The sequence below is a fragment of the Curtobacterium sp. PhB25 genome, from assembly GCF_004365375.1.
In the GTDB taxonomy this organism is placed as follows: domain Bacteria; phylum Actinomycetota; class Actinomycetes; order Actinomycetales; family Microbacteriaceae; genus Curtobacterium.
This window is the reverse complement of sequence record NZ_SODR01000012.1, coordinates 1-47480: the sequence shown is the minus strand read 5'-3', so window position 1 is coordinate 47480 and position 47480 is coordinate 1. Positions and strand designations below refer to the sequence as shown.

Annotated in this window: 46 protein-coding genes; 32 read left to right on the top strand and 14 right to left on the bottom strand. The window is 71.9% G+C overall.

The features are described from left to right. Window positions 1-167: 167 nt before the first annotated feature. Window positions 168-686 carry a GNAT family N-acetyltransferase gene (locus EDF51_RS18440; protein ID WP_134196002.1) on the top strand — a complete coding sequence of 173 codons (519 nt, stop codon included), beginning with the start codon at window positions 168-170 and terminating at the stop codon, window positions 684-686. Beyond that, the gene (locus EDF51_RS18435) at window positions 683-1318 is read left to right on the top strand and encodes an HAD-IA family hydrolase (protein ID WP_134196000.1); all 636 of its coding nucleotides are present in this window, start codon (window positions 683-685) and stop codon (window positions 1316-1318) included. The genes EDF51_RS18440 and EDF51_RS18435 overlap by 4 nt, the downstream gene beginning before the upstream one ends. A 6-nt stretch (window positions 1319-1324) precedes the next feature. Here the strand turns inward: EDF51_RS18435 and EDF51_RS18430 are convergent, their stop codons facing one another. Then, window positions 1325-1903: a TetR family transcriptional regulator gene (locus tag EDF51_RS18430; protein WP_134195998.1), complete on the bottom strand. Its 579-nt coding sequence runs from the start codon at window positions 1901-1903 to the stop codon at window positions 1325-1327. Window positions 1904-1994: 91 nt separating this feature from the next. On the opposite strand from EDF51_RS18430, the gene EDF51_RS18425 reads away from it, so the two are divergent. From EDF51_RS18425 to EDF51_RS18415, 3 genes are read left to right on the top strand one after another with little or no spacing between them, the layout of a single operon-like run. Next, window positions 1995-2990 carry an amidohydrolase family protein gene (locus EDF51_RS18425; protein WP_134195996.1) on the top strand — a complete coding sequence of 332 codons (996 nt, stop codon included), beginning with the start codon at window positions 1995-1997 and terminating at the stop codon, window positions 2988-2990. Window positions 2991-2997: 7 nt separating this feature from the next. Beyond that, window positions 2998-4737 (top strand): AMP-binding protein, encoded by a 1740-nt coding sequence (locus tag EDF51_RS18420; protein ID WP_279586160.1) that lies wholly within the window; start codon window positions 2998-3000, stop codon window positions 4735-4737. 4 nt (window positions 4738-4741) lie between these two features. After that, a complete protein-coding gene (locus EDF51_RS18415) occupies window positions 4742-5197 on the top strand; it encodes a GNAT family N-acetyltransferase (protein WP_134195992.1) in 456 nt (151 codons plus the stop codon). A gap of 77 nt (window positions 5198-5274) precedes the next feature. Here the strand turns inward: EDF51_RS18415 and EDF51_RS18410 are convergent, their stop codons facing one another. Continuing rightward, on the bottom strand, window positions 5275-6483 hold the full coding sequence (locus EDF51_RS18410) for an MFS transporter (RefSeq protein ID WP_134195990.1): 1209 nt from the start codon (window positions 6481-6483) through the stop codon (window positions 5275-5277). 102 nt (window positions 6484-6585) lie between these two features. Between EDF51_RS18410 and EDF51_RS18405 the strand changes: the two genes are divergently transcribed. The 4 genes from EDF51_RS18405 (at window position 6586) to EDF51_RS18390 (ending at window position 9384) form a co-directional block, all read left to right on the top strand. Then, window positions 6586-7437, top strand: a complete 852-nt coding sequence (locus EDF51_RS18405) for an SDR family NAD(P)-dependent oxidoreductase (RefSeq protein ID WP_123936761.1) — start codon at window positions 6586-6588, stop codon at window positions 7435-7437. An 80-nt stretch (window positions 7438-7517) separates the two neighbouring features. After that, on the top strand, window positions 7518-8294 hold the full coding sequence (locus tag EDF51_RS18400) for a hypothetical protein (protein WP_243837161.1): 777 nt from the start codon (window positions 7518-7520) through the stop codon (window positions 8292-8294). 35 nt (window positions 8295-8329) lie between these two features. Further along, a complete protein-coding gene (locus EDF51_RS18395; protein WP_243692500.1) occupies window positions 8330-8815 on the top strand; it encodes a luciferase family protein in 486 nt (161 codons plus the stop codon). 26 nt (window positions 8816-8841) lie between these two features. Further along, window positions 8842-9384: a cysteine hydrolase family protein gene (locus tag EDF51_RS18390; RefSeq protein WP_134195988.1), complete on the top strand. Its 543-nt coding sequence runs from the start codon at window positions 8842-8844 to the stop codon at window positions 9382-9384. Window positions 9385-9477: 93 nt separating this feature from the next. Here the strand turns inward: EDF51_RS18390 and arr are convergent, their stop codons facing one another. After that, entirely contained in the window at window positions 9478-9888 is a 411-nt protein-coding gene (gene arr, locus EDF51_RS18385; protein WP_134195986.1) for an NAD(+)--rifampin ADP-ribosyltransferase, read from the bottom strand. Window positions 9889-9986: 98 nt separating this feature from the next. On the opposite strand from arr, the gene EDF51_RS18380 reads away from it, so the two are divergent. From EDF51_RS18380 to EDF51_RS18370, 3 genes are all read left to right on the top strand, one after another. Then, entirely contained in the window at window positions 9987-10919 is a 933-nt protein-coding gene (locus EDF51_RS18380; protein WP_134195984.1) for an ABC transporter ATP-binding protein, read from the top strand. Beyond that, window positions 10916-11776 (top strand): ABC transporter permease, encoded by an 861-nt coding sequence (locus tag EDF51_RS18375; RefSeq protein WP_134195982.1) that lies wholly within the window; start codon window positions 10916-10918, stop codon window positions 11774-11776. Before EDF51_RS18380 ends, EDF51_RS18375 begins: the two co-directional genes overlap by 4 nt. Window positions 11777-11884: 108 nt before the next feature. Then, complete coding sequence (locus tag EDF51_RS18370) at window positions 11885-12364, top strand: hypothetical protein (protein ID WP_134195980.1); 480 nt, start codon at window positions 11885-11887, stop codon at window positions 12362-12364. Here EDF51_RS18370 and EDF51_RS18365 read toward each other — a convergent pair whose 3' ends face one another. Then, complete coding sequence (locus EDF51_RS18365; RefSeq protein WP_134195978.1) at window positions 12365-12964, bottom strand: dihydrofolate reductase family protein; 600 nt, start codon at window positions 12962-12964, stop codon at window positions 12365-12367. A gap of 106 nt (window positions 12965-13070) precedes the next feature. Here EDF51_RS18365 and EDF51_RS18360 point away from each other — a divergent pair, with 106 nt between their 5' ends. The 3 genes from EDF51_RS18360 to EDF51_RS18350 all read left to right on the top strand — a co-directional run bounded on the left by EDF51_RS18360 (window position 13071) and on the right by EDF51_RS18350 (window position 17209). Next, entirely contained in the window at window positions 13071-14969 is a 1899-nt protein-coding gene (locus EDF51_RS18360) for a family 43 glycosylhydrolase (RefSeq protein WP_134195976.1), read from the top strand. A gap of 117 nt (window positions 14970-15086) precedes the next feature. Beyond that, a complete protein-coding gene (locus EDF51_RS18355; RefSeq protein WP_134195974.1) occupies window positions 15087-16520 on the top strand; it encodes a GAF domain-containing serine/threonine-protein kinase in 1434 nt (477 codons plus the stop codon). Between the two features lie 470 nt (window positions 16521-16990). Next, complete coding sequence (locus EDF51_RS18350) at window positions 16991-17209, top strand: PLDc N-terminal domain-containing protein (protein ID WP_131847564.1); 219 nt, start codon at window positions 16991-16993, stop codon at window positions 17207-17209. 271 nt (window positions 17210-17480) lie between these two features. On the opposite strand, the gene EDF51_RS18345 is transcribed toward EDF51_RS18350, so the two are convergent. The 6 genes from EDF51_RS18345 to EDF51_RS18320 form a co-directional block, all read right to left on the bottom strand. Next, the gene (locus EDF51_RS18345; protein WP_123338400.1) at window positions 17481-17963 is read right to left on the bottom strand and encodes a tetratricopeptide repeat protein; all 483 of its coding nucleotides are present in this window, start codon (window positions 17961-17963) and stop codon (window positions 17481-17483) included. Continuing rightward, window positions 17960-19903, bottom strand: coding sequence for a DUF6807 family protein (locus EDF51_RS18340; protein ID WP_134195972.1), 1944 nt, complete (start codon window positions 19901-19903; stop codon window positions 17960-17962). The genes EDF51_RS18345 and EDF51_RS18340 overlap by 4 nt, the downstream gene beginning before the upstream one ends. Further along, window positions 19900-21582, bottom strand: coding sequence for a hypothetical protein (locus EDF51_RS18335; protein WP_134195970.1), 1683 nt, complete (start codon window positions 21580-21582; stop codon window positions 19900-19902). Before EDF51_RS18335 ends, EDF51_RS18340 begins: the two co-directional genes overlap by 4 nt. Continuing rightward, window positions 21582-22499, bottom strand: a complete 918-nt coding sequence (locus tag EDF51_RS18330; RefSeq protein WP_243837160.1) for a carbohydrate ABC transporter permease — start codon at window positions 22497-22499, stop codon at window positions 21582-21584. Before EDF51_RS18330 ends, EDF51_RS18335 begins: the two co-directional genes overlap by 1 nt. Beyond that, window positions 22496-23470: a sugar ABC transporter permease gene (locus EDF51_RS18325; RefSeq protein ID WP_208321869.1), complete on the bottom strand. Its 975-nt coding sequence runs from the start codon at window positions 23468-23470 to the stop codon at window positions 22496-22498. The genes EDF51_RS18330 and EDF51_RS18325 overlap by 4 nt, the downstream gene beginning before the upstream one ends. Window positions 23471-23550: 80 nt before the next feature. Further along, window positions 23551-24831, bottom strand: a complete 1281-nt coding sequence (locus EDF51_RS18320) for an extracellular solute-binding protein (protein WP_166673592.1) — start codon at window positions 24829-24831, stop codon at window positions 23551-23553. A gap of 246 nt (window positions 24832-25077) precedes the next feature. On the opposite strand from EDF51_RS18320, the gene EDF51_RS18315 reads away from it, so the two are divergent. The 4 genes from EDF51_RS18315 to EDF51_RS18300 all read left to right on the top strand — a co-directional run bounded on the left by EDF51_RS18315 (window position 25078) and on the right by EDF51_RS18300 (window position 30105). Beyond that, on the top strand, window positions 25078-26133 hold the full coding sequence (locus tag EDF51_RS18315) for a LacI family DNA-binding transcriptional regulator (protein WP_134195968.1): 1056 nt from the start codon (window positions 25078-25080) through the stop codon (window positions 26131-26133). Window positions 26134-26711: 578 nt separating this feature from the next. After that, window positions 26712-27914, top strand: a complete 1203-nt coding sequence (locus tag EDF51_RS18310; RefSeq protein ID WP_243837162.1) for a Gfo/Idh/MocA family oxidoreductase — start codon at window positions 26712-26714, stop codon at window positions 27912-27914. Next, window positions 27911-29203, top strand: coding sequence for a DUF993 family protein (locus EDF51_RS18305; protein ID WP_134195964.1), 1293 nt, complete (start codon window positions 27911-27913; stop codon window positions 29201-29203). The genes EDF51_RS18310 and EDF51_RS18305 overlap by 4 nt, the downstream gene beginning before the upstream one ends. Then, on the top strand, window positions 29200-30105 hold the full coding sequence (locus EDF51_RS18300) for a sugar phosphate isomerase/epimerase family protein (protein ID WP_134195962.1): 906 nt from the start codon (window positions 29200-29202) through the stop codon (window positions 30103-30105). The genes EDF51_RS18305 and EDF51_RS18300 overlap by 4 nt, the downstream gene beginning before the upstream one ends. A 37-nt stretch (window positions 30106-30142) precedes the next feature. On the opposite strand, the gene EDF51_RS18295 is transcribed toward EDF51_RS18300, so the two are convergent. Together EDF51_RS18295 and EDF51_RS18290 are read right to left on the bottom strand one after the other, a co-directional pair. After that, window positions 30143-30814 carry a class I SAM-dependent methyltransferase gene (locus EDF51_RS18295; protein WP_132100814.1) on the bottom strand — a complete coding sequence of 224 codons (672 nt, stop codon included), beginning with the start codon at window positions 30812-30814 and terminating at the stop codon, window positions 30143-30145. 175 nt (window positions 30815-30989) lie between these two features. Next, complete coding sequence (locus tag EDF51_RS18290) at window positions 30990-31739, bottom strand: FadR/GntR family transcriptional regulator (RefSeq protein ID WP_111086527.1); 750 nt, start codon at window positions 31737-31739, stop codon at window positions 30990-30992. 180 nt (window positions 31740-31919) lie between these two features. On the opposite strand from EDF51_RS18290, the gene EDF51_RS18285 reads away from it, so the two are divergent. Genes EDF51_RS18285 through EDF51_RS18260 form a run of 6 tightly spaced genes read left to right on the top strand, consistent with a single transcriptional unit; the run spans window position 31920 to window position 38100 of the window. After that, a complete protein-coding gene (locus tag EDF51_RS18285) occupies window positions 31920-33317 on the top strand; it encodes an MFS transporter (RefSeq protein WP_131881665.1) in 1398 nt (465 codons plus the stop codon). Then, entirely contained in the window at window positions 33314-35032 is a 1719-nt protein-coding gene (locus EDF51_RS18280; RefSeq protein ID WP_134195960.1) for a dihydroxyacetone kinase family protein, read from the top strand. The genes EDF51_RS18285 and EDF51_RS18280 overlap by 4 nt, the downstream gene beginning before the upstream one ends. Before the next feature lie 11 nt (window positions 35033-35043). Then, window positions 35044-35529 carry a ribose-5-phosphate isomerase gene (locus tag EDF51_RS18275; RefSeq protein ID WP_134195958.1) on the top strand — a complete coding sequence of 162 codons (486 nt, stop codon included), beginning with the start codon at window positions 35044-35046 and terminating at the stop codon, window positions 35527-35529. Next, window positions 35529-36344 (top strand): triose-phosphate isomerase family protein, encoded by an 816-nt coding sequence (locus tag EDF51_RS18270; RefSeq protein WP_134195956.1) that lies wholly within the window; start codon window positions 35529-35531, stop codon window positions 36342-36344. Before EDF51_RS18275 ends, EDF51_RS18270 begins: the two co-directional genes overlap by 1 nt. Further along, window positions 36341-37186, top strand: a complete 846-nt coding sequence (locus tag EDF51_RS18265) for a sugar phosphate isomerase/epimerase family protein (protein ID WP_134195954.1) — start codon at window positions 36341-36343, stop codon at window positions 37184-37186. The genes EDF51_RS18270 and EDF51_RS18265 overlap by 4 nt, the downstream gene beginning before the upstream one ends. After that, on the top strand, window positions 37183-38100 hold the full coding sequence (locus EDF51_RS18260; protein ID WP_134195952.1) for a phosphogluconate dehydrogenase C-terminal domain-containing protein: 918 nt from the start codon (window positions 37183-37185) through the stop codon (window positions 38098-38100). Before EDF51_RS18265 ends, EDF51_RS18260 begins: the two co-directional genes overlap by 4 nt. 80 nt (window positions 38101-38180) lie before the next feature. On the opposite strand, the gene EDF51_RS18255 is transcribed toward EDF51_RS18260, so the two are convergent. Next, complete coding sequence (locus EDF51_RS18255; RefSeq protein ID WP_134195949.1) at window positions 38181-39704, bottom strand: hypothetical protein; 1524 nt, start codon at window positions 39702-39704, stop codon at window positions 38181-38183. 80 nt (window positions 39705-39784) lie between these two features. Here EDF51_RS18255 and EDF51_RS18250 point away from each other — a divergent pair, with 80 nt between their 5' ends. The 4 genes from EDF51_RS18250 (at window position 39785) to EDF51_RS18240 (ending at window position 42557) form a co-directional block, all read left to right on the top strand. Continuing rightward, window positions 39785-40546, top strand: coding sequence for an SDR family NAD(P)-dependent oxidoreductase (locus tag EDF51_RS18250; protein WP_134195947.1), 762 nt, complete (start codon window positions 39785-39787; stop codon window positions 40544-40546). Window positions 40547-40855: 309 nt separating this feature from the next. Next, window positions 40856-41023 carry a hypothetical protein gene (locus EDF51_RS20060; protein ID WP_159572230.1) on the top strand — a complete coding sequence of 56 codons (168 nt, stop codon included), beginning with the start codon at window positions 40856-40858 and terminating at the stop codon, window positions 41021-41023. Between the two features lie 44 nt (window positions 41024-41067). Then, window positions 41068-41943, top strand: a complete 876-nt coding sequence (locus EDF51_RS18245) for an alpha/beta hydrolase (protein ID WP_134195945.1) — start codon at window positions 41068-41070, stop codon at window positions 41941-41943. Window positions 41944-42041: 98 nt separating this feature from the next. Next, a complete protein-coding gene (locus EDF51_RS18240) occupies window positions 42042-42557 on the top strand; it encodes a hypothetical protein (protein WP_131922683.1) in 516 nt (171 codons plus the stop codon). A gap of 51 nt (window positions 42558-42608) precedes the next feature. On the opposite strand, the gene EDF51_RS18235 is transcribed toward EDF51_RS18240, so the two are convergent. After that, window positions 42609-44084, bottom strand: a complete 1476-nt coding sequence (locus EDF51_RS18235) for a PLP-dependent aminotransferase family protein (protein WP_166673591.1) — start codon at window positions 44082-44084, stop codon at window positions 42609-42611. A gap of 34 nt (window positions 44085-44118) precedes the next feature. Here EDF51_RS18235 and EDF51_RS18230 point away from each other — a divergent pair, with 34 nt between their 5' ends. From EDF51_RS18230 to rlmN, 3 genes are all read left to right on the top strand, one after another. Continuing rightward, window positions 44119-44853, top strand: a complete 735-nt coding sequence (locus EDF51_RS18230) for a pyridoxamine 5'-phosphate oxidase family protein (RefSeq protein ID WP_134195941.1) — start codon at window positions 44119-44121, stop codon at window positions 44851-44853. A 172-nt stretch (window positions 44854-45025) separates the two neighbouring features. Beyond that, window positions 45026-45976 carry a C40 family peptidase gene (locus tag EDF51_RS18225; RefSeq protein ID WP_134195939.1) on the top strand — a complete coding sequence of 317 codons (951 nt, stop codon included), beginning with the start codon at window positions 45026-45028 and terminating at the stop codon, window positions 45974-45976. Window positions 45977-46066: 90 nt separating this feature from the next. After that, window positions 46067-47299, top strand: a complete 1233-nt coding sequence (rlmN, locus tag EDF51_RS18220) for a 23S rRNA (adenine(2503)-C(2))-methyltransferase RlmN (RefSeq protein ID WP_111086542.1) — start codon at window positions 46067-46069, stop codon at window positions 47297-47299. Window positions 47300-47480: the final 181 nt, after the last annotated feature.

Genomic DNA, 47480 nt, shown 5'->3' with positions numbered 1-47480 from the left:
GTGCGCGCCGAACACACCCTGGTGCAGGGTGGAGAACCAGCAATGTGCGGCTGGTGAGCGCTCCGGGTGTTTCCCGGTCTGTGCAGGTGATTCGGCGCCCTGCCCCAAGTCGATTGGAATCCGTTCGGACGAGTTTCGCCGACGACTGTCTGTCCTACGCTCGGTCCATGCAGGGGATAACGATCCGAACGACGACCGAGGCTGACTGGGAAGCCGTCCGAGCGCTCCGCCTGGAGATGATCCAGGACACCCCGATGGCTTACGCGGAGCACCTGGCGGACGCCGAGCAGCTCGACGAGACCGAATGGCGTGCGCGGGGTCGCCGCGGTCAGGACGTCGGGGGAACCTCGCTCGTGGCGATCGACGCCGACGGCCGCTGGGTCGGTGCGATGGGGGCGTTCATCCCGGACGCCGCCACCGGACCATTGCTGGTCGGCGTGTACGTCGCGCCGTCACACCGCGGCCGTGCGGCCGGCGTGACCGATGCGTTGCTCGACGCCATCGAGTCGTGGGCTTCCGGCCACGGCGCCACGCTCCGACTCCACGTGCACGAGCGCAACCTCCGGGCGCAGGCCTTCTACGCGCGACGTGGGTACGAGCGGACCGGGGCGACCGAGCCGTACGTCCTCGCGCCCGACGAGCGGGAGCTCGAGATGATCCGTCGACTCGACGGGATCTCCGCATGACCGGCGGTGGGGTGCGGTGGCTGCTGCTCGACGTCGGTGGCGTGCTGGAGATGGTCGACGACGCGGCATGGCCCGGGCAGTTCCGCACGCGGTGGGCGGCTGCGTTCGGTCTGACGGACGAGGAGTTCTCCGCGCGGTTGTCGGACGCCGACCTGCCCGATGCCGCGCGACGGACCGGGGTCGACGACGAGTACTGGGGAAAGATCGGCGCCGCACTCGGCGCCTCGGCCGAGGTGCTCGCGTCGATGCGAGCCGACTTCTGGGACGCGTACTGCGGTTCCTTGAACGAGCCGCTCTTCGACTTCGTCGCTGGTCTGCGCGGGACGGTCGGGCTCGCGATCCTGTCCAATTCCGGTGACGGCGCCCGTCAGGAAGAGGAGCGACGGTTCGGGTTCGCGGCCGTGTTCGACCCGATCTGCTACAGCCACGAGATCGGGGTCACGAAACCGGAGCCAGAGGCCTTCCGGATCACGCTCGATCGGCTCGCTGCCGCGCCCGCGGATGTCCTCTTCGTCGACGACGTACCGGAGAACATCGAGGCGGCGCGGGCGATGGGGATCCGGGTGCACCTGCACGTCGAGACCACGGACACGGTCGCTGCGATCCGTGCGGCCGTGGGCGGAGGAGCGTGAGTGCCGCTACTGCGGAGCGCCGGATTCGGCGGGGTGCGACCCGGTGGTGAGCGACTCCACCCAGCCCCGCGCCGCGCTGAGCAGGTCGTCACGTGACGCGCCCTCGAACGCGCTGAGGCGCAGGAAGTGCTGCGTGATCGTGATGCCGAGGATCCCGCTCACGGTCATCAACGCCCGCAGCCGGGCGTCGTCGCCGTCGAGAGAGCGCGCCAGGTTCTCGACCCGCTCGTCGAGGTAGCCACGCATGGTGTCCGCCGCCTCGGGCACCGTCAGCATCGACCGGACGAGCGCGGCCGTCTCGGCGGGGAGCGCGTGGAACCGGATCCCCAGGACGTCGAGCAGGTGGTCGGCCGCCGCGCGCTCGCTCCCACCGTCCGACGTGGCCGGCAGCTGCACGGCGGTCGCGAACAGCGCTGCCTTCGACCCGAAGTGCTGCATCACGAGCGACGGATCGATGCCCGCTGCTGCGGCGATGCTCCGGATCGTCGTGCCCTCGTACCCGTTCACACCGAACTGCTGCCGAGCGGCTGCGCGGATGCGCTCGGCGGTCTGTGCGCGTTTCGCGTCGCGTGAGGTCTCGGCCATGCGTCTGACTCTACGGCGTTGAGCGAGGTGTACGGTTCACTCAACGCCGATGAGCGAATGCACCGGTGCGAGACCTGACGGAGGAACCCCGATGACCCTGATCGCGATCGAAGAGCACTGGAACCACCCCGCCCTGACGGACGCCGTCAACGCCCTGCCCGAGGACCGCCGCGACCCGAGCACGGCGCTGGACGAACTCGGCGACAACGGCGCGCTGCTCCGTGACCTCGGTGACGCCCGGCTCGCAGCGATGGATGAGCAGGGGATCGACGTCCAGGTGCTGTCCCTCGCGCCGCCCGGAGCGCAGCCGCTCGATGCCGCGGACGCGATCCCGCTGAGTCAGCAGGCGAACGACATCGCGATCGCCGCGGTCGCGGACCACCCGGACCGGTTCCGCGCGTTCGCGACCCTGCCGATGGCCGACCCGGACGCTGCCGTCGCCGAACTGGAGCGCACTGCCGGCCTCGGTTGCGTGGGGGCGATGGTCTACGGGCGGACGGGCGAGGTGCCGCTCGACGACCGCCGGTACGACGGCCTCTTCGCCGTCGCGGCGTCGCTCGGGCAGCCGGTCTTCATCCACCCGCAGATCCCGTCGAAGCGCCTGCGCGAGGCGGCGTACGAGGGGTTCGACCCGATGGTCGAGCTCGGATTGGCGACCTTCGGGTGGGGGTGGCACCTCGAGGCGGCACGTGCGGCACTGCGCCTGATCGTCGGCGGCACCTTCGACCGGCACCCGGACCTGCAGGTCGTGCTCGGCCACTGGGGCGAGCTGCTGCTGTTCTGGCTCGACCGTGCGGACAGCCTGTCGCGGGTCGCCGGACTCGAGCGGACGGTGTCCGACACCGTCCGCTCGAACCTCCACATCACCAGCTCGGGCATGCTCAGCCCCACGCTGCTCCGGCACGCGCTCGACGTCACGACGCCTGATCGGCTGCTGTTCTCCACCGACCACCCGTTCCAGCGACCCTCCGCCGCCGAGATCGACACGTTCCTGCAGGAGTTCCCCTCGGACGCGGCCCGCGACGCGTTCACGTCGGGGAACGCACGTCGGCTGTTCGGGATCGGCGACCAGACGGATGCGGCATGATCGGTCCGTGCCCAACCCGAACGTGACCGCCGCGTACCGCGCTGCCCGTGACCAGTTGCTCTCCGCAGAGTCCGCCGATGCCGCCCGCGCCGCCTTCCGGTGGCCGGACCTCGGCGACACCTTCAACTGGGCGGACGACTGGTTCGACGTCATCGCGGCCGGCAACGACCGCATCGCGCTCTGGATCGTCGACGCGGCTGGCTCGGAACAGCGGCTCAGCTACGCGGAGATGGCCGCCCGGTCCGACCGTTTGGCCGTGCGCCTGCACGAGCACGGCGTCCGGAAGGGCGACCACGTGCTGGTCATGCTCGGCAACCAGCTCGAGCTGTGGGAGACGATGCTCGCGGTGATCAAGCTCGGAGCGGTGATCCTGCCGACGTCGACGATGCTCGACACCGCCGACCTGCAGGACCGCGTCGACCGCGGAGGCGTGGCGCACGTCGTCACGAACCGCAGCGAGACCGCGAAGTACGACCACGTCCGCGGGGACTTCTCGCGTGTGGTCATCGGCGGCACGGCGGACGGCTGGACGAACTACCCGTCGGACCTCGGAGAACCAGCGCCCGCGGGGGAGTCGCGACCGATCGTGGTCACCAAGACCTCCGATCCCTGCCTCGTCTACTTCACGTCGGGCACGACCTCGAAGCCGAAGATGGTCGTGCACACCCAGACGTCCTACCCCGTCGGACACCTCAGCACGATGCACTGGCTCGGTCTGCGGCCCGGAGACGTGCACCTGGCGATCAGCTCACCCGGCTGGGGCAAGCACGCCTGGAGCTGCTTCTTCGCGCCGTGGATCGCCGAGGCGACCGTCTTCGTCCACGACACCCCGCGGTTCGATCCGGCCGCGCTCCTCGCCCAGCTGGAGTCCGCCGAGGTGAGCACGTTCTGCGCACCGCCCACCGCCTGGCGGATGATGCTCCAGTCCGATCTCGGTGCGCGCCCTCGGGCACTGCGCGAGGTCGTGTCGGCCGGAGAACCGCTGAACCCCGAGGTCATCGACCGGGTCGAACGCGCGTGGGGTCTGACCATCCGCGACGGCTACGGGCAGACCGAGACCACCGCGATCATCGGCAACGCGCCCGGCAGCACCGTCAACCCGGGGGCGATGGGCCGCGCGTTGCCCGGTGTCACCGTGACGCTGCTGGACCCCGTCACCGGGCAGCCCGGCGACGAGGGCGAGGTCTGCCTGGACCTCGACGAGCGGCCGGTCAACCTGATGGCCGAGTACCTCGGCGACCCCGACCGGACCGCGGCATCGATGCGCGACGGCTTCTTCCACACCGGCGACATCGCGGTCCGGGACGCCGACGGCGAGCTGACCTTCATCGGCCGGACCGACGACGTGTTCAAGTCGTCCGACTACAAGGTGTCACCGTTCGAGGTCGAGAGTGCCCTGCTGCAGCACCCCGCCGTCGCCGAGAGCGCCGTCGTGCCCGCCCCGGATGACGCCCGGCTCAACGTCGTGAAGGCGTACGTCACCCTCGCCGCCGGGTTCGAGGCGACGGCGGACACCGCCGAACAGGTGCTCGCCTACGCGCGTACAGCGCTGCCGGCGTACGCACGCGTGCGTCGGGTCGAGTTCGCGGAGCTGCCGAAGACCATCTCGGGCAAGATCCGACGCGTGGAGCTGCGGGAGCGCGAAGAGCGTGCGGCCGCGAGCGGGGTGCCCGTCGACGGCGAGTGGCGCGACGAGCAGTTCCCGGGACTGCGCGCGTCTCGTCCGCTTCCGCCCGCCGTCGGCTGATCGCATGGTGGTCGTCCTGCGCCCGTGGTCGGTCGACGACGCACCCGCGCTGCTCCTCGCCCGGCGGACGACGCCGGACCTCGACTCGCAGTTCCCCGACGCCGAACTGCGCGACGAAGCGCAGACGCGCGAGCACATCAGCCGGTTCCTCGGGTTCGACGATCGCGCGAAGAACTGGGCGGTCGTGGACGACGGTGTCGCGGTCGGGAACGTCGGGCTCACCGCGATCGAGTTCCGGCACGGGACCGCCTGGGCGTCGTACTGGCTGGCGCGTGGTGGACGCGGACGCGGACTCGCCACGACGGCGCTGGCGAGTGTCTCGTCCTGGGCGTTCGGTGTCGGGCTGTTCCGCCTGGAGCTCGGGCACCGGGTGAACAACCCCGCGTCGTGCCGGGTCGCCACCGCTGCCGGGTTCGCCGCGGAGGGCATCGAGCGACAGAGGCTGCGGTACGGCGTCTAACGCTTCGACGTGGAGACCCACGCTCGGCTCGCGACCGACCCGGCCCCGGTTCTGCCGGCGTTGCTCCAGGTCTCTGACTAGAGCCGCGCGGGGAACGCCGACCGCCGGCCGACCAGCGTGAGCAGCGCCGCGATCGCCCCGAACACGATCATCACCACGGCCAGGACCAGCCCGTCGAACACGGTCAACAGCGCGGCTCCGAAGATTCCGGCGACGAAGATCGCGATGTTGAACGCGACGGGCAGGAAGGCGCTGGCGACGTCGGCGTTCTCCCCACCTGCCGTGGTGAGCGCCGCCTGCAGCTGCGTCGAGGCACCTCCGAAGCTGACACCCCACAGGACGGCGGCGACGAGGACGGCGACCGGCGACGAGTGGCCGACGAGCAGGACGACCCCGGTGACGACGAACAGTCCGACGCTCAGGTGCAGCAGGGGCCGGGGATGCCGGTCGAGGAGCGCGCCCGTGATCACGACGCCGAGGATCGCCGCGATGCCGTAGACGAGGAGGACGAGCCCGGCGCTGAGGTCGGTGCCGGTCACCCGCAGGTACGGGGAGATGTAGGTGTAGATCGTGTTGTGCGCGACCATCCAAGCGGCGATGACGGCGAGGATGATCGCGATCCCACGGATGCGGAACACCTTGACCACGGAGAGCTTCGCAATGCCGGTCTGGCCGGGTGCGTCCGGCACGAACACGGCGATCAACCCGAGGATGACGACCCCGACGAGGCTGAGGCCGATGAACGACCAGCGCCAGTCCAGGGCGGTGCCGATGAACGACCCGAGCGGCGTGCCCAGCGCGAAGCCGACGGGCGCACCGGTGGAGACGATGGCGAGGGAGACGCCCGCGAACCGGGCGGGACTGATGCGCCGCGCGTAGGTGGCGAACATGCCCCAGATGATCCCGGAAGCGGCGCCGGCGACGAACCGCGTGACGAGCGCGATGGTCACGTTCGGGGCGAACGCGGTGACGGTGTTCGCGATGATCAGCACGGCGATGGCCGTCATGATCAACGGCTTGCGGCGCAGGCCCCGCGTGAGGGCGATCGCCGGCACCGTGGCGATGACCGTGCCGATCGCGTAGGCGCTGACGAACAGTCCGACCGTGCCCTCGGACGTCCCCATGCCGTCCGCGATGACCGGCAGGAGGCCCGCGGGCATGGTCTCCATGGCGACGAGCACAAACCCGATCGCCGCGAGCAGTGCGAGCGGGAACCACGGCAGCCGGTCGTCGGCAACCGGAGTGGTCGACGGAGTCGACGGGGTCGTGGTCACGAGGGGGTCCATGTCCCTGACGGTAGGGCGGCTCGAGCGTCGGGAGGGAGGTTCTGCTCGACCCCGTTTCGGCAGAGCCTCACTCGCTGCGCGGAAGTGGTCTTCGCTGGGGGCATGACCGAACCCCAGACCTTCTTCATCACCGGGACCAGCCGCGGCATGGGCACCGAGTTCGCGCGCGCCGCCCTGGACGCCGGACACCACGTCGTCGCGACCGGGCGGGACCCGGAACGTGTCGTCGCAGCGGTCGGCCAGCACGACGAGCTGTTCGCCGTCGCGTTGGACGTCACGGACGAGCGCACCGTCCGGAGCGCGGTCGAGGCAGCGATCGAGCGGTTCGGCCACATCGACGTCCTGGTGAACAACGCCGGGAGCTTCCAGGGCGGGTTCTTCGAAGAGGTCTCCGCGGAGCAGTTCCGCGCGCAGATGGAGACGAACTTCTTCGGTGCGATGAACGTCACCCGCGCGGTGCTCCCCGTCATGCGCGCGCAGGGCTCCGGTCGGGTCATCAGCATCAGCTCGACCGCCGGCATCGTCGCCGGAGCCGGTGGGAGCGCGTACGCCGCGTCGAAGTTCGCGCTCGAGGGGTGGATGGAAGCGCTGCACGACGAGGTCCTGCCGTTCGGCATCCACACCACGGTCGTCGAGCCCGGCTTCTTCCGGACCGACCTGCTCGCGGAGGGCAGCTCCACGTTCTGGGGCGACGTCCACCTCGACGACTACCGGTCCTCGTCGGACCAGACCAAGGAGTTCTTCCGCGGCATGGAGGGCAAGCAGAGCGGCGACCCGGCGAAGCTCGCCCGGACGCTCCTCGCCCTGACCGAGATGTCCGCACCACCGGTGCGCCTCGTCGCCGGTGCCGACAGCGTCGAGGGGGTCGTGCGGAAGGCGCAGCAGCTCATCGAGCAGGCGCGGGCGTTCCCGGAACTGACCACGTCGCTCGACCTGGACGACCAGTCGAACTGAGGAGGGCGACCGGGTAGCACTCGGGACACAGCGCACGGATCCGGCTCCAGCGTGCAGCACGCGGCAGCGAGACTGGGTCGGTGCGCTCTCGTCTCGTCATCGGACTCCTCGTCGCCCTCGCCTGCACCGTGCCGCTCACGGCGTGCTCGGCCGCGGAGGGCCTGGCCCGGAACGCACTGGGGTCGTCTGGCGGATGGAGCGGCACCGAGACGGCGGTTTGCCCGAGCTCGGAGGCGCCGGCGCCGGACGCAGCGAATGCGACACCGGACCCGACCCCGGCGCCGACGCTCGACCCCGCCGTCGCGAGCCAGGTGCGCACCGCCCTCCGACAGGTCCGTGCGCTCCCGGCCGTCGCCGAGGCGACGCAGACGACCACGAACACCCCCAGTTCCGCCCCGGACCCGACCTGCTCGACCCGGTGGGTCACGTCGAACCACTTCGCATCGCGGTTCACGGTCACGATGGACCCCGACGCGACCCCGGCTCAGGCCGGAGCCGTCCCGACGACGATGGCCACCGAACTGGCGTGGACCGGCGTCTCCCTGACGCTGACCGTGCCGGCGGACGAGGGGCACATCGCCAGCACCGTCCACTACGACGGCACGTTCGACCAGCAGATCCCGCTCTCGACGTCCACTGCGGTGGCGCAGGGACTGGCGACCCTCGCCACGACCCCGCACGTGACCGGGCTCGAGGCCTCGATCCCGTACACGATGCGCGTCGACTACGGCTCGCTCGTCATCGGCGTGGACTCGGAGGACCAGGGCATCCTCGACCGCGTCCGCGCCGTGATCCACACGACGGCCTTCGCGGACACGACGCTGCACGGCGCGTTCGGTAACGGCGCGAAACCGTGACCCGCGGCGGCGGAGCGCGCCGGTAGCGTCGAACGGTGATCTCCACACCTCGCCCCGGTGTCCGCCCGTCCGTGTCCGACGACGGGCCACAGCGTCAGCTCACTGACCGCGCGACCCCGGAGCGGTGGGGACGACTCGTCGCGGACGCACTGGCACTACCGGACGTGGTCGAGGGGCACAGTCAGGTCTCGCCGGCGTCGTCGCGCGCACTGTTCCTCCGCGACCGTGCCGACCACGTCGTGCCGTGGACGTCGCTCGCTCCCGATGGGCGCCTCGAACCCGTGCACCTGCACGGTGTCGATGACACCTCGGTGCACCTGTGCCTGCCGGCGGCGCGCGGCGTCGAGCTCACCGCTCTCGGGTGGGCGACCCCGCACCAGTACGAGGACCACGGCACCGAGTTCCTCGTCTACGGGCCGCGCGACGACCACGAGGTGGACATCGTGCTCTCGATCATCGCGGAGAGCCTCGCCTTCGCCCGCGATCCCGGCGACGAACAGCCCGGACACGGCCCGGCCTGAAGCCCGCCGCCCGCCATACTGAACCGATGACCCGCGCGCTGCTCCTCGTCGACATCCAGCTGGACTACTTCCCGGGTGGGGCCTTCCCCCTCGTCGAACCCGAGGCCGCTGCCACCGCAGCCCGCACCGTGCTCGACTCCTTCCGCGCTGCCGGCGACCTCGTGGTGCACGTCTTCCACGTGTCCACCGACCCGGACGCCACGTTCTTCGTGCCGGGCACGCCGGGCCTCGACTTCCACTCGTCGGTCGCGCCCCTCGACGGCGAGCAGGTCCTCGAGAAGCACGAGCCGAACAGCTTCATCGGCACCGGACTCCAGGAACTGCTGACCGACGCCGGAGCCGACGAGGTCACGATCGTCGGGATGATGAGCAGCATGTGCATCGACTCGACGACCCGGGCCGCGCACGAACTCGGCTTCACCGCGACGGTCGTCGCCGACGCGTGCGCCGCGCCGGACCTGACCTCCGGGGGCGTCACCGTCCCGGGTGCGAGCGTCCACGCCGCCTTCATGGCGGCGCTCGACGGCAGCTTCGCGACCGTCACGACGAGCGACGCGCTGAGCCGCTGACGTCCGCAGGGCGCGTTCGGGGCCCTGAGATGGGGCAGAGCGGACGGGAGGCCCGTGGCGGCCCCGCCCCGAGCCTCCCGTCCGCCAGCCGGCTCAGTTGATGATCTCGCCGCGCTCGTCCGCGCGCAGTGCGGCCAGGCGCTCGCGCCAGAGGTGCAGCGCGTCGGGCGTGAGTCGGGGCCAGTCGGTGACCTCGCGGACGATCCGCACCGGTTCGGTGCTGCGGTAGGACCGGGTCGGGTTGCCGGGGAACTTCTTGTCGGTGACGTTGGGGTCGTCCTCGTACGGACCGGTCGGCGCGACCTCGTAGACCCGCGGTTCGGCGTCACCGGCGGCGAGCTCGGCCGCGAGCCCGGCGCCGTCGGAGACCGCCGTGAAGTAGACGTGGTTCATGACCACCTCGGGGCGGTAGTTCGACCGGAAGCCCGCGGTGAGCAGGTCGCCCGGCACGAGGTCGGCCTTGGTGCCGTGGAAGAACGGTCCGTCGTCGTGTGCCTGCTTCACGGCGACAGGCTACGCCGAGCGGGTCCGCCCCCAGGCACCTGACACATCCCCCTTCCGACGGACGCGCCGCCGGACACCGCTGCAATAGCGTGGCCGCCGTGATCGAAGTCAGCCACCTCACCAAACAGTACGGTCCGAAGACCGCCGTGGACGACGTCTCGTTCGTCGTCCGACCCGGCAGTGTGACCGGCTTCCTGGGGCCGAACGGCGCCGGGAAGTCCACCACGATGCGCATGATCATGGGCCTCGACCGGCCCACCGCGGGGAGCGCGACGGTGAACGGCCAGCCGTACACGACGTTCCGCGACCCGCTCCGACAGGTCGGTGCGTTGCTCGAGGCGAAGGCGGTCCACTCGGGTCGCAGCGCCTACAACCACCTGCTCTCGCTCGCGGCGACCCACGGCATCCCGAAGGCCCGCGTGCACGAGGTCATCGACATGACCGGCCTCGAGTCGGTCGCGAAGAAGCGCGTCGGCGGGTTCTCGCTCGGCATGGGGCAGCGCCTGGGAATCGCTGCCGCACTGCTCGGCGACCCGAAGACCCTGATCCTCGACGAGCCCGTCAACGGTCTCGACCCCGACGGCGTGCTGTGGGTCAGGCAGCTCGCCCGCCGGATGGCCGCCGACGGTCGCACCGTGTTCCTGTCCAGCCACCTGATGAGCGAGATGGCGCAGACCGCCGACCGCGTGGTCGTGCTCGGCCGCGGCAAGGTCCTCGCCGACGCCCCGATCGCCGAGTTCGTCGCCGGTGGGGGAGTCGCACCGGGCGCCGCCGGCGGTGGCAGCCGGGTCATCGTCCGGACGCCGTCGCCCGACCAGCTGTTCCAGGTCATCGGCCCGAACGCGACCGTCACCCCGCGCGAGGACGGCACCTTCCTGGTCGTCGGTCCCGATGCACCGACGGTCGGCAACATCGCCGCCCAGGCCGGCGTCGCACTGCACGAACTCACCCCGACCGGCGCGAGCCTGGAGGAGGCCTACATGGCCCTCACCCGCGATGACGTCGAGTACCGATCGGAGGGCACCCGATGAGCGCCACCACCTCGCCCACCACGCCGTCGACCCGCATGCACGGCGCGACCCGTCTGTCGTTCCCGCACCTGGTGCGGAGCGAGTGGATCAAGCTGCGCAGCATCCGGTCCACCTTCTGGTGCTACGCGATCCTGGTGCTCGTGACGATCGGCATGGCCGCACTCGTCGGTGCGAACACCAACAGTGGCGGCGACCAGATGCCGACGGACGTCGCCAACGGCACCCTCGTCAACGTCAACACCGTGGGCGTCTTGCTCTCGTCGCTCGTCGTGGGCGTGCTCGGTGTGCTCATCATCACCGGCGAGTACGGCACCGGTCAGGTCCGCTCGACGTTCACGGCCGACCCCCGGCGCACCGGTGTGATCCTCGCGAAGGCCGTGGTGCTGGCGGTCACGACGTTCGTCGTCAGTGCCGTTGCGACCTGGATCGGTGTGCTCATCTCGCTGCCGCTGCTGGCCGGCAACGGGGTGGAGCCGGAGATCGGCAACCCGTCGGTGTTCCTGCCGATCCTCGGGTCGTCCGTCTACCTGACGCTGCTCGCGCTGCTCGCGTACGGGATCGGCCTGCTGGTCCGGTCGAGCGCCGGCGGCATCGCGATCACGCTCGGGATCCTGCTGGTGCTGCCGGTGGTCCTGTCGCTGATGGCGGGGCTGATGAACCTCGAGTGGCCGGTCAACATCATGAAGTTCCTGCCCGACCAGGCCGGCAGCCAGCTCTTCGCGTACTCCTACGACGGCCAGGAAGCCAGCCAGGACGACATCGTCCTGAACGGCTGGGGCGGCTTCGGTGTCCTGGCGGCCGAGGTGCTCGTCGTGGGTGCACTCGCGCTGACGGTCGCACGTCGACGCGACGTCTGACCCGACGCACTTCGCACGCTCTCTGCGACGTCCCACCTGTCGATCGACGGGTGGGACGTCGCTCGTTGCACACGCATCGACTGACCCAGGCGTAGCTAAGCTCGCACCGTGCGACACCTCCCCGCCCTGGTCCTGCCGGCGCTCGCCGTCGTGGCCCTGCTCGCCGGCTGCACGTCGGCGCCGCCCGTCGACGAGCAAGCCCTCGCCAAGTGGAAGACGCAGCAGGAGGCGAGGACCGAGACCGAGGACGCGGTCCTCGGGGTGCTGAGCGCCGACACGACCCCCGGCGACGAGGACCCGGCCCACCTCGAGCCCGGCGTCCGCGTGCAGTTCCCGGACTCGCGGACGATCGACCACCTCGAGTTCTCCTGCTACGGCAAGGGGCACATGCGTGGCATCGTGCGGACGGTGCTGCCGGGCGGATCACAGAGCATCGAACTCGATCCGATGGCCTGCCGCGACAGCCCGCACCAGATCGAACTGTCATCGAGCAAGGCCGTCGACAGCGTCGCGTTCAACGACTTCGACAGCGACCGGCCGAGTGCCTGGCGTCTCGTCATCTTCGGTCCGGGCCCCTCGGGGGAGTGACTACCGCAGCACCTGGTAGCGGTGCAGCGTGACCCCGTTGTGGTACTCCCGCTGCTCGAGCAGGTCCAGCAGCACCGGCGGTCGCACGCCCGTCACCGGCGGGTCGAACAGCGGCCGACCGGCGCCGAGCACCGCGGGGTGCGTGTAGAGCAACAGCTCGTCGAGCAGCCCCGCGTCGAGCAACTGCGTCGCGAGGTTCGGGCCGCCGACCCCGATGTCACCCTCGGACTCCTCGCGCAGGACGGCGAGCTGCGCGATCGCGTCGTCGCCCCCGATGATCCGGGTGTTGTGGTCGGCGCTGGTCCGGGTGCGCGAGACCAGGACCTTCGGCTGGTCGGTCCAGACCTCGCCGTACTCGCGCATGAACGCCGGCATCGACTCGTCGGTGCGGGCGTCCGGCCAGAACGGGTCCATCATGTCGCGGACGACCCGACCCTCGACGGACAGGGTCATCGCGGCGGCGCGGGCGTTGAACTCGCGGTGCAGCGGCTCGTCGATCCGCATCCACTCGGGCCCCTCGACGTCGCCGAGTTCGCCCTCGTCGCGCTCGACGAAGCCGTCGATCGACACGTTCATCCAGTACACGAACCTCGCGGGCATCGCTGACTCCTTCGTCGCGCGGAACCGGGCGGAACCGTCCCGGTCCGCTGCCCGCGAGCGTACGCTCGCGCACGCAGCCCTTCCTCGACGATGAGAGCAGGACCCCGTGCGCCGAACAGTCGCAACCATCCTCGCCGTCGCGACGCTCACGGCGGTCGCGGCCACGGGCCTCCCGGTCGGCCCCGCCGCAGCGGCAACGCCCGTGGCGGACCGGACCACCGGACACAGCGGCTCGGGACACGGCGCGGCTGCGCCGACCCACCGGAACCCGGTCGCGCTCAGCCTGCCCGACGGCGAGACGGCGGCGAGCTGCGCCGACCCGACCGCGATCCGCGGCGTCGGGCGCGACCGCAACTGGTACCTGTACTGCACGACCGACGCGTTGACGGCGACGGAGCAGAACGCCGACGGGTCGCTCGTGCAGCACGGTGTGCCGACCTACCGGTCGACCGACCTGACGCACTGGACGTACGTGAACGACGCGTTCCCGACGCGACCGGCGTGGGTGGGGTCCGCCAACGGGATCTGGGCGCCGGACGTCGTGTACCGCGCGGGCGACCGCGGTCGCGCGGGCACCTGGTACCTGTACTACGCCGCGTCCGACACGCCCTCGGCATCGGCACCGACCGGCGGGGGATCCGCGGTCGGCGTCGCGACGAGCTCGAGCCCGACCGGTCCGTGGAAGGACTCCGGCGGCCCGGTCGTGGCACCGCAGACCGCCGCGAACGGCACCGGGGCGCGCTGGGCGTTCGACCCCGAGGTCATCACCGACAAGGGCACCACGTACCTGTACTTCGGCAGCTACTTCGGCGGCGTCAACGTCCGCACGCTCAGCGCCGACGGACTCCGCTCCGACCCCGCGAGCGAGCGGCAGATCGCGATCGACAACCGGTACGAGGGCGCGTACTTGATGCGCCACGACGGCTGGTGGTACTTCACGGGCTCCGCCACGAACTGCTGCAACGGCGCCCTGACCGGGTACGGCGTCTTCGTCGCCCGGTCGCGCAGCCCCCTCGGACCCTTCACCGACCAGGACGGGGTGGCGATCACGAGCACCCGGGTCGGCGGGACACCCCTCCTCGCGCAGAACGGCAACCGCTGGGTCGGCACCGGGCACAACACCGTGGTCACCGATCTCGCCGGCCAGGACTGGATCATCTACCACGCGGTCGACCGCGGCGACCCGTACTACGCGGGGCAGCCGACGTACACGAAGCGGCCGGCGCTCATCGACCCGCTCGACTGGCGGCACGGCTGGCCCGTCGTGCGGGGCGGGGCGGGACCGTCCGACACGGTGCAGCCGGGGCCGGTCGCACAGCCGGGACAGCGTGCGACCTACCGGGCGACCACCGCACCCGTCGACGTGCCCGGACGCACCATCCGCGCGCTGTCGACGTCGTTCGACGGGACCACGCTCCCCACGGCGCTCCGCTGGACCCGCGAACCCGACCGCTCGACCTGGACCGTCGGCGGCGGCACGTTCCGCTGGCAGACACAGGACGCCGACATCCACCCACCGGCGACGCCACTCGCCTCGGTCCTGTCCGAACCGGCGCCGCGGGGCGACTACGTGCTGCAGACCACCGTCGCGGTGGACACCCCCGCCACCGGCGACGGCGTGAACTACGTGCAGGGCGGACTGATCGTGTGGGGTGACGACGGCGACTACGTCCGGCTGACGTCGAACTCGATCTTCAACACCCGGCAGACGGAGTTCGGCAAGCAGGTGTCCGGGCAACCGGCTGGGGCGCCGAGCTACGGCAACACGGTCGTCGGACCGGTCGGGGACACCACCACGCTCCGGATCGTGCACCGGGTCGTCGACGGTGAGCACCGGTACACGGCGTCGACGAGCGTCGACGGGCGGCACTTCGTCCGAGGCGGGACCTGGACGGCGGAACTTGGGAGCGCCCCGAGGATCGGGCTCATCTCGCTCGGCGGTGCCGGGTTCACGAGCACGTTCGAGGACCTGCGGGTGAGCACGGTGGCGACGCACCGGCGGTGACGGTCTGACGTGCCGCGCACGCCGGCGCCGTCCATCCGGAGAACGCCGCGGGCCCCCACGATCCCCGTCGGGATGGGAGGATGCACCGACGCCTGCCCGCACCGAGAACGAGGTTCGATGAGTCCGACCGAGGACCCCCAGTCCGCGGCCCCACTGCTCGACGGGCGCTACCGACTCGAACACGCCATCGGCCAGGGCGGCATGTCCGTCGTGTACCGCGGCATCGACGAGAGCCTGCACCGCCCCGTCGCCGTCAAGGTGTTCCACGCCGGCACGGTCGACATCGCCCGGCAAGAGGCCGAACTCGGCGTGCTCGCCTCGCTCGAGCACCACAACCTCGTCAGCCTGCTCGACACCGGCGTCGTCACCGGCCACGACGGCACCCACCAGCGGTACCTCGTGATGGCCCTGGTCGTCGGCCAGGACCTCGAGGAACGTCTGGCCGTCGGCCCGCTCGCCTCCCGCCACATCGCCGAGATCGGCTACGACATGGCCGAGGCGCTGCACTACATCCACAGCCACGGCGTCGTGCACCGCGACATCAAGCCGTCGAACATCCTGCTCGTCGACTACGGCCACGACTCCGACCGCGCCCGCGCGCGGCTCACCGACTTCGGCATCGCGCTCGCCGCGGGCGTCGAACGCATGACCGCCGACGGCGTCACCACCGGCACCGCCGCCTACCTGAGCCCCGAGCAGGCCCGCGGCGGCGACGTCGGGAGCCCGAGCGACGTCTACTCGCTCGGCCTCGTGCTGTTGCAGTGCTTCACCCGCCGCCGCGAGTTCCCCGGCTCGCTCGTCGAGTCCGCGGTCGCCCGGCTGTCCCGCGACCCGGTCGTGCCCGAGCCACTGCCCGAGCACTGGAAGCAACTGCTCCGTGCGATGACCGCGCAGGACCCGGCCGCGCGCCCCGCCGGCGCCGAGCTGGTCACGATGCTGCGCGACGTCGTCATGACCGAGACGGCCGGCACCGACCACGTCGTGGACACCACCGCCGCGGCTCCGACCGCCGCTGCCGGTGCGCCGCGAGCCGACGCCGACACAGCCCGCCCGGCGACGCTCGACACCCTGCCCGACGAGGCCCTGCACCGCACCACCGCGATGGCCGCCCGCCTGTTCGACGCGCCCATCGCCCTGGTCGAGGTGCTCGACGAGGACCGCGCCTGGTCGCAGTCGTACATCGCCGAGGGCGTCGACGAAGCAGCGCGCAACATCAACTTCGGCAACGGCTTCGCGCCCGTCGCGGTCCCCGTCGTCATCCCGGACGGGTCGATCCACCCCGACATGCAGCACAGCCCGCTCGTCACCGGCGCGCTCGGCATCCGGTTCTACGTGAGCGTGCCGCTCGTGCGGCACGACGGTGTTCCGATCGGCACCCTCGCGGTGCTCGACACGAAGCCGCGGCAGGCGACGGAGGGCGACCTCGCCAACCTGCACGACCTGGCCGCCCTCGCCGTCACGCAGCTCGAGATCCGGCAGGAGTCGCTCCGCACGACGAGCGACTCCCTGCCGGTCGCGCAGGCGGTCCCGCAGGAGGGCGCGCGGCCCTAGACGGTCGCCGCTGACGGACGGGAGGCCCGGTGCGGGCCCGCCCCGCGCCTCCCGTCCGCCCTACGGTCGCGCCTCGTGCGTCGGTCCCGCCCGCGGGCGGCCTGCCCGTTCGGCGCGCGCCTCCCGCCGGGCTGCCCGCTCGCCCGATCGGCGCGCGCTGGACGCCGAGCGGGCGAAATACCGGGGTTGCGCGCCCCGCGACCCGGGCATTTCGCCCGCTCGCGGTCGCATGCCGCAACTCGCATGCATCCGGTGGAATACGAGTGCCCGTTCGCGCGAGCGGGCGAAATGCCGGGGTGAGGAGCTGACCGGCCGGGGTATTTCGCCCGTTCGCGGGAGCGGGGGGCATTGCGGGTGCGGGAACGGCGGCGCGGTGACACCTGGACGGGAGGTGGCGTGGGCGGCGGCGTCGGCCCTACTGTCGGTTCGTTGCGCGGCAGCGGCCGCCACGGAGGGATCGCACTGTGTTCATGGACCTGTCCGAGTCGCACGTGTTCGTGCTCCTGCTGATGCTGACCCTCGAGGTCCTCGCGATCGTGCAGGTCTGGCGTGACCGTCGGCGCACGCTCGTGGTCAAGGTCCTCTGGACGCTCGTGATCCTCGCACTGCCGGTCATCGGCGTGCTGGGCTGGGCCGTCAACTGGCTGCTCGGCAAGGCTGCAGAAGCGCTGCAGCGACGGAACGCCTGACCGCCGATCCCGGCTGATCGGGCACTGCCCCTATCGGTTCAGGCCGCGCAGGCGCATGCTGTGCGAGGTAACGGAACCCGAATCCGCAAGTGGTCGAAGCACGATCGACCCGTGGGGAGGGAGCGCCTCTCTGGGCCTCTGTCGAGCGTCGACGCTTCCTTCCTGTCCTGCCCCGCAGCTCGTCCCGCCGCGATTCGGGTGTCGCGACCGGACGGGAGGGACGTCCTCGTCCCCGCGAGCCGGGCACTCACCGTCGCCCGGCTCGTGCAGTTCACTCAGTGAGGGCCGCTGCGTAGGCGCGGACCGAGCGGTGGTAGCGGGGGAGTGTCGGTTCGACGGCCTCGATCGCGACACGGAGCGCCTCATCGTGACGGCCCGCGCTGTGCAGGGCGAGCGCGAGGAACACCTTCGGCGCGGCACCGGTGGACGGGTGTTCCGGGGCGTCGCGGAGCATCGCGATGGCCTCGTCGACACGGTCGAGGTTCCGCAGGGTCGAGGCGTGCTGCACGACCATCTGCGCTGCACGGGCGGGATCGACGTCGGCGAGTCCCGCGGCGGTGGCGGCTGCGTAGTGGACGTCGGCCTCGGCCTCGTGGCCGCCGGAGTCGTTCGCGCCGCCGAGTTCGAACGCGCCGAGGGCCGGGTGCGGCGCAGCGTCGGCGAGTTCGCGCATGCGGTCGATGCGCTGCTGGTCGTCGATCGTGTCATCGGCCCAGAGTGCGGCGACGCGGGCTTCCCAGTCTGCGGTGCTCATCGGTCCAGCGTATTGCCGCCCGGCGTCGCACCGTCGGCGAACGTCGCGCCGTCGGTGATCGTGGCGCGGTAGGACCGGACGAGCGGGACACCGGGGTGCACGAGCGCCGGCGCACGCCAGGCGAGGGCCGAACCGATCGCCGGGTACTCGGCGACCCGGACGAACCAGGGATCGCGGTGGTCGAGCGCTTCGAGCCGGATCGTCGCAGGCGCTCCCTCGAACACCGCCGACCACTCCACCCAGGGCGAGACCGAGCCGTGCACCGCCGCCTCGCCCTGCGCGTCAGCGGTCCGGACGGCCACGTCGGTGCAGTCGGCGAAGCGCCAGAAGAACCCGCCGTACCCGGCGCCGACCCGGCCGTTGCTGCCCGGACCGCCGAGGTGCACGACGGCGTCGCCGGGGGTTCGGAACGAGGACGACCAGGTCAGCTCCCACCCGGAGTCGACGGCGCGCCAGGCGAGGGTGCGGTCCTCGTGCAGGACGACCGTGTGGTCGGGGCCGCGCCAGACGAGTTCCTGGACCGTGCCGCCGCCGTGCGGGGCTGGGTGCTGCTCGGCACGCACGACGTCGACGCGGCCGTGGTCGTCGCGCCACACGTAGCCCGGACCGTGCACGTAGGTGCGGCCGCCCCAGCAGTTCACGCCGTCGACGTCGGGGATCGCGACCCCGACACCGCAGTGCCAGTCGTGGTCGGCCGGGTGGTGGGCGCTCAGGACGGTGCCGCCGAGGGTCCGCACGGGGTGCAGGTACGGGCGCGGGGACGACGTCGCGATGGTCCCGGAGCCGTCGAGTTCCGTGGCCACCGCGGCCCCGCTGACGCGCAGGACCTGCAGCACCTCGTCGCGGGCGGTGTGGGCCCAGGGCGCGCCGACCTCGGAGAACAACGCTCGTGCGTCGGCGGCGCGGTCGACGATCGCCTCGACGTCGGCGACGAGCGGACGACGGGCAGGCCCCTCGCCCTCCCACGTCACCCAGGGGTGGTCGATGCGGACGGGCTCGGCGGCACGGACGGCCTCGAGCACCTCGACGAACGCACCCGTGGAGACCAGGGGGACGAGCAGATCGTCGCCGCGGGACCGGTGGGCGAGCAGGTTCTCGAGCAGGTCCGTCCGGCCGAGCGTCTGGGTGGTGTCGCCGACGGTGACCTCGTCGGCCGTGTAGTGCAGCACGGCGCTCCCGGCGGTGCCGCGGACCCGAACGGTCGGCAGGACCTCGGACGGAGCGCACAGGGTCAGAGCCGCGGTGGCTTCGAGCCCGGCGCTGGTCGTGACCCGGACGGCCGAGGTGTCGTCGCCCTCGATGTCGTTCGCCCGGAACAGCTCGACCTCGACGCGCCTGACGTCGGACGCCCGACGGCAGCCGACGAGCGCCAGGGCCGTCGCGACCGCGTGGGCGAGCGGGTTCGTGACCACGCCGTCGAGGACGTCGACGCCCTGGACCCGACGCCGTCCGGCCCAGGCGGAGCGGTCCCAGTACGCCTGGTTCCGGGTCCACGTGCCGACGGCCGCGGCGGAGCGGACCGGACCGACGAGCGACCCGTCACGGAACGCCGGCAGCGCCTCGGACCCGAGGCTCTGGAACCCGACCTGCACGACGCGGCCGGTGCGCTGCTCGGCGTCGAGCAGGGTGTCGAGCGCGTCGCGGGTGGTCACCGGGGGTTTCTCGAGCAGGACGTCAGCACCGGCCTCGAGGGCAGCGAGCGCCAGCGGCAGGTGCGCGGCGATCGGGGCAGCGATGACGACGACGTCGACCGGGCCGTGGTCGCGTGCTGCCACGACGTCGGCCACGACGACCGCCCCGTCGTCGGTGGTCGTGCCCAGCGTGGGGTCGACGACGGCGGTCAGCGTGCAGACCCCCGCGGCGACGAGCCGGTCGATGTTCGCCCGGTGGCGCAGGCCGTAACCACGCGCACCGACGAGCACCACGCCGGGCAGGGTCATCGAGCGGTACCGATCGTGATGCGCGTCGTGCCGGGGGAGCGCCCGGTCACGTGGACGTGCTCGCCGTCCGGTCGGTCGGTGCCGCCGAGGAACGCGTAGTCCTGTCCGGGCGCGTAGAACGCCGGCTGGGTCGGGCCGCTGCCGTTGCCGGCCCCGAAGGACACGGCGTCGTCGCCGACACGGTAGGTGCCGGTCCCGTCGGCGAGGACGGTCTCCCCGGTCGCGGCGTCGGTGCTCACACCGGTGAACGTACCCCCGCCGCGGAAGGTCAGCTGGAGCGACCACGGCACGTCGGCGGCCTCGGTCGTCACGTCGAGCGAGACCGCGTCCGGCGTGGTGGTGACGTCGACCGTCGTGGTGAGGGAGACGGTGTCGGCCGCGCGCGCACCGAAGGACATCGACGCCGAGAACCGGCCCTCGTCACCGAGCGTGTACGCGCCGTCGGTCCGTCGAGCCGCGGCGGGCAAGGGCTGGTGGTAGCCGGCGGACACGGTCTCGACGAGTCGGTACCGCCCGTCGCCGAGGGACTCCAGCGACGTCGGACGGAACGGTCCGAGCCCGAAGAACTCCCGCGACAGCCGGACGTCGGACAGCACGACCGAGCCGGCGAACACCCGCAGGAACGTGGGGCTGTTCGCCAGGCCCGATCGGACGTGGCCCTGGGACGGCACGTCCGACCCGGCGAACAGGACGACGCTGCGGTCCTGTTCGCGGACGTGCACGAGCCGGGCGTCGGCGAAGGAGTGCACGGCCGGTTCGAGCGGCGCACCGACGGGCAACGGGCGGGCGAGCAGCGGATCCGTCATCGCGCGGGCTGCGACCGCGCCGGGCTGCCACGTCTCGGCGACGGCGGCCCGGGCAGCGACGGCGGCGAGGTCGGCGCGGTCGTCGAGCACGGCCAGGTGCCAGAGCAGGGGAGCGAACGCGCCGATGCCGAAGGCCTGCGACTGGTCCTGGCGGCGGGACTGGACGGTCTCGACGGTGTCGTCGGGCAGCAGGAGCGCGAGGGTGGCGTCGAGGGACCGGCGGACGGGGTCGAGCAGCTCCGGGCGGTCGAGCACCGAGGCGAGGACGAGGAACGACGGGCACGAGACGGCCGCCGCGTAGTTCGGGCTGCGCTCGGACCACAGCCCGTCGGCGTCGATGTCCGCGCCCTCGGCGAGCCACTCCTCGATCCGCGCGACCAGCGCTGGTGCCGGGTGCAGTCGGTGGATCCGGGCGAGCGCGGCCGAGACCTCCCACCGGTGGTTCGGCGTGTGCACGCCACCGGTGAGCAGCGCCGGCGTCGCACGGTGCACGATCCGGTCGAGGTCGTCGGCGAGCACCGCGGCCGCCGGGACCGACGCCCGGTACGGCGCGAGCAGCTCGAGGGCGTCGCAGACGTCGTTCACGGTGAACGCCGAGTCCGGCGGGGAGAGCACGTTGTCGCCGCCGACGAACGTGCCGCCGGGGGACTGCCGGGCCGCGAGGTGCCGGACCCAGCCGTGCGCGGTGGCGAGGTCGTCTTCGGGAAAGCAACCCGGGCCTCCCGTCCGCTCGTTCCGGACCCACGCCCCGACCAGGGTGAGGGCACGCGCCATCAGTTCCCGGTGCTGCAGCGCAGCCGGATCGTCGTCGGCGAGCCGGAGGCGCGCGACGGCGGCGTCCGCGGCCGGGCCGATCGCCTCGAGGAACCCCATCAGTCCTTGAGTCCCGCGTTGAGGTCCGCGCCGTTCACGTACTTCTGGAACACCAGGTAGATGAGCACGAGCGGGATGATCGAGATCACCGAGGCGCCGAGCAGGACGGTCCAGTTGACGTTCTCGGCACCGACGATGCTCTGCAGCGCGATCTGGATCGTGAACTGGTGCGGGTCGTTGAGCACCAGGAGCGGCCAGATGTAGTCGTTCCACCGCCACTGGAACGAGAAGATCGCGAGCGTCAGCATGATCGGCCGGGAGATCGGCAGCATGATCCGCCAGAAGATCCCGAACTCGCTCGCACCGTCGATGCGCGCGGCCTCGACCAGGTCGTCGGGCACCGTGATGAAGAACTGCCGGAACATGAAGATGCCGGTCGCGGTGATGACCGACGGCACGATGATGCCGGCCAACGAGTCGTACATGCCGAGGTCGCGGATCACGATGAACGTCGGCGCGAGGATGACCTCGGTCGGCAGCATCGTCGTCGCCAGGATGCAGACGAAGAAGACCTTGAGCCACTTGTTGTCGTACTTCGCCAGGGCGTACCCGGTGGCGGCGCTCGCCAGCACGGTGAGCACGGTCGTGACCAGCGCGACGATGACGGTGTTGCCGAAGTAGCGGGCGAAGTCGTAGCTCGCCCACGCCTCGGTGAAGCCGCTGACCGACCAGTTCTTCGGCAGCAGGGTCAGCGGGTACGAGAACAGCTCTCCGCCGGGCTTGAAGGCACTCAGCACGAACCAGAGGACCGGGAAGCCGAAGGCGATGATGAAGACCCAGAGCAGGGCGGTGGCGGCGATGGCCTTCGGACGGGGCGGGCCGTCGAGGCGCTTGGTCGTGCTCTTGCGCGTGTTCTTGCTCTTGGTCGTGTTGTCGGTTGCGGGTGCGCCGGGGGCGCTGGGCAGGGTGGCGGTCATCGACGGGCCTCCGTCCGACGGTTCACGGCCAGCTGGATGAGCGCGATGGCCATGAGGATGAGCATGAGGACCATCGACGCCGCGCTCGCGTAGCCGATGTGGGCGTTCTGGAACCCGTTCGTGTAGATGTACTGCACGAGCAGGTTGTTGTCGGTGCCGGGTCCGCCGCCGTTGAGCGCCTGGATGGTGGCGAACTCCTTGAACGCCCCGAGCGACGACAGCAGGATCACGATGAACGACGTCGGCGCGATGCTCGGCAGCGTGATGTACCGGAACTGGTGCCAGGCGCCGGCCCCGTCGAGGGACGCCGCCTCGTAGTACGACTGCGGCACGTTCCGGATCGCGGCGACGAACAGCAGCATGTTGAAGGCGGCTCCGGCCCACGCGGTGGCGAAGACCACCACGAGCAGCGAGAGGTCGGCGTTCGACTGCCACGGCACGGCCTTGCCACCGAGGGACTCGATGACGAAGTTCGCCAGGCCGAAGTTCTCGCCGAACATCCACCGCCAGATGACACCGGTGACGATCGGGGAGATGAGCCACGGCACGAAGAACACGATGCGGGCGACGCTCCGGCCCTTCGCCGCCGGACTCGTCAGCATCAACGCCATCGACAGTGCGAGGACGAAGCCGAGCGGGACGGCGACGATCGCGTACAGGAAGGTGCGCCCGAGGGCTGCGTAGAAGGTGTCGTCGGCGAACAGCTCGAAGTAGTTCTCCAACCCGATGAACTTCGGGTCGACGACGCCGTTGTAGTCGGTGAACGAGTAGCCGAGGCCGATGACGGCGGGCCACACGAAGAACACGACGAACAGGACGGCGTTGACGCTCACGAACAGGATCGGGGCGAGGACGGGCTTGCTGACGCCGGAGCGGCGGCGCTTCGTCGGCTTCGCGGCTCCGGGCCGGCGGGGCGGCACCGGGGTGGGGACGGCGGTCTGCACGTCACCGGCTGCGGTGGGGATGCTCACGATGATCCTCTTCGTACGTCGTGGTGCTGCTGTGGAAGGAGAGACAACGGGGCCGGACGCGCGCGCCCGGCCCCGTTCCGTCAGCCGACGTGCTCCTCGTAGTACTTCGTGATCGTCTCGAGGGTCTTCCTGGCCGACTGCTGCCCGTTGATGAGCTTGCCGACCTCGGCCGTGGTGGGATCGGTGCCGAGCTCCTTGCCCTCGACCGCCCACTTCGCGCTCTCCTTGGCGTAGGAGCTCGAGATCGGGTCGGCTGCGTCGATCTCCTTCTGGTACAGCGCGAAGGAGTCCTTGGCCGCCTGGGACTCGAACGGGTACTGGATGTCCAGCCCGGTCTCGACCGGCAGGAAGCCGTTCGTCGTCACGAGCTCGGCGTAGTTCGTCGGGTCGTACATGTAGTCGATGAACTTCTTCGCGGCGGCACCGCGGGCGTCCGAGTTCTCGAAGCCGACGATGTTCCCGCCGTAGTTGATCTCGGTGGCGTGGGTCGGGTCGGCGGGTGTGGCGGCGCTCGCCCAGTCGAAGTCGGTGATGTTCGACGCGAAGTCCGACGACTGCCACACGCCCGAGAAGTACGCGACGACCTGACCGCTCTTGAACAGGGCGTTCGGGTCCTGGCCGCTCGTCCACACCGACTTCGGCATGACCGAGTCGTCGTTCATGTCGGCGAAGTCCTGCAGTGCGTCGACGGTCTTCGCGTCGGTCGGGAAGGAGCCGTCCTTCTCCTGCTGCATGAAGTCGGTGCCCTTGGTGAACATGTAGGCACGCAGACGCGACGGCGACGAGTCGAACACCATGTCGTACTTCGCGCCGGTCTTCGCCTTCACCTTGTTGGCTGCCGTGAGGAACTCGTCCCAGGTCCACGCCTTCGCGGGATCGGTCGGGTAGTCGACGCCGGCCTTCTCGAACAGCGACTTGTTCACGAACAGGCCGGCAGCGGTGACGTCGGACGGGATCGAGGTGACCTTGCCGTCGTCGTCCTTCGCGATGATGTCCTGGTCGATCTTGTTCGCGTCGTCGTCGACGATCGAGGCCAGGTCGACGGTCTTGCCGGTCCAGATCGGGTCGATGCCGGCGGCGCGCACGACGTCGGGCAGCGAGTTCGCCTGGGCGGACTCGCGGAGCTTGGTCTGCAGTCCGTCGTACGGCAGGTTCACGATCTTGACCGTGACACCGGTCTTCTCCTCGTACGCGGTGGCGAGGTCCTGGTAGCCCTTCTCCTGCGCGGTGGAGGTGGAGAGCCAGAAGGTCAGCTGATCGACCTTGCCGCCGTCGCCGGAGCTGCCGGAGGCACAGCCGCTCAACAGGGCCAGTGCGGCGATGCCGCCGGCGAGCGCGAGCATTCTCTTGGATGACTTCATCGTCACTGCTTTCGTTCGGGACCACTGGCGTCTGCCGTGGGCGAGCGTTCGGGGTGTCTCGGCCGAGGCCCCCAGGTCTACACGACGTGAGCGCTCATGGCAAGCGCTTTCCTGCGCGATGTTCTGACAATGTGACCAGCCGTCTCGGAAGGCCGCGCCGACGGCGCGGGCGCTGGTCGGGCCTCCTGGGAAATCGCTATCCTCGCCACAGACCGCGCACGGCGCGGACCGGACTGGAGGCACGACATGCCCGAGCGAGGCACCGTCACCCTGGCCGACGTGGCCGAGCTCGCAGGCGTGTCGCTCGCGACCGCCTCGCGGGCGCTGAACGGCAGCACGCGGAAGGTCCGACCGGAGTCGGTGGACCGGGTGCAGGCCGCCGCCCACGAGCTCCGGTACACCGCCAACGTGCAGGCGCAGGCCGTCGCTCGCGGGACCACCACGACCCTGGCGCTCGTCGTCGGCGACATCGCCGACCCGTACTTCGCCGCGATCGCCGCGGGGGCGATCCGGGCTGCCGACGACGCCGGGCTCGTGGTGACGATCACCTCGACCGGCGGGGACCCTTCGCGCGAGGCCGCGGTCCTCGGCGTCGTCGCCGGACTCCGGCCGCGGGCCGTGGTGCTCGCCGTGAGTCGTCGACTCGGTGCCGGGCAGACGTCGGGAGCGTCGGACTCCGCAGCTGCCGTCGGCGCACTCGTCGCCGCCGGTGCCGGGGTGTCCGCGCTCGTGTCCGACCTCGACGGTGCCGCGGCTGGGGTCCCCGGCGTGCACGGCGTCGTCATCCGGAACCTCAGCGGTGCCGCGGCCCTGGCGGGAGCGCTCGTCGAGCAGGGGCACGACTCGTTCGCCGTCCTGTCCGGCGACCCGGACCTGGCGACCGCGCACGCGCGGGTCGAAGGCTTCGTCGCAGGGCTCGCCGCGCACGGCATCCGGGTGCCGGACGACGCGGTGGTGCCCTCGGCGTTCACGCGCGACGGCGGGTACCAGGCGATGGTGACCCTGCTCGACCGGGCGGCGGGAGGCGCGTGGGCGTTGCCGCGGTGCGTGTTCGCGGTCACCGACCTGATGGCGGTGGGGGCGGTCGCGGCGATCCGGGAGCGTGGGCTCGTCCCCGGGACGGACGTCGGCGTCGCGGGGTTCGACGACGTGCAGATGCTCGCCGACGTCGTGCCGGCGCTCAGCACGGTGCGGCTCCCGCTCGAGGAGATCGGGGAGCGGGCGGTGCGGCGGGCGCTGGGTCTCGAGGCCGACGGTGCCATCGACGGCGAGGTCGTGCTGCGCGCGAGCACGGCGCGGTAGCGCGGCGGGGGCGGGGCGCTCGCGCTTGGTGAGCAGAAAAGGTCGGGTCCGGCGCCGCCACTCGACCTTTTCTGCTCACGGAGTGTGGCGCCGGCGGCTGGTCGGGCTCGAGGGCGCGCGACACGCCGTCGGCCGGGCGTCGAGGTTCCGCAACATGCCGCGGGTTCGGCGCCGAGGTTCCACGGAGTGCCGCCTGGCGCTCCGAGGTTCCGAGATCTCGGAACCTCGGATGGCGCGGTCGGGAGCGTCCCAGGCGGTCCCCATCGGCCAGCGGCGGGTGGGGAGCGTCGCACGACACGCCGACGCCCGGGGCGTCGAGGTTCCACAACATGCCGCGGGTTCGGCGCCGAGGTTCCACGGAATGCCGCTCAGCGCCCCGAGACTCCAAGATTTCGGAACCTCGGGCGCGGGCCGCCGCCGCCGCACCCCGGCCGCGCGTGTGCGTTCGTGTTCGGGTACTACTGCAGCGCGCCGGGCGTGGTGTACGGTTCCGGGCAAGCGCTTTCCACCACGCGGAGAGCAGGCCACAGCGAGCAAGGGAGCACGCGTTGACCACCACGCGCACCATCGGCATCATCATGAACGGCGTCACCGGACGCATGGGCTACCGCCAGCACCTCGTCCGGTCGATCCTGGCCATCCGCGAGGACGGCGGACTCCGGCTGCCGGACGGCTCCCGCGTGCAGCTCGAACCGATCCTGGTCGGCCGCAACGCCGCGAAGCTCGAGGAGATCGCCACCCGCCACGGCCTCGAGCACTGGACGACCGACCTCGATGCCGCCCTCGCCGACCCGCGCTGGGACGTCTTCGCCGACTTCGCCGTCACGAGCGCCCGCGCCGATGCGCTGCGCAAGGCGATCGCCGCCGGCAAGGCGATCTACACCGAGAAGCCGACCGCCGAGACCTCCTCGGAAGCACTCGAGCTCGCCCGACTGGCCGCCGAGGCCGGGGTGCCGAACGGCGTCGTGCACGACAAGCTCTACCTGCCGGGCCTCCGGAAGCTCCGCCGCCTGATCGACTCCGGGTTCTTCGGGAAGGTCCTCAGCGTCCGCGGCGAGTTCGGCTACTGGGTGTTCGAGGGGGACTGGCAGACCGCACAGCGCCCGAGCTGGAACTACCGGCAGCAGGACGGCGGCGGCATCGTCGTCGACATGTTCCCGCACTGGAACTACGTGCTCGAGCAGCTGTTCGGCCGCGTCGAGTCCGTGTACGCCCGCGCCGTCACCCACATCGAGCAGCGCACCGACGAGCAGGGCCACGAGTACCCGGCGACCGCGGACGACGCCGCCTACGGGGTCTTCGACCTGGCCGGCGGCATCACGGCGCAGATCAACTCGAGCTGGGCGGTCCGGGTGGACCGTGACGAGCTCGTCGAGTTCCAGGTCGACGGCACCGACGGCAGCGCCGTCGCGGGGCTGTTCGGCTGCCGCATCCAGCCCCGGACAGCGACGCCGAAGCCGGTGTGGAACCCCGACCTGAAGGACGACCGCGACTACAGGGCGCAGTGGCTCGAGGTCCCCGACAACGAGGTGTTCGGCAACGGGTTCCGCGCCCAGTGGGAGGACTTCCTGCAGGACCTGGTCGCCGGCCGCCCGCACCCCTACGACCTGCTCTCCGGTGCCCGCGGCGTGGCGCTGGCGGAGGCCGGCCTGCGGTCCAACACCGAGGGTCGACGCGTGGACCTGCCGGAGCTGCACCTGCCCACGGGGGCCGAGCCGCGCCTCCAGATCGAGACACCGGAGGTCGCCCAGCACACCGAAACGGTCGGCGCACGCGCATGACCGACCTCACCCTCCTCGCCGCCGACGGCACGACCAGTCGGGCGGCCCTGAACCCGCCGGCAGTCACGGCCGCCGCCAAGCCGACCGCACCCCTGACCGAGCGACTCGTCTACGCGGCCGCCCACGTCGTCCCGCGCGCCGCCGCCGACAACACCCCCGGCGCCCCGGCCGACCTCGACTGGGACGCCACCCTCGCGTTCCGCCACCACCTGTGGTCGTGGGGACTCGGCGTCGCCGACGCGATGGACACCGCGCAGCGGAACATGGGCCTCGACCCGGCCGCGACGCGCGAGCTCATCACCCGCAGCGCCCGCGAGGCGCAGTCCGTCGGCGGCCGCATCGTCGTCGGCGTGAACACCGACGACCTGCCGGACGACGGGGACGACCTGCCCACCGAGCAGCAGGTCGTCGACGCCTACGTCGCCCAGCTCCACCACGCCGAGGATGCCGGCGCCGGCGTCGTGCTCATGGCGAGCCGCCACCTGGCCCGACTCGCGCAGCGCGCAGACAGCGACAGCGACAGCAGCAACGCCGCCGCCAGCACCTACCGCCGCGTCTACGGCCGGGTCATCGAGCGGGCGAGCGCCCCCGTCGTCCTGCACTGGCTGGGGGAGGCCTTCGACCCCGCCCTCGCCGGCTACTTCGGCGGGCAGCAAGGCCCCGACACCGTGCTCGACATCATGCGCGACGCCGGGCCGAAGGTCTCCGGCATCAAGATGAGCCTGCTGAACGCCCGCGCCGAGGTCGCCCTCCGCTCCCAGCTGCCCGCGACCGCGCGGATGTTCACCGGCGACGACTTCCACTACGTGGACCTGATCGCCGGAGACCGGGCCGGAGACCGAGCCGGAGACCGAGCCGGAGCACGGGGCCGAGCCCACTCCGACGCCCTCCTCGGCGCCTTCGCCGCCATCGCCCCCATCGCCTCCGCCGCCGTCCAGGCCCTGCCCGACGAGACCGCCTACCGCACCCTCCTCGCCCCCACCGAGGCGCTCTCCCGCCACGTCTTCAGCGCCCCGACCTGGCACTACAAGACCGGCATCGCCTTCCTCGCCTGGCTGAACGGCCACCAGCCCGCCTTCCAGATGGTGGGCGGCCAGCACGCCGGCCGCTCCCTGCCGCACCTGTCCGAGACCATCCGGCTCGCGAACGCCTGCGGCGCCCTCGAACACCCGGACCTCGCCGCCTCGCGCTGGCACGCGCTGCTCGCGGTGGCCGGCGTGGAGACACGGTCGACCGGGAGGCCCGGATCACCCACCGCCGACCGCACCGTCGCCGAGGTGGTCGCGTGACGACCGCGGCGGACGCCGTCACGCCGGTCCGGTCCGCCGGCGCTGCGCCGCATCCGCGGCTGTCGGTCAACCAGGCGACGATCAAGTACGCGCCGCTCCGGCAGGCGCTCGACACCGTGGCGGTGGCCGGAGTAGGAGCCATCGGCACCTGGCGGGAGCCCGTGGCCGAGGTCGGTCTCGCCGAGGCCGTCCGGATGGTCGCGGACTCCGGGCTCCGGGTGTCGTCGCACTGCCGCGGAGGCTTCTTCACCCTCCCGCCAGGCACCGCGCGGCAGCGGGCGCTCGACGACAACCGCCGCGCGATCGACGAGACCGCCGCCCTCGCCGCGGCCGGAGCACCCGGTTCGGCGCCCGTGCTCGTGCTCGTCGCCGGGGGACTGCCCGAGGGGTCGCGCGACCTGGTCGACGCCCGGGGCCGGGTGGCCGATGCGCTCGCCGACCTGGTGCCGCACGCCCTCGACGCCGGTGTCCAGCTCGCCGTCGAGCCGCTGCACCCGATGTACGCCGCCGACCGTGCCGTGGTGTCCACGCTCGCGCAGGCGATCGACCTGGCGGCGCCGTTCCCGGCCGCTGCCGTGGGGGTCGTCGTCGACACGTTCCACGTGTGGTGGGACCCGGCACTCGCGGGGTCGATCGCCCGCGCCGGGGCTGCCGGGCGGATCGCGTCGTACCAGGTGTGCGACTGGATCACCCCGATCGCGGCGGACTCGCTGCTGTCCCGGGGCTACCCGGGCGACGGCCACGTCGACTTCGGGCCGGTGACGGACGCGGTGGTCGCTGCCGGGTACATCGGTGACGTCGAGGTCGAGCTCTTCAACCAGGCGATCTGGGACACTCCGCCCGCCCAGGTGGTGGCCCGCGTCGTGCAGGCGTTCGACGCCGCGGTCCCGCTCCCGCGCTGACTGCCGGGCGCTGCACCGTCCGGCGCTGCAGTCGTCGTCAGCGCGCGCGGCGGACCAGCACCACGCTGTCGAGGACCTCGTGCGGGTCGCCGTCGGGAGTCGTCGCGGTGCGCGGCCGGAGTTCGGCGGCGACGACGTCCCACGAGCCGTCGAGCTGCAGGGCCGTCAGGTCTTCGTCGGGCGTCGGGAACCGGTACTCCCGCATCTCGGCCGGCAGGTCGTCGTGCGGTGGGGCGGCATGCGCGGTGACGAGCAGGTGCCCACCGCCCGCGACGAACCCGGTCGCCCGGCGCAGGATCTCCGCGCGGGGGATCTCCACCGGCCACGACTGCAGGAACGACGCCGTCACCAGGCCGAAGCGCGCAGCCGTCTCCCACGTGGCGAGGTCGGCAGCGACGAACGCCGTCCGTTCCTCGACCCCGGCCGACACGGACGCCCGCGAACCGCGCTCGATCGCCGTCACCGACAGGTCGACCCCGAGTGCGTCCCAACCCTGCTCGGCGAGCCAGACGACGTCGCCGCCCTCACCGCAGCCGAGGTCGAGCGCGCGGCGCGCACCGCCGCCCGGCGCCGTCGGCAGCGCCCCGGCGACGTCGGCCAGCACCGCGTTCACCCGACCCGACCAGATCCCGTCGCGCTCGGCGTACCGCTGCTCCCACCAGTCGCGGGCCGAGCCGACGCCATCGGTCGTGGTCTCGTGTGCATGCATCCGCCCACTCCAGCGCACCCGCCGGGCCCGACCCAAGCCCTGTTGCCGCCCCGGCAACGTCGCACGGTGCGAGCCGGACCCGCACCGCGCCTCCCGGCCGCCCGATCGTGAGCAGAAGATGTCGGGTCGGCGCCACGGACCCGACCATTTCTGCTCACGAAGCGCACGCGCCCCGCTACTCGGCGGGAGGGATGGGCTCCGCGTTCTCGATGCGGGCGCTCGCCGTGGCCATGTGCTCGTCCATCGCACGCTGCACGGCGGGCACGTCGCCGGCCCGGAGCGCCTCGTAGATCGCGCGGTGTTCGTCGTAGGCGGCCTCCGTGGCCTGGCGGGTCTGCACGCGGCGGCCGACCCACACGCTGAGCATCGAGCGCAGGCTCTGCAGCAGGTCGCCGAGCACGTCGTTCCCCGCGGCCCGGGCGAGCAGGACGTGGAAGCGGACGTCGGCGTCGATGAAGGCCTCGGGGTCGTCGAGCGTGGCCTCTTGCCGGACGAGGTACTCGCCGAGCTCCGCGACCTGCTCGGGCGTGGCGCGCTGCGCGGCGAGGATCGCGACCGTGCGCTCGAGCGACGACCGGACCTCGAGCAGCTCGCGGGTGCGGTTCGACGCGAGCATGAGGCCCCACGACAGCGTCGTCGGCAGCAGGTCCGAGGTGCCGCCCTGCAGGTACGTGCCCGAGCCGGGCCGGATCTGCACGATCCCCAGGATCTCGAGGGCCGCCAGGGCCTCGCGAACGGCGGAGCGGCCGACACCGAGCCGCTCGGCCAGGATCCGCTCGGACGGCAGTCGCGAACCGGGGGCCAGCTCGCCCGCGGTGAGCAGGGACACGAGCTGTCGGGCGACCTCGGAGGCGGGCGACCCCGCGGGCACGGACTCGAGTTCGAGTCGGATGTTGAGGGGGTCGTCCGGGCTGAACGCGGGCATGCAGTGAGCGTACCGTTCGGTCAACCGGTTGGGCTTCGAGGCACTGGGAATGGTTTGGTCAACCGGTTGACAAGTCGGATTTGAATCCGCACACTGGACCAGGCGCACCGATGCGCCCGCTCCGTCCGGGCGCAGCAGCACGGGTCGGAGTCGTACCACCCCCACCGAGCAGGAGTCATCGTGGACATCCCCGCCACGCGAGGCATCCCCACCTCGGTCGTCGAGAAGACGGCCATCCGCAAGATCGCGATCCGCATCGTGCCGTTCGTGGCACTGATGTTCTTCATCAACTTCCTCGACCGCACCGCGATCTCCTTCGCGGCCCCGAACGGCATGGAGGCGGACCTCGGTCTGACCGCCGCCCAGTTCGGGTTCGCCTCCGGCGTGTTCTTCATCGGCTACCTCGTGCTCGAGGTGCCCTCCAACCTGGCGCTGCACAAGTTCGGCGCGCGCATCTGGCTCGCGCGCATCATGATCACGTGGGGCATCGTCTCGCTGCTCTTCACGTGGGTGCAGAACTACCCGCAGCTCGTCGGGCTGCGCTTCCTGCTCGGCATCGCCGAGGCCGGCTTCTTCCCCGGCGCGATCCTGTTCCTGTCGACGTGGGTGCCCGCCCGGCACCGCGGCAAGATGCTCGCGCTGTTCTACTTGGCCCAGCCCCTGACGAGCGTCATCGGCTCCCCGCTCGCCGGCTGGCTGATGACCCACGAGGGCATGCTCGGCGGCCTGGCCGGCTGGCGCTTCATGTTCCTGTGCGTCTCGATCCCGGCGATCATCGTCGGCGTCCTGTGCCTCTTCGTGCTCAAGGACAAGCCGTCGCAGGCGAAGTGGCTCGATGAGGACGAGAAGCTGTGGCTCGAGGGTGCCCTCGCAGCCGAGAACAAGGCCAAGGGCGGGGGAGGCGGGCACGCCAAGGGCGGTCTCCGTGCAGCCTTCGGTTCCGGCCGCGTCTGGATGCTCGCCGCGGTCTACTTCGGCTTCATCTACGGCCTCTACGCACTGAGCTTCTTCCTGCCGACGATCATCGACGGCTTCCAGGAGCAGTTCGGCACCACGTTCGACCTGTTCCAGAAGGGCATGATCACGGCGATCCCGTACGTCCCCGCCGCGGTCGTCCTCTACTTCTGGTCGCGTGACGCCTTCCGCCGTGGCGTCCGGGTCTGGCACATCGCAGTCCCCGCGCTCGTCGGTGGCCTGAGCATCCCGGTCGCGCTCTACATGAACAGCCCGGCCGCCACGATCGCCGTCATCGCGGTCACCGCGTGTGCGATCTTCGCCGCGCTGCCGAACTTCTGGACCGTGCCGACGCAGTTCCTGACCGGTGCCGCCGCTGCCGCGGGAGTCGCGCTCATCAACACGATCGGCAACCTCGGTGGGTTCGCCGCCCCGTACATCACGGGCGTCGTCAGCGGGTGGACCGGCGGCTACCAGGTCCCGATGTTCATCGTCGGCTTCTTCATGGTGCTGTCGAGCGTGCTGATGTTCGTGCTCGGTCGGAACACCAAGCGGAACGAACGACGGGACGCCGACGCTGCGGCGCAGGCCACGACGACCACGACCCAGGAGAGCCACGCATGACCCGCCTGTTCAACGACCCGGCCGACTTCGCCGACGAGATGGTCGACGGCTTCGTGGCCGCGAACCAGGCCCGGGTCCGCAAGGTCCACGGCGGCGTCGCCCGCTCGACCACCAGCCCCGAGGGGACCGTCGCGCTCGTCGTCGGCGGTGGCTCCGGCCACTACCCGGCCTTCGGCGGACTCGTCGGGCACGGTCTGGCAGCCGGTGCGGCGATGGGGAACCTCTTCGCCAGCCCGAGCGCCCAGCAGGTCACGGCGGTGGCGAAGGCGTCCGAGCACGGCGGCGGCGTGCTGCTGAGCTACGGCAACTACGCCGGCGACGTGCTCAACTTCGACGCCGCGGCGCGGGCACTGGCCGACAGCGGGATCGACGTCCGCACCGTGCGGGTGACCGACGACGTCGCCTCCGCCCCGAGCGCCGAAGCCCACAAGCGTCGTGGCATCGCCGGTGACCTCTGCGTCTTCAAGGTCGCCGGTGCCGCAGCGGAACGCGGGGACGACCTCGACGCGGTCACCGCGATCGCGACCCGCGCCAACGACCGCACCCGCAGCTTCGGCGTCGCCTTCTCCGGCTGCTCCCTGCCCGGTGCCGACGAACCACTCTTCACCGTCCCCGAGGGCCGGATGGCCATCGGCATGGGCATCCACGGCGAACGCGGCATCGCCGAGGCCGACGTCCCCACCGCGTCCGGACTGGCCGACCTGCTCGTCGACAAGCTGCTCACCGAGCTGCCATCCGGTGTCGTCGTCGACGGGGCACGCGTCGTCCCGATCCTCAACGGCCTGGGCAGCGTCAAGTACGAGGAGCTCTTCGTCGTCTTCGGCGCCGTGCAGCGCGGGCTCGCGGCGGCCGGTGCCGTCGTCGTCGAGCCCGAGGTCGGCGAACTGGTCACGAGCTTCGACATGGCCGGCGTCTCGCTGACGCTCTTCTGGCTCGACGACGAACTCGAGCAGCTCTGGGGCGCGCCCGCCGACAGCCCCGCGTACCGCAAGGGCGGTGCCGTCCCGCAACAGCCGGTCGCACCCGAGGCCCTCGCCGCGGACGAGCAGGCACCGGTCACGCCCGGCACCGAGGCGTCGCAGGCGTCCGCCGCCCGGGTCGCCGAGGCGATCACGGCCATCCGCACCACCATCGACGACCACGCCGACGAGCTCGGTCGGATCGACGCCGTCGCCGGCGACGGCGACCACGGCATCGGGATGCAGCGCGGCTCCACCGCCGCGGACCGCGCCGCTTCGGACGCGGTGACGCGCGGCGCCGGCGCCGGCAGCGTCCTGGCGATCGCCGGAGACGCCTGGTCCGACAAGGCCGGTGGCACGTCCGGCGCGATCTGGGGAGCCGCCCTGGAGGCACTGGGTCGCGTCCTCGGGGACGCGTCACGTCCGACCGCCGCCACGGTCCAGAGCGCGGTACACGCCGCCACCGAGGCGGTCCTCGCGTTCGGCGCCGTCCCCGGCGACAAGACCATGGTCGACGCGATCGTCCCGTTCGACCAGGTCCTCACCGACCGCGTCGCGGCCGGCGACGACCTGGTCCGTGCCTGGTCGGCCGCGTCCGCCGCGGCGACTGCGGCCGCCGACGCGACCGCTGACCTGCTGCCGAAGATGGGCCGCGCCCGCACCCACGGCGAGGACGCGGTCGGCACCCCCGACGCCGGCGCGATCTCGTTCGCCCTGATCACCGCCGCGGTCCTCGCGACGCTGGCCGAGAAGTAAGGAAGCCCCCCATGACCGAGCAGCAGTTCCGCATCGTCGTCGGCTCGGACGACGCCGGGTTCGACTACAAGGAGATCATCAAGGCCGACCTCGCGAAGGACCCGCGCGTGGTCAGCGTCACCGACGTGGGCGTCGACGCGGACGGGCACACCGAGTACCCGCACGTGGCGGTCGATGCTGCACGACTCGTCGCGAACGGTGAGGCCGACCGCGCGATCCTGATCTGCGGCACCGGCCTCGGTGTGGCGATCGCGGCGAACAAGGTCCCGGGCATCCGCGCAGTCACCGCGCACGACTCGTTCAGCGTCGAGCGTTCGGTCCTGTCGAACGACGCCCAGGTCCTCTGCATGGGCCAGCGGGTCGTCGGCGTCGAGGTCGCCCGCCGGATGGCTCGCGAGTGGTTGGGCTACACGTTCGACCCGTCCTCCGCCAGCGCGTCGAAGGTCGCCGCGATCTGTGCCTACGACGGCTCGGCCCCGGTCGGGACCGACGCCTGATGCCGGCGACCACGGCGGCGGCCCCGATCACGATCGGGGTGTCGCTCAAGATGTACTTCGGGCACGCCCGGACGCTCGAGTGGGCGGCCGCCGTGGCCGACATCGCCCGGACCCACCCGGCGGTGCAGTCCGGCGCCGTCGAACTCTTCGTCATCCCGACGTTCCCGTCGCTCGTGCCGGTGCACGCCGTGCTCGAGCGCACCCCGGTGCTCCTCGGCGCGCAGGACCTGGCCTGGGCCGACGAGGGTGCCTTCACGGGTGAGGTGTCCGGCCGCGAACTCCGCGAGGTCGGGGTCGACCTGGTCGAGATCGCGCACGCCGAGCGTCGCTCCCTGTTCCACGAGTCCGACCAGGACATCGCCGGCAAGGTGCACGCCGCCTTCCGCAACGGCCTGCGTCCCCTCATCTGCATCGGTGAGACCGACCGCGCGGCCGACGGCGATCCGTCCGCTGCCGTCGCCGAGGTCACCGCGCAGCTCGACCGCTTCGTCGCAACGGCCGTCGCCGACGGGCTCGCCGGACCGGTCATCGCCGCCTACGAGCCGGTCTGGGCCATCGGTGCACCGCAGCCCGCTCCCGACGAGCACATCGTCGCGGTGCTCGCGGGCATCGAGCAGCACCTGGCGAACCGGCCGGAGCTCGCCGGGTCGGTCGTCATCTACGGCGGCAGCGCCGGGCCGGGCCTGCTCACCCGGGGACGGGGCGGCATCGGCGGCCTGTTCCTCGGCCGCTTCGCCCACGACCCCGAGGCGATCCGCACGATCCTCGACGAAGCCGAGGCGCTGGCTGCGACGCAGGACGGAGCACCGGCGTGACCTCCCTGCTCGGCCTCTCCACCTACGCCTACTTCTGGCGCATGTCCGACCGTGTGCTGGCACCGCTGTCCCTCGACGACGCCCTACGCGACGCCGCGGCCCACGACGGCGTCGACCTGTTCCAGATCTGCGACCACCTGCCGCTCGACACCGCGTCCGACAACCGGTTGGGCGCGATCCAGACGCTGGCCGACGACCTCGGGCTCACGCTCGAGGTCGGCACCCGCGGCACCGACCCGGCGCACCTCGCTCGGTACCTGCACGTCGCGCAGGTGCTCGGTGCGACGCTCGTCCGGTCGATGTGGACGAGCGGCGACGACCAGCCGGACGCCGCCGAGACCGAACGCCGTCTGCGCCAGGCGCTCCCCGCCTACGAGGCGGCCGGGGTGACGCTCGCCCTCGAGACCTACGAGTTCGTGGCCACCGCCGACCTCGTCGCGGTCGTCCAGGCGATCGGCTCCGACCACCTCGGCATCTGCCTGGACCCGGCGAACACCGTCGCACGGCTCGAACACCCCGCCGACGTCGTCGCGATGACCGCCCCGCACGTCGTCAACTGGCACGTCAAGGACTCCGGGTTCACCCGGTCGCCGGGGTGGGTCGGCTTCCAGTACACCGGCGTCCCGATGGGCACCGGGGTCGTCGACCACGACAGCATCCGCGCCGCGATCGACCCCGACGCCCGCGGGATCAACCGCGTCATCGAGTTCTGGCTGCCCTGGCAGGACGAGCACGCGGGCGCCGAACCACGACCGGGCGAGACGCCCGCACAGACCACCACCCGCATCGAGGCGGCGTGGACCGAACACACCATCGAGCACATCAGGAGCAAGGAATCATGACCGACACCGTCACCACCCCCCACACCGTCGCTGCCGGATCCGGTACGGCCGACGTCACCGTCGCCGTGATCGGTGCCGGCGGCAAGATGGGCACCCGCGTCTCGAACAACTTCGCGAAGAGCGAGTACACGACGCTCTACAGCGAGGCCTCGCCCGCCGGGCAGGAGCGCATCCAGGCCCTCGGCCGGTCACTCACCGACAGCCTCGACGCTGCCAAGGTCGCCGACGTGGTCATCCTCGCCGTGCCGGACGTCCTGCTCGGCACCATCTCGGAGCAGGTCGTCCCGGTCATGAAGTCGGGTGCCAGCATCCTGACGCTCGACCCGGCCGCCGCCTACGCCGGACTGCTCGCCAAGCGCGAGGACATCCACTACGCCGTGGCGCACCCGTGCCACCCGTCGGTGTTCCTCGAGCGCACCACCAAGGCCGAGTGGGACGACACCTTCGGCGGCATCGCCGCCCCGCAGGAGGTCATCGCGGCCTTCGACGCGTCCGAGTCGCTCGGCGACGAGGACGACCGTGCCAAGGCGATCGCCGAGGCCGTCATCACCACCATGTACGCCCCCGTCATCCAGGTGCACTGGGTCACCGTGAAGCAGCTGGCCGTGCTCGAGCCGACCCTGGTCGAGACGATCGCCTGCATGATCGGCGACTTCCTCAACGACGCCCTCGAGGAGACCGTCACCGGCGTCGGCGTGCCCCGCGAGGCCGCCCGCGCCATGCTCTACGGCCACACCTGGATCGCGCTGACCAACGGGCTGCGCGGCTCGAACCCGTTCTCGGACGCCTGCCACATCGCCATGGGCTACGGCCGCGAGAAGCTCATCAAGGAGGACTGGAAGCAGGTCTTCGACGACAGCGAGCTCGACAGCGTCATCGCCAAGATGCTCAAGATCGACGCCGTCCGCCGCTGACGTTCGTCTGATCCGCGAAAGCGACAGATTCCCGCCGACCATCGGCGGGAATCTGTCGCTTTCGCGGTACTCACCGCCCGCTACCCCGGCAGCGGCCCGCCGCGGGGTCCCCAGGCTTCGGCGAGGGTGATCGAGGCGACCCCCGGCACCGTCAGCGCCTCCACGGACGCCGCGAACCACGCCTGTGCCGCGGCCGAGTGCTGCGCCGGATCGGTCGCGTCCGCCACGAACTGCGGCCCGTACCCGGCCTCGACCGTCGCATCGGTCACGACGGGGCGCGCGGAGGTCGCCACCGCGTTGAACCGTGGCCGCAGCGTCACCGGTCCGACGTGGAGCGCCCTGCCGGCGGCCAGCCTGGAGGCGCTCATCACCACCCAGCGCTGCATCCGGATCGACTCGGTCACCTGTTCGGGCGACCGGTCGTGCATCTGCGGCGTCACGCTGAACGTCAGGGGCCCGTCCCAGTCGCGGAACAGGTCGACGGTCCGGTTCAGCTCCGTGAAGTGCGCGCGGGTGCCCGCCACGACCTCGAGGTCGCCCACAGCAGCCGCGGCGTCACGCAGGGCCTGCTGCAGCGCCGGGGTCGTCACGTGCGAGGTCGGGTCGAACGCGCCGATCCGCACGACCGCGCCCGAGTCGAGCACGTCGTCGATCGCGGCACGCAGCCGATCCGGGTCGTCGGTGACGAACCGGACGTCGAGCGGACCGCCACCCGCATCGCGTCGCGCCGAGGCCAGCACGGCCCCGACGTTCGGATCGCCGAGCACGGGTTCGACCAGGACGGGCACGCCGAGTGGGCGCGCGTCGGCAGGGCGCCCAGCCGCCGGGGCCGAGGCAGCGAGCAGCTGGAGCGTCGGCGGCGGGGTGACCACCGCGGTGGGAGCCGGCCCGTCCAGGAACGCGAGGTCCGGGGCGGGGGAGGCCGTGCCTCCCGGTCGGTCGTCCGTCGTCGCGCGCAGCGTGAGCGACTGGTGGACCACGGAACCCGCGTCGAGCGCGACGGGGAACGGTTCGGACAGCGGCGTCGAGTAGGTCTTGAACGAGGCATCGGTCCAGTTGCGCTGGTCCTCGGTCTCGAACACGTCGCCGGCCAAGTCGAGCGTCAGCGCGACCCGACCCGTCGACCAGTCCAGCCCCGACAGGTCGGCGGCCGGCTGGTGCGGCGCGATCCAGGTCGGGAACGCGGCCGCGGTGGCGGTGCCGGACGGGTGCCGCGCGGTGAACGGCACGCCGGCGAGGGTCGGCGGGTGGAGCACGACCAGGCCGATGCGGTTGCGGCGGAACGGCGTCGTCGTGGTGCCGACCGCGTCGACGTGCAGGGTGGGGCCGTCGACGGTGACCTCGAGGGTGTACCGGAGCACCTCGGTGTCGTCATAGTGGGCGCTGGCCTCGATGCGGAGGCGCCCGCTGCTGCCTGGGCCGGAGGACAGCGTCTGGGTGAGCACGGTGTCGTCGGCGGTGCGCCAGTCGTGGTCACGCGTCACGAAGCGGATCGCCCGCAGGGCCGGTTCGCCGTCGTACGCCAGGTCGGCGAGCTCGGCACCGCGCAGCGTGAACCGCCACGCACCGATCGACACCGTAGTGCCCATCGACGTCAGAGTCATGGCTCATGACTACCACCGGTCAACCGGTTGGGCAATGATGGGTCCGTGGAGCGACGACGCTCCCAGGACGGAGTTCCCGCATGACCGCACGACTCGACCACAGGACCGCACTCGTCACGGGGGCGGGCTCCGGCATCGGCCGTGCGATCGCGGACCGGTTCGTCGCCGAGGGAGCGCGCGTGGTCTACGCCGACCGGGACGCGACGGCGGCGGGCGCCGCAGCAGCGGCAGCCGGCGCGCTCGCGCTGCCGCTCACCATGGACATCGCCGACGAGACGAGCGTCGCGGCCGGGTTCGCCGCCCTCGCGGAGCGCGACCTGACGCCCGACGTGGTCGTCGCGAACGCCGGCGTGCAACTTTTCGGGCAGGACGCTGCGGTCGCGGACGTGTCGCTCGACACCTGGAACCGCACGGTCGCGGTGAACCTGACGGGCACGTTCCTGACCGTGAAGCACGCCGTCCGGGCGATGCTCGCGGCCGGCGGCGGCGGGTCGATCATCGCGACGGGCTCACCCACCGGGCTGAACGGCGAGGGTGCGGACTTCGCGGCCTACTCCTCGACCAAGGGCGGTATCCACTCGCTCGTCCGCGCGACCGCGATGGCCTACGCGCGGGACGGCATCCGGGTGAACACCGTCGTGCCGGGCTACACCGAGACCGGGCTCGTCTCGACGATCTCGGGCGACCCCGAAGCGCGGGCCGCGATCGTCGCCCGCACGCCCCTCGGTCGCCCCGGGACCCCCGACGACGTCACCGGGATCATGGTCTACCTGGCCAGCGCGGAGTCGTCCTACGCGACGGGCGCCGAGTTCCGCGTCGACGGCGGCATGACGAGCCTCTGACCGCGGCCGTTCCGCGGCGGGGCCGGGCGGGGCCGTTCCGCGAAAGCGACAGTGTGCCGCCAACGGTTCGCGGCACACTGTCGCTTTCGCGAATGTGACGGCGCGCGGCCGACGAGATCTGTCGCCTTCGCAGCACGCACCTGCACCCCGACCGGGAGGCCCGGCGCAGCCCCGTCAGGCCGGCGTGCGTGAGCCCGATCGTCGCGCTCTCCGGCCTTTGGCCATGGAACGCAGGCCCCCGTCCGGGGGTACGGCGTCCGGGTACTTTCGGCTGCAGCGAACCACTCGCTATTCAGGGAGAAAACCACGATGACGAACTACGAATCCGCCGACGGGGTGGAGCCCGTCCAGGTCACCACCTACCGTCTCGTCCGCAAGGCCGCCCGACGTGGTTGGGCCGTGCCCACCGACGAGGCCGAACCGTCCCTCGCCGACCTCGTGAGCACCCGCGGCTCCGCGCGCCCCGAGGCCCGCTGACCCCGCCACCGACGCCGCTTTGGGGCCAGCAGTATCGTCGGCTCATGCCCCCTTCGACCCGAGCGGTCACCCGTGGCGTCGAGGTCGGGACCCGAGGTTCCGACAGCGGCGTCCCCGTACTGGTCCTGCACGGCAGCCCCGGTGGCATCGACGTCGCCGAGCTGATGGCTACGTTCCTGCCGTCCGAGGACTTCCGCGTGGTCACGGTCTCGCGACCGGGCTACCTCGGCACCCGGCTCGACGCCGAGCACCCCACGATCGACGACGAGGCCGACCAGCTCGCCGGGGTCCTCGACGACCTCGGCATCGACCGGGTCGGCGTGCTCGCCTGGTCCGGTGGTGCTCCGGCCGCGTACCGACTGGCGGTCCGCCACCCAGATCGGACCAGGGCGCTCGCCGTCGCCTCCGGGGTGTCCGGTCGCTGGGTCCCCGGGCCGGCGGGACCCGCCGCACGACTCGTGACCGACACCGCGTTCGGCGCCGGTCTGGCAGCGGCCGCTGCGCGCACCGCCCCGGCTGCCGCGGCTCGCGCTGCGGTGGCCGGCGTGAGCACCCTGCGCGGCGGTGCTCTGCGGGAACACGTCGCCGGCGTCCTGGCCGACCCGGAGCGGCGGGCGTTCCTGCTCGGCCTCGCCCGGACCGGCAACGCCTCCGGACCCCGACGCGCCGGCTGGGACAACGACGTGCGCCAGCTCGCGGCCGTCGAGTCGCTCGACCTCGGTGCAGTCCGGGCCCCGACGCTCCTGGTGCACGGCGACGCCGACACCGAGGTCCGACCGGACGACAGCACCCGCGCCGCCGCAGCGATCCCCGGCGCCGAGCTCGTCACGCTGCCGGGTGGCACGCACTTCGCACTCTGGGACCACCGCGACGCCGCCGCCGTGCAAGAACAGATGCGCGCACACCTGCAGCGACCCTGACCACCGGCTCGCCCGCTTGCTCACGATCCGGTATCGACGAGGTCTCGATCTCGACACGACGCCCCGTGCGTGACCACGGCGCTGCCACGATGGCGGGTGTGGCTTCTCTCCGACTCGCACTGCCCCTGGTCGTCGGCGCACTGCTCGCATCCGTCGCCCTGTCGTCGTGCTCGGCCGACGCCTCGTCGGCCCCGGCGCCGACCTCGTCGAGCGCTCGGTCGGCGGACGCAGCGGTGGACGCACCGGCGGCGTCCCCCACGGTGGACCCGATGGAGGAGGACCGAAGCGCCGCGGCCGTCTGCGGGCAGATCAGCGCGCTGTCGACGATCGCCCTGAACGCCTCGGACGGTCGTTCCCGCGGTGCCCTGACCGATGCGCAGTACGGGGCGCTGATCGCGGCGGAGCGCTTCGGGTACGAGCACCTGTCGAGCACCGACGAGCGGCTCGACAACGCCATCGACTACGCGCTCGAGTACCTCGACGCCCACCCGGCACCCGCGTCGGGGCCGGCGCTCCAGGACAGCCCCGAGTGGGAGCTCGTCGGGCGCACCCTGAACACCGCGTGCCAGCAGGCCGGATCGAACGTGGTGGCGACCGCTCAGTCCGGCGGCTGATCGCGACTCGTCCGGCGGCCAGAGCGCATCGGGGCACCAAGAACACCAGGGTCACGCAACGGTCTCGGTCCGCTCGACCGACGCGATCAGCGCATCGAGGGCACGGTCGAGCTCCGGCACCGTCACCGCCCCGTACCCCAGCACGACCCCGGCCGGCGTGCTGCCCGGAGCGATCCCGTACTCCTCGAGCGTCGAGACGAGCACGCCGGCACCGGCCATCCGCGCCGCGACCTCCTGCCCGGTCGCCGGACCCGACCACACGACCACCGCGTGCAGTCCGCCGGTCAGGGCACGGGCCTCCAGTCCGGCGACGCCGTCGAGCCGCGCCGCGATCCGGGCGCGACGGTGCGTGTAGTCGCGCCGGACCCGGCCGAGGTGCCGGCGGAGCGCACCGGTCCGGAGCAGGTGCGCGAGCGCGATCTGCACGGGCTCGGCGACGACCGCGCCGCGGGCACGACGGGCAGCGAGCACCGCGTCGACGACCCCGGCCACGGCCCCGGCCCAGACCGGCCCGCCTGCCGCCCTGGGCAGCACGACGTACGAGCAGCGCAGCCGCGGGTCGAGCGTCTTCGAGAACCCGCCGACGTGCAGCACCACCCCCTCGGCATCGAGCGCCGCGAGTGCGGGCACGGGGCTGCCGCGGTGCCGGAACTCGGAGTCGTAGTCGTCCTCGACCACGAGCGTGCCCGTCGCCGCAGCCCAGGCGAGCAGCCGCTGCCGTCGCGCCACCGGCATCACCGAACCGAGCGGGTACTGGTGCGTCGGTGTGACGAGCACGACGTCGACCGGCGATGCGGCGGTCAGGGCGTCGAGGTCCATCCCGTCGTCGTCGAGCGGGATGCCGACCACGGTCCCGCCCGCGCTCAGCACCGCACGCTGACCGGTCCGGTACCCCGGGTCCTCGACCGCGAACACGGGTGCGCGACCGAGGTGCACGCGGAGCGCCTCGGTGACGAGCGACAACGCCTCGGAGGTCCCCGCGGTCAGCAGCACCCGGTCGACCGACGGCGCGAATCCGCGACTCAGGCCGAGCTGCGCGACCACCTGCGCTCGCAGCTCCACGGTGCCGAGGGGGTCCGCGACCGCGTTCCGCAGTGGGGCGTCGGCCGCCGCCCGCCAGGCCGCGCGCCAGTCCCGCTGCGCGATCGCGGTGACGGCGGGGACCCCGGGGCGGCAGTCGATGGTCCGGGCGGCGGCCATCGCCGTCGCACCCGGGTCCGACGCTGGCAGCAAGTCCCCAACGGCGCCGCCCCGGCCGCCCATGCTCGCCACGTCGCCTGTGCCAGCCGACGCGACGACCCGCGCCACGGCACCGTGCCGCGTCCGGATCCAGCCCTCGCCGTCGAGCTGGTCGTAGGCGGCGACGACCGTTCCGCGTGCGACGCCGAGCTCGGCGGCCAACGCCCGGGTCGAGGGCAGCGGATCGCCCTCGCGCAGCGTGCCGTCGTGGACCATTCGCCGGATGCGCTCGACGACCCCTGCGGTCTTGCCGGACTGGTCCACCACGATCACCTCGATCTGGTCCACGCACCGGACCACTGTCGAACCTAGCGTGGCCCGCATGAGCACCCCGAACCCCGTCGACGGCCCCGACCTGCGCGTCCGACGCATCCGCGAGCGCCAGTCCGACGACCCCGCCGTCCTCCGGGCGATCCTCGCCGAGGCCCACCTCGCCCACGTCGGGTTCGTCCGCGGCGGCCACCCGATCGTGCTGCCCTTCCTGTGCGGCGTCGGCGACCTCGGCGCCGGCCCGGTCCTGCTGCTGCACGGATCGACCGGCGGCGGCCTCTTCCTCGAAGCAGGTGCCACCGGCGTGCAGGTCGCAGCGACGGTCACGCACCTGGACGGGCTCGTGTTCGCCCGTTCGACCTTCGACAGCTCGGCGAACTACCGCAGCGCGATGATCGCGGGCGCCGCGACGGTCGTGCCGCCTGAACTTCGCACCGAGGCGCTCTGGCAGGTCTCCGACCACCTCATGCCCGGCCGCCGCGACGAGGTCCGCGAGATGACCCCGAAGGAGGTCCGCGCCACCCAGGTCCTGCAGCTGCCCCTCGACCGCGCGAGCGTGAAGGTCCGGTTCCAGGGCAACGGCGAGGCCGCGGACGACGGTGAGGACCACGCCGTCTGGGCCGGCGTGCTGCCGCTCGCGGTCCGCGCCGGCGTCCCGGTGCCGGGGGACATCTCGGGGGACGCCCCGGTGGACGCGTCCGTCGTGGCGCTGGCGGCTCGCCTCGACCGCCTGTCGTCCGACCGGGAGGCCCGGATCGCCGCCGTCATGCGGGTCGCGTCCGTCTGAGGCCGGGTCTTCAGGCCCCTGGGCGCGGATCCGCCGCATCTGAGCGACCTGCGAGGACCGCCCGTTCCTGTGACGAGCCGCAGGAACACTCCGGGACTGCCCAGCCTCGATCCGCCCCGTGACCAATACGTTACTTTCCGGATCGCCCAGCGGTCCCGACCCGGAAGGACCCATGGGACGCCACGCCCTGCCTGCAGCAGCCGAAGACCGACAGCCCTCGCGAGGGACCCCGCACACCGCGGTGGAACCCGCTCCGGCGTCTCCGCAGCCGCAGCTGTCCCGTCCCCGTGGTCGTCGCTCGGCCCTCGGTCCCGCTGCTGCCCGGGCCACGTTCGTGGAGCACCCGAAGCCGACCCGCACCGTCCGGATGCAGCCGCGTCCGCTCCCGGTCGCTTCGAGCGCCGGTGCGGCCGTCCTGAGCCGGAAGGCCGTCCTGCGTGCCGAGCGGGCCGTCGACCCGCGGCACATCCGCCGCACCGCGAACGCCAAGCGTGCCGCGATCCTGCTCGCGCCCGCGATCGCCGTGACCTCGAGCCTGACCCTGGCCGTGCCGGCGAACGCGGCGACCCCGGTCGACACGCAGCAGGGCACGACGACCTCGCAGGCCGCGCAGACCTTCACCGTGGCGCACGACGTCAAGGTCCCCGTCGTCACGACCGACGGCATGACCACCACGACCACGGTCGTCTCGTACCCGACGCTCGACCTGCGCTTCGGGGTGACGACGGCCCAGGCGCAGTCGGCCCTGTCGGCGGCGCTGTCCGTCGGCGGCGACCGCGCCACCATCGTCGAGACCGCCCTGCAGTACATGGGGGACCCGTACGTCGAGGGCGGCGCGAGCCACGAGGGCATCGACTGCTCCGGCCTGACGATGGTCGCGTACGCGGCGGTCGGCATCCCGCTCGTGCACTACGTCCCGACGCAGGACGCCGCGGCGACGACGATCCCCGAGTCCGAGGCGCTGCCCGGCGACATGGTCGTGTACGACGACGAGGACCACGTCGGGCTGTACCTCGGCCAGGGACTCGTGCTGCAGGCACCGCACCCGGGCGAGGTCGTCGACATCGTGCCGATGTACTCGGCCGCGCACCACTTCGCGCGCCTGCTGCCCGCCGGCAGCTGATCCGACGCAGGCGGGGCCGTCGACGGTGACCATCCCGGCCACCGGAGGGTCCGGCACCGACGTGTCACGGGCCTCCCGTATCCTGGCCTGATGGCTTCCGACACCCGTACCCCGTTCGAACAGCAGCAGTCTGCTCGTCCGCAGGTGCGCCCGCGCACCGAGGGCTGGAAGCAGGCGACCGACACCGACGGCCGTCCGCTGCTGCAGTTCGCGTCGCCGAAGCGCGGCAAGCCGCCCGTGCACCTCGCCGACCTGACGGCCGAGGAGCGCGAGGCCCGCGTCAAGGAACTCGGGCTGCCGGGCTTCCGCGCGAAGCAGCTCGCGACCCACTACTTCACGCACTACACGTCCGACCCGGACAAGATGACCGACCTGCCGGCCGCCCAGCGCGAGCAGCTCGTCGCCGGGATGCTGCCGCCCCTGCTGACCGAGACCCGGCGGCTGGCGACGGACAACGGCGACACGATCAAGTTCCTGTGGAAGCTGCACGACGGCGCCCTGGTCGAGTCGGTGCTCATGCGGTACCCGGGTCGCATCACGCTCTGCGTCTCGTCGCAGGCCGGCTGCGGCATGAACTGCCCGTTCTGCGCCACCGGCCAGGCGGGGCTGACCCGCAACATGTCCACCGCCGAGATCATCGAGCAGATCGTCCGGGCCAACGCGGCCATCGCCGCGGGCGAGCTCGGGGGCGATCCCCGCAAGGGCGGCAAGGACCGCGTCGACGCCGAGCGCGTCACGAACATCGTGTTCATGGGCATGGGGGAGCCGCTCGCCAACTACAAGCGGGTGATGGACGCCGTGCGGCTGATGGTCGCGCCGCAGCCGAACGGCCTCGGGATGAGTGCCCGTGGCATCACGATCTCGACGGTCGGGCTGGTCCCCGCGATCCTCAAGCTGGCGGACGAGAACATCCCGGTGACCTTCGCGCTGTCGCTGCACGCCCCTGATGACGAGCTCCGCGACGAGCTCATCCCGGTGAACTCGCGCTGGAAGGCCGACGAGGCGATCGACGCCGCGCACAACTACTACGTCAAGACGGGCCGCCGGGTCTCGATCGAGTACGCGCTCATCAAGGACATGAACGACCACGCCTGGCGCGCGGACCTGCTCGCCGAGAAGCTCAACAAGCGCGGCAAGGGCTGGGTGCACGTCAACCCGATCCCGCTCAACCCGACGCCGGGCTCCGTGTGGACCTCGTCCGAGGTGCACGTGCAGGACGAGTTCGTCCGCCGGCTCAACGCCGCGGGCATCCCGACGACCCTGCGCGACACCCGCGGCAAGGAGATCGACGGGGCCTGCGGGCAGCTCGCTGCAGCGGAGTAGCCACGCCGCCGACGGGGACTCCCGGGCCGACACGCCCGGGAGGAACCACGGTTGGCGAGGCCCCCGGAGCCTGTGTAGTGTTACCTCTCGTTGCCACGGCGGCGGAGAACGGAACGGCTGAGACGGTCACTGGGTTTACCCGGGGATCTTGTCCGCCACGGTTCTTCCCCGGGCAGCGGAT

Coding starts and splice junctions, on each gene's coding strand:
- EDF51_RS18440 (WP_134196002.1), top strand. CDS start 168: ATGCAGGGGATAACGATCCGAACGACGACCGAGGCTGACTGGGAAGCC.
- EDF51_RS18435 (WP_134196000.1), top strand. CDS start 683: ATGACCGGCGGTGGGGTGCGGTGGCTGCTGCTCGACGTCGGTGGCGTG.
- EDF51_RS18430 (WP_134195998.1), bottom strand. CDS start 1,903: ATGGCCGAGACCTCACGCGACGCGAAACGCGCACAGACCGCCGAGCGC.
- EDF51_RS18425 (WP_134195996.1), top strand. CDS start 1,995: ATGACCCTGATCGCGATCGAAGAGCACTGGAACCACCCCGCCCTGACG.
- EDF51_RS18415 (WP_134195992.1), top strand. CDS start 4,742: ATGGTGGTCGTCCTGCGCCCGTGGTCGGTCGACGACGCACCCGCGCTG.
- EDF51_RS18410 (WP_134195990.1), bottom strand. CDS start 6,483: ATGGACCCCCTCGTGACCACGACCCCGTCGACTCCGTCGACCACTCCG.
- EDF51_RS18405 (WP_123936761.1), top strand. CDS start 6,586: ATGACCGAACCCCAGACCTTCTTCATCACCGGGACCAGCCGCGGCATG.
- EDF51_RS18390 (WP_134195988.1), top strand. CDS start 8,842: ATGACCCGCGCGCTGCTCCTCGTCGACATCCAGCTGGACTACTTCCCG.
- EDF51_RS18375 (WP_134195982.1), top strand. CDS start 10,916: ATGAGCGCCACCACCTCGCCCACCACGCCGTCGACCCGCATGCACGGC.
- EDF51_RS18365 (WP_134195978.1), bottom strand. CDS start 12,964: ATGCCCGCGAGGTTCGTGTACTGGATGAACGTGTCGATCGACGGCTTC.
- EDF51_RS18355 (WP_134195974.1), top strand. CDS start 15,087: ATGAGTCCGACCGAGGACCCCCAGTCCGCGGCCCCACTGCTCGACGGG.
- EDF51_RS18350 (WP_131847564.1), top strand. CDS start 16,991: ATGGACCTGTCCGAGTCGCACGTGTTCGTGCTCCTGCTGATGCTGACC.
- EDF51_RS18345 (WP_123338400.1), bottom strand. CDS start 17,963: ATGAGCACCGCAGACTGGGAAGCCCGCGTCGCCGCACTCTGGGCCGAT.
- EDF51_RS18340 (WP_134195972.1), bottom strand. CDS start 19,903: ATGACCCTGCCCGGCGTGGTGCTCGTCGGTGCGCGTGGTTACGGCCTG.
- EDF51_RS18335 (WP_134195970.1), bottom strand. CDS start 21,582: ATGGGGTTCCTCGAGGCGATCGGCCCGGCCGCGGACGCCGCCGTCGCG.
- EDF51_RS18330 (WP_243837160.1), bottom strand. CDS start 22,499: ATGACCGCCACCCTGCCCAGCGCCCCCGGCGCACCCGCAACCGACAAC.
- EDF51_RS18320 (WP_166673592.1), bottom strand. CDS start 24,831: ATGAAGTCATCCAAGAGAATGCTCGCGCTCGCCGGCGGCATCGCCGCA.
- EDF51_RS18315 (WP_134195968.1), top strand. CDS start 25,078: ATGCCCGAGCGAGGCACCGTCACCCTGGCCGACGTGGCCGAGCTCGCA.
- EDF51_RS18310 (WP_243837162.1), top strand. CDS start 26,712: ATGAACGGCGTCACCGGACGCATGGGCTACCGCCAGCACCTCGTCCGG.
- EDF51_RS18305 (WP_134195964.1), top strand. CDS start 27,911: ATGACCGACCTCACCCTCCTCGCCGCCGACGGCACGACCAGTCGGGCG.
- EDF51_RS18295 (WP_132100814.1), bottom strand. CDS start 30,814: ATGCATGCACACGAGACCACGACCGATGGCGTCGGCTCGGCCCGCGAC.
- EDF51_RS18290 (WP_111086527.1), bottom strand. CDS start 31,739: ATGCCCGCGTTCAGCCCGGACGACCCCCTCAACATCCGACTCGAACTC.
- EDF51_RS18280 (WP_134195960.1), top strand. CDS start 33,314: ATGACCCGCCTGTTCAACGACCCGGCCGACTTCGCCGACGAGATGGTC.
- EDF51_RS18275 (WP_134195958.1), top strand. CDS start 35,044: ATGACCGAGCAGCAGTTCCGCATCGTCGTCGGCTCGGACGACGCCGGG.
- EDF51_RS18270 (WP_134195956.1), top strand. CDS start 35,529: ATGCCGGCGACCACGGCGGCGGCCCCGATCACGATCGGGGTGTCGCTC.
- EDF51_RS18260 (WP_134195952.1), top strand. CDS start 37,183: ATGACCGACACCGTCACCACCCCCCACACCGTCGCTGCCGGATCCGGT.
- EDF51_RS18255 (WP_134195949.1), bottom strand. CDS start 39,704: ATGACTCTGACGTCGATGGGCACTACGGTGTCGATCGGTGCGTGGCGG.
- EDF51_RS18250 (WP_134195947.1), top strand. CDS start 39,785: ATGACCGCACGACTCGACCACAGGACCGCACTCGTCACGGGGGCGGGC.
- EDF51_RS20060 (WP_159572230.1), top strand. CDS start 40,856: ATGACGAACTACGAATCCGCCGACGGGGTGGAGCCCGTCCAGGTCACC.
- EDF51_RS18245 (WP_134195945.1), top strand. CDS start 41,068: ATGCCCCCTTCGACCCGAGCGGTCACCCGTGGCGTCGAGGTCGGGACC.
- EDF51_RS18230 (WP_134195941.1), top strand. CDS start 44,119: ATGAGCACCCCGAACCCCGTCGACGGCCCCGACCTGCGCGTCCGACGC.
- EDF51_RS18225 (WP_134195939.1), top strand. CDS start 45,026: ATGGGACGCCACGCCCTGCCTGCAGCAGCCGAAGACCGACAGCCCTCG.
- rlmN (WP_111086542.1), top strand. CDS start 46,067: ATGGCTTCCGACACCCGTACCCCGTTCGAACAGCAGCAGTCTGCTCGT.